This is a genomic window from Rhizobium sp. BIGb0125 (assembly GCF_024810055.1).
GTDB lineage: Bacteria > Pseudomonadota > Alphaproteobacteria > Rhizobiales > Rhizobiaceae > Agrobacterium.
Genome location: NZ_JANUDV010000007.1, coordinates 173,015 through 230,685 on the forward strand (window position 1 = coordinate 173,015; position 57,671 = coordinate 230,685).

A 57,671-nucleotide genomic window follows, 5' to 3' on the forward strand; every position below is an offset into this window, starting at 1 on the left:
ATCATTACCGGTATCATCGGCGTTGTCTCGGCTTATACAGTTGTAAAGACCAGAATGCGCGGACGTGTCCTGATCGATATCATGACCGTCATTCCCAATGCCCTTCCGGGTATTGTGGTTGCCGTTGGTTTGATCATGGCCTGGAACATGCCCGGCCTGCCATTCACGCCCTATAATACCGCCTTGATCCTTCTTCTGGCCTATTGCTGTATTTTGCTGCCACAGACGGCGCGTTACGCAACCGCTGCATTTGTGCAGCTCGGTGACAATCTTGAGGCAGCGGCGCGCGTGTTTGGCGCTAGTGGACCTGTCGCTTTCCGCCGTATTCTGCTGCCGCTGGTGTTCCCCAGTGTTGCCTCGGCAATGCTGCTGGTCTTTGCTCTTGCTTCTCGCGAACTGGTTGCCTCAGTTGTGGTGGCCCCAGTTGGCATGCAGACGATTGCCACCTTTATCTGGCGTCAGTTCGAGCAAGGTTCAGTCGGGATCGGTATGGCCATGGCCTTTGTTACGATCATTCTGACGACACTGTTGCCGTTGCTGTTCTTGCAACTCCTGAAGAAAACAGGATTTGTGGTCGATTGAAACTTAGCTTGCGCGTCAAATCGCCTGCCGTTCATCGCGAACGGCAGGCGATTTACCGGTATGGGCTGGGCCATTGTTTTCGCTACCTCTTGACGCCAATTGCTGAATTCTGATTATGCAACGGTGGTCGGGCTGACCGGCAAATTACCAAATGCGTAGCAACTGCTTATTTTAAAAGGCAAAACTGGCTTTGAGCACAGTATGATACCCGATTATCTCGACACCAGGCAGCTGGAAGCGTTTGTCGCAGTGGTATCTATTGGCAGCATGACCGGTGCTGCAAAAGCGCTCGGAAAATCCCAATCGGTCATGACACGGCTGATCCAGGACCTTGAAAAAGAACTGGGGTTTCCGGTTCTTCACCGCAACGGCCCGCGTATCATACCAACCGAACAGGGACTGGCTTTTTTTGCTCAGGCGGAACTGTTTCTCAGTGGTTTGCGTACCATCAGCGAAGGTGCGCGCAAGATTGCCGTTGATGCCGCTCGGCCCATTGAGGTCGCTTCCGTCCCGGCTCTCGCCGCCAGCATTCTGCCTTCGGCTTTGGCGTTGCTGGAGAGTGCATCATTGCCCTCGCATATCCATGTCAAAAGCACGGCGTCTGAAAATGTCGTGCAAGCTGTGTTGGCGCGTACGTCAGATATTGGTATCGCCAGCCTGCCGCTCGATAATTCGGGGCTTGATGTGCACTGGATTGGCGAGTCCCCCTGCGTGGCGGTCGTCAGTAATGATGATGAATTGGCAAAACACAGCGTCGTAACACCTGAAGACCTGCAGGGACGGCGGTTGATCGTATCAGCCAACCCGTACCGGTTACGCATGCGTATCAACCAGACCCTTGAAAAGCATGGCGTGCAACCGGGCGGCATCATTGACAGCAACGCGACCTATGTTTCGCTTGCCATGGCACGCTCCGGCCTCGGGATTGCCGTGGTGGAATCGGCAACGATTTTCGGGCTTCCCGTCACTGACGTTACAGCCATTCCCTTGTCCTTCAGCATCCCGTTCCACTGGGGTGTCATTACCGCCTCTGGCCGACCGATGGGGCAGACGATCACCGCGTTGATTGAAGCGATAGAGGTGAGTTCCAAGGCGCTTCCGGGGTTTGTCAAACACTCGGACAAATTACTTCTGCAATAAAGCGTGTGAGCGATCAGCTGTGGCTGATTCCAACGTGCACCCCTTATCCGAAACTATTTTCTGGAATTCGGCGTCTCATTGGAACGCTCTTGAGCACGCGAAGTTTTGCGAGTATCATCTTGCTAATTTCGCATAATTGATAGCTTATATTTCTATATTCAGAATTTAATTGAAACAAATCGACCTTACGTCGGACGCATAGAATATCTACCATTTAGATAGATTAACCGACTTTCTAAAGCGCAGGGCTTGCATATGCGCTGGCGTAGTTGGGGCACATCGGTCGGATCACGCAGACATCGCGTGCAGCGGTATATTTTAGGGTTATACGAAGGGAATTATGATGCTTTATTCTGTTGCGCGTCGCCGGATTTTAAAGAGCATGTGCGCAGTTGGTGCGCTGGTCGCTGCGACAACATTCGCAGTACCTTCATGGGCTGAAGGCAAGCCGGGTGGCACGCTGATTTATCTCGAAAAACAGGCGCATACGAGCCTTTATCCGCCAGCTGCTGGCTTTTATCCGAACGGGGGCCTCCTCAACCAGATCACCGACAAGCTGACCTATCAGAACCCGCAGACGCTTGAGATCGAGCCGTGGATTGCCGAGAGCTGGGACGTCAATGCTGATGCAACAGAGTACACATTCCACCTGCGTGACGGCGTAACCTTCTCTGATGGCACACCGCTTGATGCCGCTGCTGTTGCTGCCAACTATGACGCATTTGGACTTGGCAACAAGGCGCTGAAGCAGACGGTTTCGGAAGCAATCAGCAACTATGAGCGCTCGGAAGTGGTTGATGCCAAAACCGTAAAGTTCCACTTCAAGGCGCCAGCACCTGGTTTCCTTCAGGCAACAGCCACCCCGACATCCGGCCTCGTTGCCCTGTCGACGCTGAAATTGTCGTCGGATGAACTCGGTCAGGCGCCCAACATCATCGGTTCCGGCCCGTTTGTTGTCGCCAGTGAAAAGCTTGGTACTGAAATTCAGCTGACGGCGCGTACCGACTACGCCTGGGGTCCCGCGAAACTGAAGCATCAGGGTCGTGCCAATCTTGATGGCATCACCATTTTGACGGTGCCGGAAGATGGCGTGCGCATCGGTGCACTGATCTCCGGTCAGGGCGATTTCATCCGCCAGGTTCACGCCTATGATGAGGCGCAGGTGAAAGCAGCTGGATATACCGTTTATGGTGCACAAACCCGTGGCACGACCCACGCTGTTGCCTTCCGTCCAAGCAATCCGTTGGTTGCAGATCTGAAGGTCCGTCAGGCCCTTCTGCATGCCACGAACAGCCAGGAAATCATCGATACGCTGTTCTCCGACAACTATCCCAAGGCTCGCTCACCGTTGTCGTCGGTTTCTGCCGGTTTTGTTGATCTCAGCAGTGACCTGACCTTTGATGCTGCACGCGCCAACGCGTTACTGGATGAAGCGGGCTGGAAGCCGGGTGCTGACGGGATTCGTGAAAAGGATGGTCAGCGGTTGTCGTTGGGTGTTTATGAATCGCTCAATTATGCCCGTAGCAAGGAAACGTTACAGCTGCTCGCCCAGCAATGGAAAGCCGTTGGCGTCGAACTGAAACTGCTGGCTGGTGAAGCCGGTACCCGCACCAAGGATGATCTCGATCCGTTGAAGACACCGCTGGTGCCGACAAAAGTCGAACGTGCTGATCCGGAAGTTCTCAAGAGCCAATATTATCCGACAACGCGCGACCAGTTGCGCCAGAAGGGTGGCAAGGGCGAGGGCACGACGTTTGTCGACGTCGACTTGAACGACATTCTCGACAAGATCGCGTCGGAGCCGGATACCAGCACGCGTCTTGAATATACCGGTGAAGCGCAGAAGCGTTTGATCGAACAGGCTTACGTCATTCCGCTGTTTGAAGAACCCCAGTCCTTTGCGGGCGCGCCCTATGTCAAGGACGTCGCTTTTGAGGCTGTCGGTCGGCCTGTCTTTTATAGCGTGTGGCTTGATCGATAGATCAGGCCATTAACATCGAAACAAGTGTGGTCTGAAGCATTGTCTCTTTCCCGATACCTCGTCTCGCGCATTGGCCAAGCTGTGATCGTGTTGTGGGCCGCCTTCACCCTGTCATTCCTGCTGTTGCAGATGATGCCGGGTGATGCGGTCTTCATCAAGTTCATGGGGGCAGACTTCGTGCTGACGCCGGAGCAGCTTGCGCATATTCGTGAAAGCTATGGCGCCGACAACCCACCGCTCGAACGTTATTTCAGTTCGTTGGTCAATACGCTGTCCGGCGATTTCGGGTATTCGATTGATGCCGGTGTTCCCGTCAGCGCTTTGCTTGCCGATAATGTGTTGCCAACCTTCAGACTGGCTGGCCTCGGTTTTGTTGGTGCGGTTCTGCTGAGTTTCGTCTTGGCCTTCCTCTCTTATTTCTCGCCTTTCTGGTGGTTGCGACGTTTCATCACCGCGCTGCCGTCACTGTTTGTCGCCATTCCTGCCTTCTGGCTGGGCATGATGCTGATCCAGATCTTTTCGTTCAGGCTTGGGCTTGTTCCTGTCATCAATCCCGGCCCTTGGGTTGGACTTATCTTGCCAGTGGCAACGCTTGCGGTACCGATCAGTGCGCCGATTGCGCAGATTTTGATCCGCAATATTGATGACGTGATGACACGGCCGTTCGTTGCCGTTGCCCGTGCCAAGGGCGCTTCGCTGCGCTTTGCGTTCTGGCGTCATGTGCTGGGCAATGCGCTGCTGCCGGTATTGACCATATGCGGCATGTTGTTCGGTGAACTGCTCGCCGGCGCGGTTGTCACAGAAACGGTCTTTGGACTGAACGGTATCGGTCGACTGACCGAAGCCGGTGTCGCCACTCTCGATGTGGCTGTTCTGCAGGTCGTCGTCCTGCTGTCAGCAGCATGTTTCGTTACGATCAATCTTGTCGTGGACCTGTTCTATCCAGTGTTCGATCCACGGCTGCGCAAGAGCATGAGGGCTGCCTGAGATGTCTCCTGTAGAAGAACCGGTCACGGGTCTGCACAGTCGGGAAAGATTTGCCGGACTGCGAGAAAAGCTCGGCTCGATCCGTATTGCAACGGCTCTCGCCTATCTGGTTCTGCTCCTGGCTGTGCTTTGGGCAGTCGTCCCCGGCCTGTTCAGCAGCTATGATCCTATTGCCAGCGTTCCCGGCCAGCAGCTTCGTGCACCAAACTTGACGCATTTCTTCGGTACCGATGCCTTGGGCCGTGATGTGTTTTCACGTGTTGTGCATGGTTCCGTGCATTCGTTAAGCGGTGCGTTCATCGCAACCGCTGTCGGGTTTGTTGTCGGTACCGCTCTCGGTCTACTGTCCGGTTCGGCGGGTGGTATTGTCGACGAAATCATCATGCGCATTGTCGATGTTCTGCTGTCCATCCCGGCGCTGCTTCTGGCGCTGACCATTATCATCCTGCTCGGTTTTGGCACGCTGAATGCATCGATCGCAGTTGGTGTTTCGGCGATCGCAGCCTTCGCGCGCTTGATGCGTTCCGAGGTGATCCGCGTTCGTGCCAGCGATTATGTCGAGGCAGCCATCGGCAGTGGCGGCACCTTGGCGAAGGTTTTGTGGCGGCATGTCCTGCCCAACGCATTGACTTCTGTTGTCGCCTTTTCCGCGCTGCAGTTTGGCTCGGCCATCCTGCAATTGTCGACGCTGAGCTTCCTGGGATATGGCGCACCACCACCCACGCCGGAGTGGGGATTGCTGGTCGCGGAAGGCCGCAACTATGTCGCAACGGCTTGGTGGCTGACCGCCGCGCCCGGCCTTGTTGTGGTTATCGTGGTGCTTGCCGCCAATCAGATCAGTAAATCGATGAGGAGCCAACGATGACGGTTCTAACAACGTCTCCTAATGGCGTGGATGCCTCGCTGCCCATCCTCGAGGTGCGCGATCTGTCTGTCTCTTACGGGGCGGGGCGCACCGCAAACACGGCTGTGCACGGCATATCGTTCAAGATCAATCGTGGTGAAACCCTGGCAATCGTCGGCGAGTCCGGTTCTGGCAAAACCACCACCGCGCAATCGATTATTGGTCTGTTGTCCGGAGGACGTATTGACGGCGGTCAGGTTCTGCTAAATGGCACCGATATTGCCGGATGGTCTGACCGGCGATTGGACGGTCTGCGCGGTTCGCGCATTGGTCTCATTCCGCAAGATCCCGGTAGCTCTCTGAACCCGATCCGCACCATTGGCTCACAATTGGCTGAGATGTTCCAGATCCATGGACATCGGCTAAGCAAGGCTTCCCGCAAGGCCAAGGTCTTGGAGTTGTTGGCCAAGGTCGGTTTATCGTCTCCTGAACTGCGTTATGACCAATACCCCCATCAGCTGTCGGGCGGTATGCGGCAGCGCGTGCTGATTGCCATGGCGATCATGCTTGAACCCGACTTGATCATAGCCGATGAGCCGACAAGCGCCCTGGATGTCACCGTCCAGAAACGTATCCTTGATCTGATCGAGACTCTCAAACGGGAAACCAACGCCTCGATCCTGCTGATTACTCATGATCTGGGCGTTGCGTCTCGTGCCGATGCGATCGTGGTCATGCATCAAGGGCGTATTGTTGAAAGTGGACCCACTGCCGAGATCATTGCATCTCCCAAAGAGGCCTACACGCAAAGGCTGCTTTCCGATGCGCCGGCCTTTGCGGGCAATAACCGCATCCGCAATCTGGATAGTACCAGCATCCAGACGGATGATGTTGTGGTGGTTGAAAGTCTGAGCAAGCGCTTTTCTTTGCCGGGCAAGTCGGACGGATTGCTTGCCGTGGCCGATCTGTCATTTCGTGTTGCCCGTGGTACCACGCATGCGATTGTTGGTGAATCCGGCAGTGGAAAAACCACGACGATCCGCATGGTCACCGGCTTTGAGAAGCCGACGAATGGCCGCATCGTGATTGGTGGTGAAAACCTTGCTGAGCTCTCTGGCGAGAAACTTCGCCAGTTTCGACGCAAGATCCAGCTGGTCTATCAAAACCCGTTCAGTTCGCTGGATCCGCGCCAGACGATCTTCCAGATCGTGGATGAACCGCTTCGAAATTTCGAACGGCTTTCTCCCGACGAGCGTGCCAAACGGGTGCAGAATATGATCTCGCGCGTTGGCTTGCCGGCGGATGTACTTGATCGTCATCCCGCAACCTTGTCCGGTGGCCAGCGGCAACGTGTGGCCATTGCCCGCGCGCTGATCCTGCAGCCCGAGGTCGTGGTGCTGGATGAAGCCGTTTCGGCATTGGATGTGACCGTACAGGCCAGAATTCTTGCACTGTTATCTGAACTTCAGCGAGAGTTTGGCCTGACGTATATTTTCGTCTCGCATGATCTCGCGGTTGTCCGTCAGATTGCCGACACGGTGTCGGTGATGCGCAACGGGCAGGACGTCGAACACGGGCCAGTCGAGACCGTATTCGGCAATCCCCAGCACGCTTACACGCAGGAACTGGTGGCAAGTATCCCAACGCTTCGCCAGTCGGCCTGAGCAATGTTGATACAAGCGCATTTTCGCAGCAGTCCTCGCCTTTCCAAGAGATGTTCATGACTCGCCTTAGCCCCCAAACCTTGGAAGAACTTGAAGAGAGGCTTGCCGAAGACCTTCTCTGGCTGAACCGTCCCGCGTCTTCCTGGGTCAAGCCGCGCGAGCATCAGGGTCAAAAAGTTCTCGATGTAGCGGTGATTGGCGCCGGTCTGTGTGGCCTCATCGCAATGGCGGCACTGAAAGGCCATAGCATCGAGAATGTGCGCGCCTTCGACCGCGCACCGGCCGGACAGGAAGGTCCCTGGATCACCTATGCCCGCATGGAAACTTTGCGCACGTCAAAGGTCCTTCCGGGTCTGGCGCTGGGGCTGCCTGCGTTGACTTTCCGGGCTTGGTACGAGGCGCAATTTGGCCGCGAAGCATTCGAGGCAATGTCATTGATCCCGACGGCGCAGTGGATGGATTATCTCATCTGGTATCGCCGGGTTCTTGAACTGGATGTCGTCAATGAAGCGAGTGTGCAGGGAATCACGCCGCGTGCGGACGGACTGTTCGAAATTGCCTACGCCGACCCACAAGGCGACCATGTGGAATATGCCCGCCGGGTGATCATCGCAACCGGGTTGGATGGTTTGGGAGAACCTTTCCTGCCCGCCGTTGCGCACCGTGTTCCGGAAAAATATCGGGCTCATGGTGCCGCGATAATCAATATGTCGATGCTGAAAGGCAAGACTGTTGCCGTCATCGGGTCCGGTTCCTCCGCAATGGACAACGCAGCTGCCGCTCTCGAAGCAGGGGCAGCGCGGGTTGATGTGTTTGTCCGCCAGAGCAGTCTCGCCAAGGTCGATCGTCTCGCCGGAATTTCCGGCATGGGTACGCGCTACGGCTATTTCGACCTGCCTGATGCGGACAAGTGGCTGATCATGCACGAGGCCAGCAAGGTGGGAACGCCGCCGCCCAAACACAGCGTTTTGCGCGTGTCAAAATGGCCAAATGCGCATTTCCATCTTTCTAGCCCGATAGACGACATTGTCGAAACGGCTGCCGGGGTTAAGATCACCACGCCGAAAGGCCTTTATGGTGTGGATTTCATCATCTTTGCCACCGGCTTTGGTATCGATTACGCCAAGCGGCCAGAATTTGAGGCCATTACCAGCAATGCCCTTTTGTGGGGAGAGGCTTACACGCCACCGAAAGCACTTGGAAATGCTGGCCTTGCTGCGTCACCTTATCTCGGCGCTGCTTTTCAGTTCATGCCGAAATCCGATGCTGAGCAGGACCGCTGGATCAGCCACGCCTATTGTTTCTCGTTCCCGTCTCTGTTGTCGCACGGCAAGATCAACAGCGGCATACCGTCGATCAACGAGGGTGCAACCACGTTGTCCAACGGTATTGCGCGGTCGCTGTTCGTGGAGGATCGCGAGCAGCTTCTGGCGCAATTCCACAGCTACGACAAAAGCGAACTGACTGGCGATGAATGGACAGATGCGGACGAGACCGCGAACGAACACCGTCGCGCCATCAAATAATCAACAGATCCATCAGGAGTTATCATGACCAAGAAGACCATTTATTATTTTCATTCGCTAAGTTCCCCATGGGCCTATCTTGGTTGGCCGCAGTTCAAGGCATTGATCGAAAAACACGATCTGAACGTTGTTGTTCGCACCACGACTGTTGTGCCGGAAAATGGTGGCGTTCCACTTCGTACGCGCCCTGTCGCCCGTCAGGATTATCACGCCATTGAGCTGGACCGCTGGCGCAAACGTCTCAACATGCCGCTGGTGCTGAAACCCAAACATTACCCGACCATTCCGCATTTTTCCGCACGTATGGTTCTGGCCGCTGACAGCCTTGGCCTGCCGGCGCTTGACCTTAGCCACGCGCTTTTAAGCGCAGTCTGGGCGGAAGAGCTCGACGTCAAGGATCCAGAAGTGCGTATCGCCAAGGCCAATAGTCTCGGCCTTGATGGCAAGCTGCTACAGTCAATGGAAGAAAGCCCGGAGATCATTGCCGCGTGGGAAGAAAGTGAAAACGAAGCCAAGGAGCGTGGTGTATTCGGCACGCCGACCTGGTTCTACAAGGATGTGCCTTACTGGGGGCAGGACCGCCTGAGCTTCCTCGACGAGGCACTCTCGGCAGACTGAGACAGTCCGCCTGACAACAGCGAAACAGCATTTGGGAATTGCGACTATGGATCTTGGTTTGAACGGCCGGAAGGCTTTGGTGTGTGGGGCAAGTGAAGGTATCGGCTATGCCGCTGCAAAACTCCTCGAGTCGGAAGGCGTTAATTTGGTTCTCGTAGCGCGCAATGAAGAAAAGCTGGAAGGGGCAGCGGCGGCATTGAAAGACCTTCATGCCGTCAATGTTGATTATGTGGCGGCAGATCTCGGTCATAAGGAAGAGCGCGCCAAAGTGCTCTCCTATTGCAGCGATCCTGATATTCTCATCCACAATGGCGGCTGGCCGCGCACCGAGCGCGATTTCCGCAAGTGGAGCAATGACGACTGGCTGCGCGCACTCGACCTGATGATGCTGTCGCCGATTGAACTTATCACCGGCGTGATTGATGGCATGGCAGAGCGCAAGTTTGGGCGGATTGTTGCTGTGACCTCACGCTTCGTGAAAGAACCCAGTGCGGAGTTGGCTCTATCGACCAGCCCGCGTCTTGGCTTGTCGGGGTTTATCACCGGGGTGGCGCGGAAATATGCAGCTCATAACGTGACCCTCAACACCGCCCTGCCGGGCATCATAGCCACGGAAACGCAGTTTCAGCACGGCCGTGATCTGGCGGAAGCGGCGGGCAAGAGTTTTGATCAGATATGGGCGGAGCGTTCTTCGACCAATTCAGCCAATCGTTTTGCAACGCCTGAGGAATTTGCGTCCCTTTGCGTGTTCCTGTGTTCTGCTCATTCGGGCTTCCTGACCGGCCAACACATCTTGAGCGATGGTGCCGGTTATCCGGGCGTTTTCTGACGGCTGAAGCAGCGGCTTTCGGCGTTACCGCCGAAAGCTTTACAAAGCCTGAGAGGGCTCTCTCTCAGGATGCGATTTGCTTGGAAATTTCGCAACGCCCCTCGGCGCAGCCAACAGTGTCATCTGCTTTGGAGGCTGGCGACAGGTCAGGCACTTTCTCCGCGAGCGCCATGGCAATTCGGGCGCCTACAGCCATGTCGTCCTCAACCCCGAAGATATGATGCTTGATCGCGCCATCTCTTCCGATCAGGATTGAGGAGGGCGTGCCACGCAGGCCAAAGCGCTGCATGGTGATGGGCGTATCGGTTCGTTCGTCGGGCAAGTCTACCCCCACCGGGTGTTTGATGCGGTATTCGTGAAGAAATGCCTTGAGGGTAACCGGGGACATTGCGGCATGGTGTTCGAACACGGTGTGGATACCAATGACCTGGAGATCGGTATCGGCAAAGATACGTTCAATCTTCTGAACCTGCGGTATCGATTGGCTGACGCAGCCAGGGAAAAGAAGCTGAAAGCTGTGCAACAGCACCGGGCGCCCACGCAATTCGGCCAATGTCAGAGGATGGGAAACGTTGAACCATTCGCTGATTGCCAGTTCCGGGGCGTAAATCAGATTGGAAGTAGCCATAAGTTTGATCCTTTCAGGGAAGGCGGGCCGTGAGGGAACGACCCGCCCGCCGGATGGGTATTACGCGGCGGCTCGCGTAAGCTTCACACCCGGGAAATCGACCGGAACATCCAGCGCCACATTGAGGTAGTTGGTGAAGAGGTTGAGTGCGATATGTGCAAGGATTTCGACAATTTCTTCATCATCGAAACCAGCATTGCGAAGGCTTGCAACATCGTCCCCGGTGATGTCCGCCCGGTTCTCAACAACCTTGATCGAGAAATCGAGCGCGGCCTGCGTTCTGGGATCCGGCGATCTACCTGCCTGTGCTTCAGACATCTCAATCTTGGTCGCACCAGCTTTACGGCCGAGACCTGTATGTGCGGCAAGGCAATAGTTGCAGTTGTTGCGATCGGCTATGGCAACCGCAATCTGTTCACCGAGCTTGGCACCCAGTCGCCCTCCGCCGAGTGCGGCAAACGAGCCCCACATGCTGGAAAGCGCTGACGGCGAATTTGCCACCGCTTTGAACATATTCGGCACTATGCCGAAGGCCGCCTTTATCTCGGAGAGCTTTTCAGCCCTCGTGCCTGTTGCGCTTGATGGTTCAATGAGAGTAATTCTTGTCATGTTCTTTCCTTTCAATGCCTGGAGGGGAGGGATTGCCGGTTTGGTGATGGCAGTCACTGAACCGGCGCTTGTTTTACTCGCCAGGCATGACCTTGCCGGGCAGACTGAGATCGCCAGATGCAACCTTGAAGACGTTGCTGACGCATAAGAGTGGGGCGTGCAGATTGCCGTTCACCTTCAGGCCGGCTGTCACACCATCAAAAGACGCTCCGACAATGCCATTGATCAGGGATAGCGGGATTTCGACGTCGACCCGATCGCCCTTGAAATTTGTAGGATACTCTGGACTGTCAATCAGCAATGGCACGCCGGGCCAGGTTGCAGGAACCTTTGGTTTCGTACCTTCGGGAATGTCAATCACTTTCAAGCCACCGCCACAGGCTTTGTCCTGCGCCAGAACCACCCAGTGCGGATGCCAGATATGACGGTTCTTGCCGCCATTGGCTGCGTCGTCGAAGTCGGGATGGAAGGTTACCGCGAGTGCGACAAGTCCCTGCTTGCTCTCAAAGCCGATTTCGCCACTATCGAGACTAGTTGGCCAGACATAGGCATAGACGCTCGACCCTTCGAACTTGCCTGTCGCATCGGGTTTGTCCTTGCCTGCTTCACCACGCACGCGGGTTGAAAAGAGTGCAGTGTCGCCCTTGGCTGTGATCGTTGTTTCAATGATGTCGAAAGATGCCTGCACCGCCTCGGTTGGCTTTGCCGTGACCGAATGGGCGGATGCTGTTGCCAGCCATAGTGATGCCGTTCCGGCGATGAGTGCGCCGGCTGCGATTTTACCAAACATCGATAGTCTCCTTTTTTGTGTTGCCTGGAGGGTTTTCACCTATCCTTTGTTAAAAGCGGTCCAGGTGGCAGCCTGGACCGCCGGATCGGCGATCTCATGTTCGCGGCAATCGACACGGATTTCCCGTCGGCCGAATGCTGCGTCTACGAAATGACAGTGATGCGGGCGAGCCGCATCAGAATGTGCGAATGGTGCGAAATATCGACAACTGACGCACATGCGCTGAATGGGGATCGCATCATTCTGTTGTAAATGACTGATCATCTTGACTAGCGTGATCAGCAGGTCTTCCTGCTCATGAGATGCCAGGGCATCAACCGCATCCCTAGCCGCCCCTGATACAGGTTCTGCTACGTCAAGAACCGCACGCCCCTTGGTTGTGATCTCTACTGTTACCGAGCGCTTGTCGATGCCGTCACTGTTTTTCGCTACCAGGTCTTTACGCTCAAGCGCGGTGATGGAATCTGTTGCCGTCGGTTGAGATACACCAAGATTGGCGGCAATTTCCTTCACAGATAGCCCAGCCGCGCGCCCTTCCAGCAATTCAAGAATTGAGAGTTGGGTCGGGTTCAGGCCTGATGTTTTCGCTCGGCTCCAGTCTTCGTTGCGCATGACTGTTGCGATACGGGCAAGGCCTTCCCGAATGCGATGATTGACCGAGCCTGGGTTCTGTGTTGTTTCCATGTAGTGAATATATATAGGAGTCCTATTTTGTTCAAGGCCAATAATTATTTACTTTGTTGGTGGCGCGCCAATACCGGTATCGGAGATCGGGCCATGTGGCTGTTCGGGATTATGTGAGTGGGTGGCCTTCTCAACCATTGCCGGTCCTGTAAAGCCGCTCGCACCGTAAAATGCGAAATGCAGCCCCCAATAGCCCGTGGCAAACACCACAAGTGCCGCAGCAATGCCGCCGGGTATGGCAGGCAGATGGATTTTCAACGATGGCAGAAAGTGGGTCACCCGGCATTGATCACAGGCCACGGCGACCAGAATGGCCATTATCAGACCGTGTCCGATCAGGTCGACGCGTCCGAAAGGCCAGACGGCAGCGGTGAAGATGATGATGAGCGCAATGGCCGAAAGACGCCGGATCAGAGGGGTCCACAAAAGACCAAACCCCATGGTGAATTCCGCAACGCCGGCCATCGGAATAAAGACATCGCGCGGCAGTCCGAACGTCAGGAACGGCTTTTCCAGGATGAGGGGGTAAAACCAGTCGGGATAGGCGAATTTCTCAAGGCTGGACCACATCAGGGCGATTGCGAGCCCCCATCGCAATGCCTCGAACCGATGTGAGCGGAGCTTTTCGTTTTTTGATGGCTCCAAGATGAGATAGGCGGCAACGCCAGCGCCAAGCGCCAGATAATCGAAGAGATGGAAGAGGTCATAGTCGCGGATCGCCAAAAGCCATAAGGCCAGAATTCCGATACCCGCCAACGGCATTGTTATTCGAAAAAAAATACAGGCGGCGATGGCCAGTTGCAGCCATGAAACCCACTCTGCCGGCGTCCGCAGGTCAGGTGTTAAATATACGCCGCCCACCGAAAATATAGCTACAAAAAATGCCCCGACCGTAACGCGCACATAGTCGTCGAGCCTTTTCCACAAAACATCAGTACTGCGGTCCAGCGCGTCATGAACCCTGTTGCCGAGCGGACTGATTTCAACAAGGCGCGTCAGCACAAAAAAGACGACGACAAGTGCAATGCCGATCCAGAACCATGTATCCTTGAGAACAATGGACAATGATTGTGGTGGGGCACCCACGATATAGGGTGCGAACCATTTGACATGCGCCTGTGCAGATGTGCTGGCAAACAGCAGCGCGCCCGTAAAAATGGCGCCTCTTCCCAATGTCCATACCATGGTCATGCCCCCTTCAAACCTGATCTCAGGTTTTCTGCCCGACCCCGTAACGTGTGGCTGAATGTTTCAGGGATAAAAATGGTGCCAGGCCAAGTCGAGCCTCTTCCATTTTTTGCCAGAGGCTGGCCTCCTCCAGGGAGGGGATCGTGACCGTCTCACCACGGTCAAACCCTGCAAGTGCTGCCGTTACCATTTCGTCGGCATCCATCATCATGTCTGCTGGGATGACGTTGATATCGATGCCTGCACGATCAAAGATTTCCGTGCGGGTGAAGCCGGGAAGTACAGCCTGGATCTGAACCCCGCGAGGTTCAAGTTCAACGGCGAGGGCTTGCGTCAGTGCAAGAACAAATGCCTTGCTGGCAACGTAGGTCGGGTTGAAGCGTTCCGGCATCAAAGCCACTACGGAAGCGATGTTGATGATACCACCCTTGCCACGATCTGCGAATGTCTTGGCAGCGGTCACCGTCAGCGTGTGCAAAATGTCAACATTGAGATAGACCATGCCGGAGAGATCCTCGGCATCAGATGAGAGGACCGAGCCTTTCGGCCCTATCCCTGCACAATTGACGATCAACTCCAATGACTTGTCCTCATATATGGCTGACAACACGCGTTTGATGTCATTGGATTTGGAAAGGTCTGCGGGAATTGGCGTAATCGAGACACCATGTTTTTCTGAGAGTGTGTCGGCCAATTGATTAAGCCGGTCGATATCTCTGGCGACAACGACGAGATCAAAATCTCGATCAGCGAGCTTTTCGGCATATACGGCGCCAATGCCCGATGACGCACCGGTAACAAGAGCAGTTTTCCTTGTCATGTTCTGTCCTTCCCTGAGACGATGAGACGTAAATGATCTGTTCGTTTTGGTGCCGGAAGCAACGCACATACATTGCTCCCGACCACGCAGATCAGCCCTTGATGAAGGCAAGCAGATCCGGATTGACGATTTCAGGATGGGTGGTGCACAGGCCGTGAGGCAGACCAGCATAGGTCTTCAGAGTACCGTTCTTGAGCAGCTTGACGGAAAGTGGCGCAGAATCCGCATAAGGCACGATCTGGTCATCATCGCCATGCATCACCAGTGTTGGGACGGTAATGGCTTTCAGATCTTCCGTGAAATCGGTTTCGGAAAAAGCCTTGATGCAATCGTAGTGCGCTTTTGCACCGCCAGCCATGCCTTGCCGCCACCAATTTTCGATGACGCCTTGGCTGACCTTGGCGCCCGGCCGGTTATAACCGTAAAAGGGGCCGGCAGGGACATCGAGAAAGAACTGGGCGCGGTTGGCAACCAATGCTGCCCGGAAACTGTCAAACACCTCAATCGGTAGTCCGGCCGGGTTCTTGTCCGATTTGACCATGATTGGTGGCACGGCACCGATCAGTACCACCTTTGCCACTCTGCCAGATTTTGCGCGGGCAACGTAATGGGCGACTTCACCGCCGCCGGTTGAATGGCCTATGTGGATGGCGTTCTTGAGATCAAGGGCATCCGTCAGCGCTACAACGTCGGCGGCGTAGGTGTCCATCTCGTTTCCGGTCCAGGTCTGTGTTGAGCGACCATGGCCACGCCTGTCATGCGCAATGACGCGGTAGCCCTTGTCGAGGAAATACATCATCTGGGCATCCCAATCATCCGCGCTGAGTGGCCAGCCATGATGGAAGACAATTGGTTGCGCGTCTTTTGGACCCCAATCCTTGTAATAGATCTCGGTTCCGTCGCTTACTTTTACAAATGACATGACATGGTTCTCCGATGGATGTGTGGAAAAGTGTGTTGTGGCGTGGGATTGGTTGGGCAGAGCCATGGCGGCGGCGACGATACCGCTCGCCATAATGACCTCACGGCGGGTTAGCCGCGACGCAACGCTTACGGCTGTGAATTCACTCATAACGCCCTCCCTGATGATTGATCGTTCACGGAAAACAGATTGAGCCGAAGACGGGGCTATGGCGAGTAAAGCGTCGTAAAATGATGCAAACGCCCGACACGGTCATTTTATGTCGTTGTTCTATCTGTGTTAATATCAAGAGAGCGCCGGCCTGCGACCTCGAGGAGTGCAAGTGCCGTCGTCAAGGGTGACCCGTCGGAACCCTCAGTAATGAGCCTGTTATGCCTGTCGTCTTGAAGGCGAAGTGTTACAAGATGGGCTGGGAATATGGCGACTGGTTTTCCACTGTCGAGGAACGACGCAAGGAAAGACCGTGGTTTGCTGTTTTCAAAATCCCAAAGGTGTCGCGACATTCCGAGACAGAATATCGCATCGAAATCCTCAAGGTCGATCTGCTCGAGACTAAGTGTGTCCGCAAGTTCTTCGCGTGCCACTCTGTCATCCATAAATCGCCGCACTGCTTGGTGTTGCGATGCCTTCTCCCTGACATCTGACAATTCTGGGTATTCACCTGTCAGCGTGGTGAGAACAATGTCAGCGCCAAAATCCTTGAAAAGATAATAGACCGGTGCAAAATCGCTTAATGTGATCTTCGAATTTGCTGCTTGGTCACTGTCGTTCGCTGCAAGGATAACCAGAAAACGGGTCGGCTGAATGCCTTCCATTGCGATCTCCTCAACCTGGAAGAAGATGATGGCTCGACTGACCGGCGTTGACGAGTTGAGAGTTGTAAATTGGTGTAAAGGAAGGACGGGATACTGCTTGTCGGTAACGAGGCCAGTTAGGAGGCGTTTTGTCTAGTCGATAGCTGCTTTTCATAGAGACCACAGGCAAACACGCTATCTTCCACCGATTTTAGCAGAGGAATGGCACCAGCCGACTGAGCAAACTCATAAGCAAGTGCCAGGGTCGAGCGCGCTTCGCCCAGGTCTGATGTTTTGAGCTGGATTTCTGCCTTGGTCCGCAACATTTCAGGCTGCCACCATGCCACGCCAGAGGCGGCGCATTTTTCCATTGCGGTATTGATTACATTCATGGCCTCGACGTTGCGACCAAGCCCGGACAATGCTCTTGCTTCTGTTGTGATGAACATTGTTTCAAAAAGGTTGAAACCGGCATTGCGAAGCGATTGCAGACCGGATTGTATTTGTGACAGGGCAGTTCTGTCGTCTCCCTGCCGCCGCAAAAGTTCAGCTTCGAAACACACCGCATATGTTCGCCAGACATCAAGCATCGTGGCTTTGGTGTGCTCTTTGAGTAGAGCAATGTACTCAGCGGCCAGACGGTCTTGTCCAGACATCAGAGCAAGTGGGCATGCCGCTTCTGCAAGGGCATTGGTCAGCGATGCGTAGTGGCCAACGGATTGGGCGTATTCCAGGGTTGATACAACATCTGCCATGGCCTCCTGTTGTCGTCCTAAAAACCATTTGCAGCGCGACAATATGATCTGAGCAGTTACCCGCTGGTCGAACTGAAAACGGATAACGTGCCCCGTCGATGGCAGACCCTGATAATCACGCAACATGGTCTCGAGGTATGTTTCACTTTCGGCATGGCGCCCGAGCCAGTGTAATGTCGCACCTCTGATCCGATTGCCGATGACTATATCGGCAGGATCGGGCGATGAAATTGCAAGTTTGGCAAACCGCGTTGCCAGATGAAGGCCAGTCTTAGGTTCCGCCCGATTGATGGCATCGACCCACAATCCCCATATTGCGCGCAGTTGATGGTCCACGTCGCCGAGTCTTTCTGCGATATCGGCAGATTCATTCCACGCTTCCACACCCCGACCGGGTGAAGCCGCCGTGATGATCTGCGGCCACCCCATCGCAGTATAAAGTTTCATCCTGCTCGCCTCATCAATACCGGGATTTGCGTTCAGGTAATCGATCGACGCTGTAACGGCCGAGATGCATTCGTCGTAAAGCGAAAGCTTGAAAAATAGCGGCAATGCCGCAACGGTCAGTCTTGCACCCAACAGCTTGTTGCCACCCGTCGACAGTGCCCAGTCGAGACATGCGCGCAGACCCAGAACAATATGGCCAAATTCCTCGACGGCCTCTTCGGTGGTTTGGCTGTAAATTCTGGCTGAAGATGTATCGAACAATTGCAGGAGATATGTGCCGAACTTTTCCATGGCAGGGCTAACGCCGTGGGTTTGAGCCAGTTTTTCCGCAGCATAGATGCGCGTGGTGTCAAGCAAACGGTACAGCTGGGTGAAAGCCGAGGTTTCCGCCACCACGAGTGACTTTGCGACAAGGGCGGCCACGAGATCGTAAGTGTCATCACTCAGTACCGCAGCTGCGGCAGATATGGAAAAACGTCCTCTGAAGATGGAAAGTTCGTTCAGACCCCGTTGTTCGTCCACGGCTAACAGCTGGTAACTCCAATCGAGTGTTGCGCGCAGTGTTTGGTGCCGTGGCAAAGCAGTGCGTCGACCACGGCTCAAGACCCTGAAACAATCATGGAGCGATGCTGCAAGCGACAAAATACTCATCGATTCCAGCCTGCCGGCCGCCAACTCAATCGCCAAAGCTATTCCGTCAAGCCGTGCACAGATGTCGATGACAATAGGCACGTCCATTTCTGTCAGTTGATATCCACCGAGACAGGCATCTGCGCGTTGTACAAAAAGCTGGACCGCAGGAGAGGCGAGTGCTTCTTCGAGTTTGACTGTTGATACTGGGACATCAAGCGGCAGAAGACGATGAACCCTCTCACCGCTGGCACGAAGAGGCTCACGGCTCGTTGCCAAAAAACGTGTGTTTGACGTTCGTTGTAGCACAGCCTCTACGAAGTCCGTTACATCGTCGATCAGATGCTCACATCCGTCCAGAAAGATTGTGACAGGCCTTGTTTCCAGCGTGGCACAGATGGTCGCCAACACATTGTCAGAACGGTATTTGAGGCCAAGGCTGGAGGCGACGGCTGCAGGCACCAAATCGCCGGATGCGATATCCGAAAGTTCGACTTTGATGATTTCAAGTTCGCCCGCCAACTGGCTGACGACGGCTTTGGCCACGGTTGATTTTCCAATTCCACCAGGCCCCGTAATTGTGAAAAGGCGACTCTTGGGAAGCTGTTCAAGAATTCCCTCGATGATCTGGTTACGACCAAAGACCTTTTGACCACCATCGTCAGGCGTGGGTGGTCGGATGGGTTCGCGCTGGGTGTTCTTCCTATCCCGGATCACCTCGCCAACAAATGTGTAACCTCTGCCGGGAATGTTGGCGATGAACTGTGGTTCTGATTTGGTGTCACCAAGGGCTTTCCGAAGTGCAGACAAATGCACCCGCAAATTGGCTTCATCAACATATGTGTCCGGCCATACGTGTTTTACGATTTCGTCGTTGGTCTTGAGTGTGCCGGGGGTTGAGATAAGGAAAAGCAAAATGTCTATCGCGCGGCTTCCCAACGCAACATTCGCTCCATCCCGCTTCAGGCTGCGCCTGGCAGGTACGATCGAAAAGTATGCAAAACGCAGTTCTTCTTCCACTGCGAAACCTCAGCAATTGGTCCTAATGCGAACGGATTAAGCTGCACTGTTGGTGTTCAATATAAAAAATAGAAATGCGCGATAGATTTTGCGGCTGTGTCAACTGTCTGCGTGAACGCTGCCCGCGCAGACTATGGGAAAGGCTGCGGTTGGAGTTACGTCCCGTCATTTTCCGTATAAAATGTCTCTCCGACAAAATCATGAATGGAATTTTGTATTTTGTCTATCCGGTGGCTTGGTTGTTGAGCGGCGCTTGCGCTTAAACCGTGAGGGGGATGACAGCTGTGGTTACGGAACCTAAAAGGCGTAGAATGGCTTACAGATAAAGATAAGCCTGATGTCAGACGGAGTTAGAAATTGAGTGTTGCCTTTGTCAAGGAAGAAAGTGCCGAAGCAGCTTCGGAAACCCTGCTTCCTGATCGCCCTATTTCACCTCATCCCAATCTCGTGACAGAGGCGGGATTGAAGGCGCTTGAATTGCAGTTGCAACAGGCGCGTGAAGCCTATGCTGTCGCCAATGCCATCGAGGATGTCAACGAACGCCGACGTCAGGCGGGCAATCCCTTGCGGGATTTGCGTTACTACTCGGCCAGAGTTCATACGGCTCAGTTGATGCCGGTGCCGTCATCAACCGACAAGGTTGCCTTCGGCAACACCGTTACCTTCAGTCGGGATGACGGACGTGTGCAAATCTATCGGATTGTCGGCGAAGATGAGGCTGATCCGACAAAAGGCTCTATCTCCTTTGTCTCTCCTGTGGCCCGGCTTCTTATCGGCAAGACTGTCGGTGATGTGGTGCAATCGGGAAATCAGGAAATCGAGATCATCGAAATCGCATAAACGTTCACGCGACGGCATGACAGATGATTGGCGGGTTGAGATCAAACTCAACACAGGCTATCTGGTGCACACCCAAAGCTGATCTTCCACAATACAAGGTACGTCTCCCGTATGATCCCGGACTTTCTCGTCACCCATTCCGGTGGCTTCCATGCCGATGAACTTCTGTCCAGCGTGATCCTGACCCGGCTGTTTCCGAAGGCACGTATTGTCCGCAGCAGGGCGCCTGAGTGGATCGCGTCGGGCGAAGATCGCATCATCTACGATGTCGGCGGTGCGTATGATGCCGACAAGAACATTTTCGATCATCACCAACGCGGCGCGCCATTGCGCGAGGATGGCCAGCCTTACAGCTCTTTTGGTCTGGTGTGGAAGCATTACGGTCGCGACTACTTGGTTGCTTCCGGTCTGCCGGTAGAACATGTTGAAAAGGTTCACGCATCATTTGACGAAAACTTCGTGCTGCCGATTGATCTGGTCGATAATGGCGCACTCAGCCCCTCAGGCGTTTTGGGCGGGCTAACACTCCCTGTATTGCTTGAGACACTCAAGCCTGTGTTTGACGACACTGATCCTGATGCAAGCGACCGCGCTTTCCACGCAGCTCTTGGCGTGGCGCGCAGCTTTGTCGAAGCCAGAATTGCCCAAAGCGCCTCCAAAATGCGTGCCGAGGCGGTTGTTCTTCAGGCAATCAACAATGCAGGGGAACGGCGCGTTCTGGAATTGCCAATGGGCATGCCATTCCGCCCAACGATCATCAAGGCCGGCGCCGATCATTTGCTGTTCGTGGTGCATCCACGTGAAAAGGACTGGTGCCTGACGACCATTCGTCGCGCCGATGAAGGCTTTGAAGTGCGCGCTGATTTTCCCGCCGCATGGGCGGGCCTGACCAATGGCGATCTGGAAGCCGCAAGTGGTGTGGAAGGTGCAAGCTTCTGCCACAATGGCCGTTTTGTCGCCGCCGCCCGTACCCGTGAGGCCGCGTTGGCCATGGCCGAGATCGCGGTCCGGCAAGCCCTCGCGACGGAGCAGGCTTCACCGGCGACAGTCGAATAAACCGGCCTCATGCCGTCACTTTCTGCGAGTGACGTGTCACTGCGAAAAGGAGATTGTTATGATTGAGAGAATTGGACTGACTGATCGCTGGAGTGATGCAGTCGTTGTCGGAAACCTGATTTTCCTGTCCGGTCATATCGCTGAAAAGACCCGTGGCCAGTCGGTCAAAATCCAGACTGAAGAGGTGCTTCTCGATATGGAAGACACGCTTTCAAAGGCTGGCGTGACCAAGGACAATCTGGTGAGCGTCAATATCTATCTGGCTGACATGTCCGGATTCGATGAAATGAATGAAGCCTGGGACGCCTGGGTGTCGAAGGGCCATGCACCAACCCGCGCAACGGTAGAGGCTCGTCTTGCCCGCCCGGACCTGCTTGTGGAAATGACTGCGATTGCAGCCAAGTAGGGTGTAGCGAGGTTATCCGGCGATAGTGGCTTTGTTTCTCATATTATGGAAACCAAGCTTCTCGGATATCTCGTCTGCTGCCTTGATCAAGCTTTCGAGATAGGCGGTGCGATTACGCAAGCCGTCTTCTCGTGGCGCAACGAGGCAAAGGGTGGCGATGCAAGCGCCATCCGCCTGATAGATCGGCACGGCAAAACAATGGGTGAAGTTCTCGACTTCACTGTTGAAGGTAAAGAAGCCGTCGCGGCTGGCCTGACGCACCTGTGCGATGAATTCAGCCGGTTCCATACGCCTGCCGTTTGGCAGAATGAAATCTTCCGCCGGGATAAGATCAAGGATCTGCTGGTCGCTTAAATGCGAAACAAGCAGACGGCCAGACGCCGTCCAGGCGATGGAAACCAGTTCACCAATATTGGATGAAATGCGAAACGGGCGAATGCCTTCGCGCATCATGGCAACGGTATATTTGCGGCCTTCAAGCAAGCACATCTGTGCGGTTTCTCGGGTCTCTTCCGCAAGCCGGATGAGCATGCGGTCGCATTCGCGCATCAGATCGAATTGTTCGGCATAGGCTGTGCCGAGGAAGTAGAGGCGGCGGCCGAGATAAACGCGACCGTCTCCTCCTTCGTAGTCGAGCATGCCGTGGCGCAACAAAAGATTGATCAGTTCATAGACTGACGATCGGGGCGCCCCGATTTCCGAGGCGATCTCGTTTGGCCGCATGGGTTGTCGCTTCACGCGCAGAAACTCGAGGATCTCGAATGCGCGATCCAGTCCCCTTGTGCGTCGCGATACCGTATCGGCTGGCGCCTCGGTCATGCTGTTCTCCAAATCTTGTCAGCCGCGGTCGGCGCGGTAAGCAATGCAGTCGACTTCTACCTTGCAATCGACCATCATACTCGACTGAACACAAGCGCGGGCTGGTGGGTTGGCGCCGAAGTATTCTGCGTAAACGCCGTTGAAGCTCCAGAAGTCGCGCGGATCGTCCAACCAGACGCCAACACGGACCACGTCTTCCACGCCGTAACCGGCCTCATGCAGGATGGCAATCAGATTTTCGATTGCCTTGCGGGTCTCGGCGACAATTCCGCCGCGAACGATTTCGCCATTTTCCATAGGCACCTGACCGGAAACATGCAGCCATCCATTGGCTTCAACTGCTCTGGCGAAGGGAAGGGGCTGTCCGCCTGCACCGGTTTCACCCGCACCGTAACGCTTGATAGTCATTGCATTCTCTCTTTTCTTTTAGTTGAAACTGGATGTCTTGAGGAATTCGGCAAGCCGCTCGGTTTTCGGCTTGATGAACATTTCCTTGGGATCACCTTCTTCACAGATGACGCCTTGGTTCATGAAGATCACACGGCTGGACACCTCATATGCGAAGCGCATTTCGTGGGTGACGAGCAACATGCTCATGCCGTCTGCGGCCAGGCCCTTGATAACCTGCAGCACTTCACCAACCAGTTCGGGGTCAAGGGCCGAGGTGACTTCGTCGAACAGCATCAGTTGGGGTGACATGGCAATGGCACGGGCAATGGCAACACGTTGCTGCTGGCCGCCCGAGAGTTGGCCGGGGAAATGGCCGCCACGCGAACCGAGGCCGACGCGCTCAAGCCACTTTTCGCCAATGGCGCGGGCTTCGTCACGGCTCTTTTTCTTGACCTTGACGAGACCGAGCATGACGTTTTGCAACGCCGTCATGTGCGGGAAAAGGTTGAATTGCTGGAAGGCCATGCCGGTCATGGCGCGCTGTCGGGCAATTTCCTTTTCGCTTTTACGTTTGCGGGTGTTGCCGGAGTATTCGTAACCGATCTCTTCTCCCGCTAGGCGGATATGTCCGCCCTGGAATTCTTCCAGCATGTTGATGCAACGAAGCATTGTAGTCTTGCCGGAGCCGGAAGAGCCGATGATCGAGATGACCTCGCCCTCGTGCATGGTGGTATCGACGCTTTTTAAGACTTCGAGCGGGCCATATTGCTTGCGCAGCCCCTGAATTTCGAGAAGTACCTTGCTCATGACATGCGGCCTCAGGACGGGACAGCCGTCTTGCGTTCGACGTATTTGCCAAAACGCTCGATGCTGTAGTTGATGACGAAGTAGAGAAGCCCGGCGAAGAAATAGAACTGCAGGCTCATGAAATTGCGGGAGATGATCTCTTGCGTGCGCAGCAAAAGCTCGGCAACGCCAATCACTGAAAGCAGGGTCGATGCCTTGACCATCTCCGCTGCCGTATTGACCCAGGCCGGCAGGAACTGCCGCAACGCCTGTGGCCACAGCACATAGGCAAAGGTCTGGCTGAAGGACAGGCCGATTGCCTTGGCGGCCTCGGTCTGTCCGTTGGGAATGGCCTGCAGGCCACCACGGACGATTTCGCCGACATGCGAGGAACAAAAGATGGCGAGGGCAAACACGCCCGCCTGAAACGGTCCAAGTTCGATGCCGACAGCTGACAGCACGTAATAGCTTGCAAGAACCAGTACGAGAACCGGTGTGCCACGGATGAAGTCAGTGTAGGCGCGGACAAAGAAGCGCAGCACACGATTGCCGTAAACGAGGGACAGGCCAACGAACACACCGAGTACTGAGCCTGCGAGGATCGACAGAAGCGAGATCGATACCGTGACGCCGAGGCCTTTGAGGATGACGTAACGCGCCAGCCAGACCTGATCAAAAAAAGCGGGGAAATCCATCATGACATCACCTCGGAACGGCCAGACGGCGCTCGACAAAACGCATCAGCGCGGCGAGCACAAAACAGGTGGTGACGTAGAGACCTGATGCGACGATCCAGGTTTCGACGATACGAAACGTCTCGACATTGATCTTGCGTGCTTCGAAGGTCAGTTCCGGCACGGCGATAGCCGCAGCAAGTGATGTGTCCTTGAACAGTGAAATGATCGTAGAGGACAGCGATGGCAGCACATTGCGGAACATCAGCGGTGCGATGATCGACATGCGGATCTGCATCGGCGTCAGGCCGATGGCGAGACCTGCTTCGGTCAAACCGCGCGGGATCGACAACAAGCCGGCCCGAAACACTTCGGCCAGATAGGCACCGGAATAGATCGCTAGAACGGCGACAAAACTTTCGATCTTGCCAAGCCGCACGCCAAGTTGCGGTAATGCGAAATAGGCAAACAGCACCAGCACGAGGATCGGCAGGTTGCGAATGATAGTGACATAGGTCGCAGCCGGAGCCTTGATCCAGACATTCTTAGAGATCAGCGCGAAAGCGACAAGCAGACCGATTAGCGCACCGATCAGAATGGCAACAAAAGCAAGGCCAAGACTGAGTAACAGACCTTCGAGAAGCTGGTCGAAACTGCGCCAGACGGCGGCAAAATTGAGCGTGTAGCCCATGGCGTCATCCTGCCATAGTAGAGTGAGCGGGACGAAGGGCTGTGCCCTCCGTCCATATGAGACAAGCCGGTGAGCTTATTTGTATTCGACCGGGAAGCCGATCTGTGGCGGTGCAAGTTCCTTACCGAACCAAGTCTTGTACGAGTTCGCATAGAAATCGAACTCGACGCCGGTCATGGCTTCATGCAGGGCGGTGTTGACGAAGTTCAGCCAGTCCTGGTCGCCACGCTTGACGCCGCAAGCATAGGTCTGTGGGTTCCAGCCGTAACCAGCATCCTTGTAGCGGCCCTGGTTCTGGGTCATGTACCAGGCAAGTGACGACTGGTCGGTTGCGGCAGCGTCGGAGCGGCCGGATTCCAGAGCCTGATAGATCAGGTCAACGGATTCGTACTGGTCAACCTTCGCATCCGGCAGAGCGGCATGAACCATGGCTTCAGCGTACACATTCTGCAGAACCGAGATGGTCACGGACGAACCAGCGGCCTTCAGAGCTTCATAATCAGCATATTTGCCGTCTGCCTTGAGCATCAGGCCTACGCCTTCACGGTAATAAGGAATGGTGAAGGCGATCTGCTGCGCGCGTTCGCCTGTTACCGTCATGAACTGGCAGGTCAGGTCAACCTTGTTGGTGGTGATGTTTGGAATACGGGCGTCAGACGACTGGTTGACGTATTCAATCTTGTCTGGATCGCCAAACAGCGCCTTGGCAACGATGCGGCCCATATCAACGTCAAAACCCTGCAGCTTGTCGTCGGCGCTCTTGAAGTGCCATGGCGCATTGGTGCTGCCTGTGCCGAGCACAAGATGGCCGCGTGCAAGAACTTCATCGAGTTTGCTGCCGTCGGCAAGAACCGGAGTGGTGGAAAGGAATGTGGCGGCAACCAGAGACATGATGCCGGTGCGGAAAGAAATGGTCATGGCGTTCCCCTATGAACTGAACGTTTCCTTTTATTCCAATATAATGGACACGTGTCTGTTTTATTGGATTGACATATCAAGTATCATGGGGGATGTATTGTCAATAGGTGTAGGTGATAATTGGTGCGGCGCCGCAAAGTGATGTATTTTGCGGCAGCTCCGTACTTGCGAAGACAGAGGAATTTATGCCCTTCTCGACCAGCGACATTGACGTAACCAACACGCCCGCAATCCTCGTTGACCTTGATATCGCAAAGGCGAATGTCGAGCGTTTTCAGAGCTATGCTGATCAAAATGGATTGCGGGTAAGACCGCATATCAAGACACACAAATTGCCTGCATTGGCAGAGATGCAACTTGCTGCCGGAGCAATTGGTATCACCTGCCAGAAAGTGTCGGAAGCAGAGGCGATGGTTGCAGGCAGCGACGCAATCACCGATGTGCTGATCACCTACAACATCATCGGCAGCGAAAAGCTGGAGCACTTGAAGGCGCTTGCCAGAAAGGTAAAGCTATCGGTTGTTGCTGATAGCGCAGAGATTGTGGATGGGCTGTCTGCGACGTTCGCTGGTGAGGCGCAGCCGCTTGCCGTTCTGGTGGAATGCGACACCGGTGCCAACCGTTGTGGTGTTCCGGCGCCTGATGCGGCTCTGAAACTTGCAGCCTATATTGATGCGGCGCCGGGGCTCGTGTTTGGCGGTCTGATGACCTATCCGCCCGCTGGTGGGGAGGTATCGGTGGAGCGCTTTATGGGAGAAGCGAAGTCGCTTATCGAGGCGCAGGGCATCGCTGTTCCGGTGATCACATCGGGCGGCACGCCGTCGATGATGCATGCTGCCGAGGCGCCTGTCACGACAGAGTATCGTCCGGGAACCTATATCTATAATGACCGCTCGCTCGTATCACGCGGCGTGACGACGTGGGATAATTGCGCCCTGACGGTGCTTGCGACGGTTGTTTCTGTGCCAGCACCAAACCGTGCGATCATCGATGCTGGTTCCAAGACGCTAACATCTGACCTTCTTGGGCTGACAGGCTATGGTCATGTGCTCGGTCGTGATGACATCACAATTGATCAGTTGTCCGAGGAACATGGTCGTCTTGTCAGTACCGGTTCCATCGGTCTGAATGTCGGCGATCGCCTGCAAATCGTGCCGAACCACGTTTGCGTGGTAACGAACATGGTGGATGCTGTTTTCGTAACCGGCGCTGGTGTGTCCGGCGTTGAGAAATGGCCTGTTGCCGCCCGTGGCAAGATTGTCTGATGCTGGTTGAGTTGAAAGCCTCTTGCCGCTTATGCGTGGCAGGAGGCTTTTGATACGGTGGCCATCGGCTAATAGCTGACCGTCACAACAACCGTGTCATTATATTGCCCCGGCGTCGGCGTGTTTTGTGCCGGAACGCGACCGTAGACGGTTACGCTCTGTGATGTCCCGGTTCCTGTGCCGGTGACCACCTGTCCAGCGGCACTGCCCCAGACACTGGATCGAGCGGCGTCCCTGTAGAGCCCGTAAATAACCGATGAGCTTCCCAAGACCATCTGCCGCGCAGCAGGCGGGCTATTGCTCAATCCGCCATTGAGGGCAATGCTGTAGGCAAGGTTCGCAGTACAGGTCAGTGTGATCGCCCCGTTTGCATCGACTGCACTATTGAGAACGCCATGGTTGCCGAAGTTGATCGACTGCGCCGACACAAGGCACGCCGGTTCCACAGCCGCCGTTACGTTAAACGGGACCAGTGTTGGATTCTGAGTAACGTCAGAGCAATTCGGTGCCAGCAACGTATAGGTCGTATAGGTGAAGCTGGTTTGCGCGCCAGCGAAACTCGAGAGATAGATACCGCGCGCAGCAGATGCCTGACTGGCTAAAATTCTGCCGTAGACGGTGCGGCTGGTGCTGCCAAGCAGTGGCGGCAGAATGGGTAGCAACAGGTCGATAGGCGGTGGCGAACCCAGTGCCGTTTGTGTGGTGGAACCCCAAGGTGTTGTTCTTCCGGCATTTTGATACAGTTGATAATTGAGTATGTTGCTGCCCTGAAGCATGCGGCGGATGCCGCCGGATTGGCCGCCACTGCCTGCGTTGATATTGGGGCAGATGCGCACCGACAGGCCTAGTGCCAACGGGTTGGTGCAGGTCACATTTAATGTGGCCGTTGTATCCACGGCCGCGCCGCTTGCCAGATTGACGAAACCGAAATTCATATCCGTCATACTGAAGCTGCATGTTTGCGCCAGCACCGGTGCGGCGCAAAGAAAAGCTGCGATGGCAAGGCCTGCACGGGTCAGCATCATCATTGAACGCTCCTGCATGTCGCTTCAAGGGTTGCACGGGTCTCCGTGGTCGATCCAATAACGATCTGCGCCTCGCAGTCGCCTTTGGTCGGCTGATGAATAAGAAGTCGGTGCTTGTTCGAGACGTTTTCGAGATAGGCCTGTCCGTCGTAGCCGACCACAAAACTACTTTCGTCATTGCCATCGATGGTGCCGGAAGACCCTGTTTCGATGACATCTCCGCTTTCTGATTTCAATGTCACCAGCGCGACGTGACCGCCGGTCTCCACTTTGAAATCAACGACGGAACCGCCGCCTTCCGTCGGAATCACCGTCTGTTTGGTTCGGTCAATTCGCGCATCGATTGGCAGGTTGGCCGGGTCGAGCGTGATCATGTTAGCATCATAAGACCGCAAGTTCGGAAGCAAGATCTTGCCGCGGCGGTTGGTTTGGCCGATGGGGCGGTTTTCCAGCGAAATCTCGACACCCGGCGCGCCGGCATCAACGACGGCGAAGGCATCATCGATACGGTTGCCAAAGAAGACGTCACCACCAGCCAAGGCAACCGATCCATCCAGTTGTACGTGGCCTTGGGTGCTGCCGTTGAATTGATCGACACCGGCTGCAACCCGTGCAGCGCTGCCGCGATAACTGGCCGAGGCCGAAATGATATCATTGTTGCCGCGTGAGCCGCGCAATCGCCATCCATAACTGCCCTCGGTCTGCTGCTCGGATTTGACCGCATCCGCCGTGACGGAATAACCATCGGCGCTGGACGAGAAGCCTGCAGCGGTAGAAATGCCACCGCCGAATGTCCAGGAAAGACCGGCAAAAATTCCATAGGACTTTTTATCCGCCAAATCCTTGTAGGCGGTGACAAAGACGTTGCCGGTTTCGCCGATAGGCCGTGTGACAGAAAGGCCGAGCAGCCGGGACTTTCTTTCATCGAAAGTTTCCAGCTGCGTGTAGGAAAAGTTGAGACTTGCTTCATCGAAGCTGAGTTGGGTGGAGAGGGAAATCTGATCAAGCGAACGCGCCGGGCGGGCGTTCACCAAGTTCAAAGCCGTTGCATTTTTCGATCTGGTTGCCGCGACGGATGCCATGTCATGAAAATCGCCGAACGCCCGCTGCGAGCGCGCAAAAACCTGCATTCCCAACAATTCTGCTTCGACGCTTGCCGATAGCTGATAGCCACTGTCTTCCCGGAAGTGGCTGGTGGCACCCGAAACTGTGCCCAATCCGAATGCGCCGAGTGTGAAAACACCACCAAGCCCGACATTATAAAATTCCTCGCCGCCTTCGGCATGGCCTTCTACGGTCAACTTGTTGGTCAAGCCGTACCGTACGGTCGCGGAGCCGAGAAAATTTTCGTCATAGTCAAATGAGGAGATGCCGTAATTGTTGCGGGCAAAACCAAGTTCGGCGGAAAAGTCGATGAGGCCGGGTGCCAGCAAATCTGCCGATGCAAAAAACGGCGTTTCCGACACGGTCTCTCGTCCCAGCGCATCGCGCACCACCAGCCGTGCATTGCCGGCACCGCTGACCACGGGAAGGTTTGTAATGGAAAATGGGCCTTCGGGCACCTCCTGCGAGATACGTCTGATATTGTCGACATAGACATCAACGGTAGAAGGCACCGCAGCAGAGCCGGAAAAATCAGGCATTGGCATCGTGACAATATCCGGACGCAGATCGAAGTTGCGACGTATCTGTATTCCACCCATCCGCATCGGGCGTGTCCATGTCAGCCCGCCTGTGATCAGGTCGCCTGCTCTATAAGTCGTCAAATTATCTTCATCGGAATAGCTCCAAGTGGTGTCGAGGCGTTTGCTGTCAAACTGCTCGATCTTTGAGGTGCTCAGGACCTGGGAGGATGACAAGACACCGAGTGGGCCAAAAACACGGCTTTCCAGCAAGGCCGAGACGCCGTTATATTCGACAATGTCCGACCAGCTTTTACCGCCGGATGATCCGTAGATCGTGTAATTCACCAAACCTCCCAGATCGCTCGTGGCCCGTTCTTTTTTTTCTTCGTCCTCTTGCGTATCGGTTTGGCCGGAGGCGTCGATGACCTTGCTGGCGCGGGCTTCCGTCGAAAGCGAAAAATAGATGGACTGGTTGCTTTCGTCGTAACGCCAGCTGACATCCGGCAGCTTGGCGATATCAACCCAACCATCGGCACCGACAGCAGTTTCAACCGGGATAATTCCGACATTTCTCAATTGAACCGGCTCAATCAGGAGTGAGCCGGTGCTGTTTTGACGAAAGGTGGCGATCAGTTCTGTTGAAACATCGTTGATATAGGCTTCAAGTTGTAACTCTCTCACCTCCTCGGCGGCAACAGAGGGGGGTGAGGCGTCAGGAGGTAAATCCTGATCCTGGGAAAAACTGCGCGATGAAATGATCGTCAAACCTGCAATCGTCAAAACGGCAAGGCTAACCGCCCTTAACGCGCGCCGTCGCATTGACAGGGCCGCTTTCGCTATCTGCGGAAATTTTCAGTGTGCCGCCGCCTCGCTTGCCGCCCGCTGCCGGCACCAGCCAGGTTGCACCGGATTTTCCGAGTACATAACCGACAAGTCCCTGTTGCTGGGCCACCGCTTGACCACTTCCATTGAGCAGCCTGATATTGGCGATGCGCAGGCGCTTGGAGCCTTTATTGGAGACGGTAACCTGGTAGCCATTGCCCTTGGGTGTTACAGACCATGTTGGCTGGGCCTCGCTGGCATCGTCTTTCGAGAAAAAGACCGGGATAGAATGGCGGACAACGAGATTGATGGTGCCGGATCGAAGTTTACCCTGTGTTGGCAATTCATCGACCATGACGCGGTAGCTCTCTTCAGCCTTCACAGGCGCCTTGGAGAGCCGCACGATGCGGACGAGATTTTCCGCCCCGGGTTTGAGTTGTGTGATCGGTGGGCTTGCAACAACATCGTCTACCGCCGTTAAGACATCCGAGCCGTTTTGCTGGGTCCAGCGGAAAATCCGGACCTGAACATTGATCGCTGTTTTGGCATCATTGCGGATGCGCAGATTGGACGTCGCCGCTGGTGCTCTGAGATCCAAAATAACGGGTGAGACCCGTAACGAGGTTGCGTGAGAAGGTGAAACATACAAACCGGCAAGTAACGCAGCCGCTAAAGTAAAAAGACGCATATGCGATCCTCCCTTTGGCGATCAATAAGTGAGTGTGGCCGTCACGGTATCCGTGTAAGTGCCAGGAGCAGGGGTGTTTTGGGGCCCAACACGCCCATAGACAGTAAAAGGCTGTGCTGCGCCGGTTCCTGTCCCGGTTAACCTGTCCGTGCCTACCGTGTTGCCCCAAACAAGTGAGTGTGCGGCATCTCTGTAGAGGCTGTAAGCGATTGTGGCCGACGCGGGGCCGGTCATTAAACGGGTCGTAACTGTTGCGCCAGTCCCAGCGCCCGCACTTAGACCTAGACTAAATGGCGTGCCCGTCGTGCATTGCACGATAATCTGGCTGGTTGCATCTACATTGGCCGCGAGGACACCGTTGGTGCCAAAATTGAGATTGGCGGCAGAGTTAATCTGGCAGGCTGCCTGAATGGTGATCTGCACCGTGAAGTTCGTCGATGTAGACGTCTGCGCAAAGGCGACGGCTGGCAGAAACATCAGTGAAACAAACGGAACAAAATAGCGTATTGGTGCGAACTTCATGCTCTCTCCCTGTGCCATTGCACCGCAATTTGGCCGGCGCCTGGCAATGAACGAATACTCCAATAACGAGTAATAAGAACTTGCTAATGTTCACTTAGATTGGGTTAACAAATTCTTAATTTTCGAACCCGAATAACTACCGGGCGAAATTGAATATGTAGTACAATTACTTATCGAGAATTTGGTGGATTTTGCGGGGTAAAATTGTTTATTATCAATGTATTAATTAGCTTCTTCGGAAATTGTCTGCCCGGCAACTGGCAGCCACATCTGCCAACTGTTTTTGCGGCCTTTGCGATTATGTCTTTACCAGGCGTCAAATTTGCCAACTGAAGAGGCGCTGTATCAGGTTTAGATTTCCTTGATGACAGTTCTCGGACCCCGCCTCGATAAGCGCCCGTTTCCGTTATATCGCTGGCATCAATCGGCACGAATTTAAGCATTTAGAGGTTTGCGGCTTAACCACCCTGCGCAGCGCGGTTTTTCAAAGCTTTTCGCTGAAACTGAAGTAATATTTTTTTACTGAAATGCAGTATCTTGCAAGTCGGCCTTTGTTGACGTACTCGAAACCTGCACGACCCTTGGGCCGATTAACAATACCGTTTGGTGGCGCTGCGTTTCAGCGCCATACACATTATGACGTTGGGATTACGATGAACCTTTATTTGGATTACCTGGCTGAGATCAAAAGCAGAGAAACTCAAGGGCTCGCTCCCAAACCGATTGATGACGGAGCTCTCGTCGGTGAGATCATTGCGCTGATCAAGGATGCAGGAAGCGAACACCGCGCCGATGCCCTCAAATTCTTCATCTACAACACGCTGCCAGGCACCACCAGTGCTGCAGGTGTCAAAGCCGCGTTCCTGAAGGAAATCATCCTTGGCGAAGCGGTCGTACCCGAGATTACGCCAACGTTTGCTCTCGAACTCCTATCGCACATGAAGGGTGGTCCTTCGGTCAAGGTTCTGCTCGATATCGCGCTCGGTGACGATGCTGCAATCGCAACCAAGGCCGGTGATGTGTTGAAGACCCAGGTCTTCCTTTACGATGCCGACATGTTCCGTCTGCGTGATGCCTACAAGGCTGGCAATGCCGTCGCGAAGAGCGTTCTCGAAAGCTATGCCAAGGCTGAATTCTTCACCAAGCTTCCTGACGTCGAAGACGAAATCAAGGTTGTGACCTTCATCGCAGCTGAAGGCGACATTTCGACTGACCTTCTGTCGCCGGGTAACCAGGCGCATTCGCGTTCCGACCGCCAGTTGCATGGTCAGTGTATGATCACGCCTGAAGCACAGGCGGAGATCGTTGCGCTGCAGAAGCAGCATCCTGACAAGCGGGTTATGATGATCGCCGAAAAGGGTACGATGGGCGTGGGTTCGTCGCGTATGTCCGGCGTAAACAACGTTGCGCTGTGGACCGGCAAGCAGGCCAGCCCTTATGTGCCTTTCGTCAACTTCGCGCCAATCGTTGCGGGCACCAACGGTATCTCGCCGATCTTCGCGACCACTGTCGACGTGACCGGCGGCATCGGTATCAACCTGAAGAACTGGACCAAAAAGACCGGTGACGATGGCAAGCCGATCCTCAACAATGATGGCAACCCGATCCTGGAACAGCAGTTTTCGGTAGAAACCGGCACTGTTTTGAAAATCGACGCGAAGGGTAAAAAACTTCGTGATGAAAATGGCAACGAATTGGTTGATGTTGCTGCGGCCTTCACACCGCAGAAGATGGAATTCATGAAGGCTGGTAGCTCCTACGCTATCGTTTTCGGCAAGAAGCTCCAGACATTTGCCGCCCAGACCCTCGGCGTTGAGCCGACTGCGGTCTTTGCGCCAAACAAGGAAATTTCAATCGAAGGCCAGGGCCTGACAGCTGTTGAAAAGATCTTCAACCGCAACGCTGTTGGCGTGACGCCAGGCAAGGTATTGCATGCTGGCTCCGACGTCCGTGTAATTGTAAATATTGTTGGTTCGCAGGACACCACCGGTCTGATGACTGCGCAGGAACTTGAGGCGATGGCGGCAACCGTCATTTCGCCGCTGGTTGACGGTGCTTATCAGTCCGGTTGCCATACGGCTTCCGTTTGGGACAAAAAGGCACAGGCCAATATTCCAAAGCTGATGTCCTTCATGAACAACTTCGGCGTTATCACTGCGCGTGACCCGAAGGGCGCTTACCACTCGATGACCGACGTCATCCACAAGGTGTTGAACGACATCACCGTGGATGACTGGGCAATCATCATCGGCGGCGACAGCCACACCCGCATGTCCAAGGGCGTTGCGTTTGGTGCAGACTCTGGCACCGTGGCGCTGGCACTGGCCACCGGTGAGGCAACAATGCCAATCCCGCAGTCGGTCAAGGTGACCTTCAAGGGCACGATGCAACCGTACATGGACTTCCGCGACGTTGTTCATGCCACACAGGCGCAGATGCTCAAGCAGCATGGCGACAACGTCTTCCAGGGCCGCATCATTGAAGTTCACCTCGGTACGCTTCTCGCTGACCAGGCCTTCACATTCACCGACTGGACGGCTGAAATGAAGGCCAAGGCGTCGATCTGTATCTCGCAGGACGAGACCCTGATCGAGTCGCTGGAAATTGCCAAGTCGCGTATCCAGATCATGATCGACAAGGGCATGGACAATGCTGTTGGTACGCTGAAGGGCCTGATTGCCAAGGCGGATCAGCGCATTGCCGAAATCCGTTCGGGTGAAAAGCCTGCTCTGAGCCCGGATGCCAACGCAAAGTACTTCGCAGAAGTCGTCGTGGATCTCGACATCATCAACGAGCCAATGATCGCTGACCCTGACGTCAACAATACAGACGTTTCCCGTCGCTATACGCACGACACGATCCGCCCGGTTTCTTACTACGGCGGCACCAAGAAGGTTGACCTTGGATTCGTTGGTTCATGCATGGTGCATAAGGGCGACATCAAGATTGTTGCCCAGATGTTGAAGAACATCGAAAAAACTGCAGGCAAGGTTGAGTTCAAGGCACCTCTGGTGGTTGCAGCACCGACCTACAACATCATTGACGAGTTGAAGGCTGAAGGGGATTGGGAAATCCTGCAGAAGTATTCCGGCTTCGAATTTGATGACCTGAAGCCAAAGACTGCCAACCGTACCGAGTACGAGAACATTCTCTATCTTGAGCGTCCAGGCTGCAACCTTTGCATGGGCAACCAGGAAAAGGCTGAAAAGGGTGACACGGTTCTCGCAACCTCGACCCGCCTGTTCCAAGGCCGCGTTGTAGAAGACACCTCGGAGAAGAAGGGTGAATCGCTTCTGGCGTCGACCCCGGTCGTGGTGCTGTCGGCAATTCTTGGTCGCACGCCAAGCATTGAAGAGTACCGCAGTGCGGTTGACGGCATCGACCTGACCAAGTTCGCGCCGCCAAAGACCACACCGATCGATAGCCTGTCGGTTCACTACTAAGATTTTGACCTGAAACGCAGTGCCCCGAAGTTGAAGAACTTCGGGGCACTGTTCTTTTGTGCGGATGTTTGCCGGACAACTATTGTCGACGCTAGAAATTGACCTGCAGGTTGGCATGGGCCGCATTGGACTGGAAACCACTGGCAAACTCGCCAGCATAACTCAGTGTCAAACGTGCGGATTTGGAAAGTCTGGCGGTAATGCCAGCTTTTACCAACAGTGAATCCCGCGGCATGGTCACGCCTTCCAGAATGAAAGGTGAGCCACCCTCAAATGCGAAAAATGAGGTGGGCGAAAGATCACCGATTGCGTGGCGCCAGCCCAGCATGCCGGATACTATCACCGGCATATCAGTTGGCAGGTTGGCAGCCCAGCGCATGCCTATGGTGGAGACGGTCAGGTTGTTGGAGCCGCCGGCAACAGACAAGGCTGCGACACCGCCATCTTCACGGAAATTATCCGTATTGAGATTGATATAGGCAAGATTGGCGAAGGGCTGCAACTTGACATCATCCAGTTGCAGCGTCCAGGAAATGTCGCCAAAGGCCTGAAGAGTATCGCTGCCATAATCGGCCGTCAGCCGGTCGGTAAAGGAGCCGAATGCGATATCACGTTTGGTCGAGATATCGTTGCGCGAGTAGATGGCGCCGCCGAGTATATCAAGAGGGCCGAAGTCACCGGCAGCATATAGGCCTGCATGATAACTGTCCGCAGTGGCCTCAGAACCTGCGGAAAGAGAGCTGTATCCGAGAATGCCGCCGAGACGCCATCGTTCTGAAATGGAAAAATCAGCGCCGATGAGCGAGCCCGCGACACGGGTATCAAGACCGCTGGCTACACCATTTTCAGAAAAATTACCTTGGGCAAATATGCCGGTTGTCCAAAACGACAGCTCTTCCTGATCTGCCCAGGGTCTGGCGATCAGCGGGTTCATCTGATCCATGATCGCGTCACGGGGAAATTGGCTTTCCCAGAGGAATGCGCTTTTGAGAGATGCGTGAACCTCGCCGTTAAGCTGTGAAAAGGCGGTCTCGGCGGTTTCTATATTGAGAGGCAACACCGCCATGAACAGTGCATTTGTCGATCCCAGACTCTCAACGGCTGCTGCGGTTACGCGTTCATTTTGTGTCAGGGCAACATCAGCAAAACGCACAGTATTGCGATCAAGTCTGAGATCCACTGTGGTGGGATTGTAGGTCAGTGTCGGGGAAAGAAACGCAAAGTCGCTGGCGATGGTGTCGAAATTACCGGTAATGCTGCCGGCCGACAGGATCGTGTAGGCCGTGGACAGGCCATAGGTGTTGCTTGCTGCACGAATATCGAGCGTACCACCTTCGATATCGATTGTGCCGATGGCGTTGACCTGATCCGACAAACCGGTTGAGGTAATATCCACCTGGTAGGTCGATCCGATGCGGAAGGTCAGGTCACCATTTACGGAAACGGTTTGCAGGCCAGGACCGGGGGACAGAATGCCACCGGCATTGATCACCAATCCGCCGGAGACACCGCTGCCGGACAGCAAGCCGCCGTCAAAAACATCAATCGTTCCGGTGACTGTTCCTTCATTGATGAATTCACCGCCGCTGACGCTCGCCGCACCACTGATAATGCCGGTGTTTGAGAAGGAACCACCACTGTTGGTCAATGACGCAACTGTACCGTCATTCGACGCAGTGCCGGAATTGGTGACCGCGCCTGTCGTTGCACCGCTGTTATTGGTAAATGTGCCCTGATTGCTGATCTCGACGGAAGCAAGCGTTGCATTGTTGACGACCGTGCCGCCATTGATTGTCGTTGCGCCCGTAACCTCGCCACCACTATTGTTGGTGAAAGAGCCAGCGTCATTTTGAAGGGATGCGATGGTTCCGGCATTGGTCACCGTGCCGGAATTTCTGATATGACCCGCGATGCCGTCCGAGTTGTTGATGAAGGCTGCAGCGGCTGCAACGTCGGCGTCGGTTATCTCGAAATTGTTGGTGACTGTCCCGCCAGTAATGGTGGTCTGTCCAGTGATTGTGCCACCGGCATTGTTGACGAAGTCTCCGGCCGTGTTGGTCAGCGAGGCGATTTCGCCGGCATTTGAACTGTTGCCGGCATTAGTAACGGCACCGGCCGTGCCATCCGTTGTGTTGGTAAAGATGCCACCAGCCCCAACACTCACGGCATTCATCTCTGCATTGTTGGTGACAGTGCCTCCGGCCACGGTTGTTGTGCCAGAGACAGCACCGCCGAAGTTGTTGGCGAAACTTCCCGCATCGTTTTGCAGGGATGCGATGGTACCGGCATTGGAGACTGTGCCGGAGTTTCTGATGTTGCCAGCCGTTGCGCCGTTGTTGTTGACGAAATCTGCTGCCGCGGCGACATCTGCATCTGTCATCTGGAAATTGTTGGTCACCGTTCCGCCGGAGATTATCGTCTTTCCGGTGATGACGCCGAGGTTGTTGTTGGTGAAGTTGCCTGCCGTATTTGTCAATGAGCCAAGCGTGCCGGCATTCGACGCCGTACCGGCATTGGTGAGTGCACCTGCAGTGCCAGTTGTGTTATTGGTAAAGGTCCCGCCGGAGGACACAGAAACATCGCCCACAGTTCCGCTGTTGGAAAGTGCAGTGGTCGCTTCCACCACAGCACTACCTAGGCTGCCATTTACCGCAACGTTGCCTGCATTCAATTGCAGTTTGCCGTTGAGCGTTCCATCAATAAACAGGTTGCCGCCATTCAGGTCGATATCGGAATTCACGACGCCACCAGCATTGATGCCGAGGCTGCCGGAGTTGATCGTGCTGCCACTGGTCACCGTAAGTGTCCCGGTATTGGTGATGGTAACATCGCCGCCATTTACACCAAGCTGATTGACGGTGACGTTATTGGTGACCTGCGGGGAACCAGTGTTGACAGCCGCTGCATCATTTGCGCCCGGCAGAGCAGGTGTCCAGTTCGTTCCGTTGCTGAATTCATTGTCCTTATTACCGGTCCACACCGACTGCGCAAACGACGGCACGACAAAGGCCAGTGAGGCTAATGCTGTGAAAAGCCCGAGACGTCGAGCCAATACCGGAAGCAGTTGATGTGTCATTTAGCGACCGATGCTAACGAGCGCCGACAACCATCGGCGGGCAGATAACGACTCGTAACCAAGCATGGTTAATGAAGTCTTAACTGTCAACGTGCGGCGGCTTTGCTCGATCCCCTGATTCACAAGGGTTTCACGCCAGATAAAGCACTCAAAAACGTGCCTGGTTTATCGCAGGAAGTTGCGGAACCGGCGCAATGCCAAAGTGAAGAGAATGACGGCAATAACCAGCAGGGCAAGCAACTGCGGCCACACAACATCAAGGCCGGCACCCCTGAACAGCACCGCCTGTGCGAGGATGACGAAATGGGTGTTGGGTGCAAGCAGCATGATGTGCTGGATGATGTCAGGCATGCTTTCACGCGGTGTCATCGCACCTGAAAGCACCTGAAGCGGCAACAGTACCAGAATAAGCAGCAGACCGAATTGCGGCATCGAGCCCGCGACGGTCGCAAGGAATATCCCCATGGATGTCGTTGCAAACAGAAACAGTGCCGTTCCCAGCAGGAAGATGAACGGAGAGCCCTCAATCGGTACGCCAAGCAACCCTTTGACCACCCCAAACAAGGCAAAACCTGCAGCAACCAGCACCACCAGGCCCATCGACCAGATTTTGCTGAGCATGATTTCCGTGGGTGTCACCGGCATGACCAGTAGATGTTCGACGGTCCCGTGCTCACGCTCACGGATCAATGCAGCGCCCGTCAGGACAATCGACAACATGGTGATGGAAGTAATGATGTTATTGATTGAGCCGAACCACGACTTGTCGAGTGACGGGTTGAAACGTGCCCGAAGCGTCAGGTCTACGGGAACATTGGTTTGGCCGCGATACCGCTCCAGAAACTCATTGACCTCACTCGTCACGATCGACTGGATGTAGCTGCTGCCACTGAACGCCTGGCTCATACGTGTTGCGTCAACATTCAGCTGGATTGCCGGATGCTGGTTTGCCAACACATGGCGCTGGAAATCCGGGGGAATGTTGAGGGCGAATGTATCAAGCCCCGCATCCATTCTGCGATCCATCTCACTGATGTCGATCAGCTTCGGCGGCACGAAATAGGGCGGCGTGAATGCCGTGCTGATGCGGCCGGAAAGAGGCGATTGGTCCTCATCGACAATTGCAATTGCGGCATTGTTGAGCGTTTCGGGCAGGGCGCTTGATCCGGTATAGATTTGCAGACTGAATGCGTAGAGGATCAGCAGCACCAGCATCGGATCGCGTGCCAGTCCACGCAATTCCTTTAAACCGAGCTGAAAGATGTTGGATGAAAACATGGCTCAGCTCTCCTGCTTTTTAAGAAGCACGGCACCGAGTGTCGCAAGGATTGGGATGGCGATCAGCAGGGGGATAAAGGAACCGGCAAGGCCTGCAAAATCAAGCGCCTTGGAAAAGGCGCCGCGTGAGATGGTCATAAAATAGGTGGTGGGGTAAATTTCGCCGATGAAGGCACCCGCACCCTGAAGGGATGAGACCGGGTCGGTCATACCGGAATATTGCGTGGCTGGAATAAGTGTCAGCAGTGCAGTTCCGAAGATTGCTGCGATCTGACTAGACATGAATGTCGACATGAAAATGCCGATCGAGGTCGCAATGATCACATAAAGAAGGGCCGCTGCCGCGTAGGCAACAAAGCTGCCTGTGAAGGGAACGCGGAAGACTAGCGTCGCAAAGGCAACCAGCAGCAGGAAATTCATCACGCCTAGAACAACGTAGGGGATCTGTTTGCCGAACAGGAATTCCAGCCGTGTGACGGGGGTCACATAGAGGTTGATGATGGATCCGAGTTCCTTTTCTCGCACCACGCTGAGGGCTGCCAACATGGCCGGGATGAGCATCAACAGAAGCGGAATGACTGCTGGCACCATAGCAACCAGACTTTTGACATCAGGGTTGTAGCGAAAGCGTGTCTCGATGGAAAATGTGCCGCGGGTTGCCTCCGTGCCGTAAAGTTGTCTTGCCTTTCGGGTGAGCCAATCAGCATGCATGCCTTGGACGTAGCCGCTCACAGTTTCCGCCCGTTGCGGCATGGCGCCGTCGATCCAGGCGCCGATTTCGACGTCATCGCCACGCTGCACCTTGCGCCCGAAACCCGGCGGAATTTCAATGGCCAGACTTATCTCGCCATCACGCATCCGCTTGTCCATGTCGGCATAATCGCGAATGGGCTCTTTTTCGATGAAGTAGCGGGATCCGGCAATGTCGAGGACATAATCCCTGCTTATGGTGGTATCGTCCCGGTCTAGTACAGCGAATGTCAGGTCTTCGACATCCATATTTATGCCGTAACCGATCACAAACATCAGGATGACGCTGCCCAGCACCGCAAGCGTGGCACGAATGGGATCGCGCTGAAGTTCAAGTGCTTCGCGCCGCGTGTAGCTGAACATGCGCCTGATATCGAAGAAGCGTTTCTTGCTCATCGCCTGCGGATGGCTGGCAGCGGCAAGTTTGGTTATATCAGCCGTCTGAGAGGTTTTTGCCTTATCGGTCTTGTCCGAAGCCGTGATGCCCGAGGCTTCCTCCAGATAGGCGATGAATGCATCTTCCAGCGTGGGAGAATTGCGGCTTTTGGCAATGGCGGCTGGCGTGTCGCTTATCAACACCTTGCCTGCATGCATTAATGAAATGCGGTCGCAACGCTCCGCTTCATTCATGAAATGCGTGGAGATGAAGATCGTTACATTGTCTTTGCGGGAGAGATCGGCAAGGATTTGCCAGAATGCATCACGCGCGATTGGATCAACACCCGAGGTGGGTTCGTCAAGGATCAGCACATCTGGTGAATGGATCATGGCAACGGCCAGCGACAGGCGCTGGCGTATGCCAAGCGGCAGCCCGTCCGGCAACGTATCCATCACGTCTTGCAAGGTGAACCGTTGCGCCATTTCATCAATGCGTGTCGGAATGGTTTCGTCAGGCAGTTTGAACAGGCGAGCGTGCAAATCAAGGTTTTGGCGAACGGTCAATTCGCTGTAGAGCGAAAAAGCCTGGCTCATGTAACCGACACGGCGGCGCACCGCCATGTCACTCGCATCGACCTTGTTGCCGAAAAGCTTTGCCTCGCCTTCGCTGGCGGCCAGAAGGCCGGTCAACATTTTCATGGTTGTTGATTTGCCGCAGCCATTGGAGCCGAGAAAGCCGAAGATTTCGCCGCGTGGAATCTGGAAACTGACATTGTCCACGGCGGTAAAACTGCCAAAGCGCATGCTCAGATGGCTGGCCTCGATGGCATATTCCTGCGTGCCGCCGGTTTCTCGAGGCGGAATAACGACATCGACATGATTACGGCGTTCCGTCTCTGGCAGCATGGCAATGAAGGCGGCATCAAGATTGGCGGCCCCTGTGCGTTCAAGCAGTTCTGAAGGTGTGCCAGTGTCGAGAACCTTGCCGGCGTTCATGGCAACAAGCCAATCGAAGCCTGCGGCTTCTTCCATATAGGCTGTCGCGACGATAACGCTCATGCCCGGCCGTCCGACACGGATCGCGTCAATCAGTTCCCAGAACTGCCGCCGTGACAGCGGATCGACACCAGTCGTGGGTTCATCGAGGATCAGCAAATCCGGATCGTGGATCAGCGCGCAACAAAGGCCGAGTTTCTGTTTCATACCACCGGAAAGCTTGGCTGCCGGCCGGTCAGCAAAAGGGCCAAGACCGGTACTATCAAGCAGTTCGCGAATACGGGTTTCACGCTCCTGTTTGTCCTGGCCGAACAGGCGGCCAAAAAAATCGACATTCTCGAAAACAGAAAGTGTTGGGTATAGGTTTTTGCCCAGTCCCTGCGGCATGTAGGCAATGCGGGGGCAGGTGGCATTGCGATGTTTCGCATCGGAAATGTCGCCATCGAGAACTTCGACCTTGCCCTTCTGAACAGCCCGTGCGCCGGAAACGAGTGACAGAAGGCTGGATTTTCCAACGCCGTCAGGGCCGATCAGTCCCACCATGCAGCCTGACGGGATATCCAGCGAAACCTCGCTCAGGGCAATCGTTTTTTTGTAGGTGAGAGTGACGTTTTGGAGCCGTACCACAGCGTTCTGACCGCTTTTGGCGGAACTCGAGGCAGTGCTGTTGTTTGTGTCAGCCTCGTTCATCGCGGCGCCGTTATTTTACAAGGTTCTGTTCGAGATTTTGCGGCCATGTTGCTTGCGCATCCAGCCGGACATACGCCATGCCCGGTAAGCCGGTTTTGACGTACTGGATGTATTTTTGCAGCAATTCCTGCGGTATTTGGGCGCGAACCCGGAACGTCAGTTTCTGACGTTCTTCTTCAGTCTCAACCGTTTTGGGCGTAAACTGCGCCACATCGGCAACGAAGGACACCTGGGCAGGGATGGTCAACTGGGGAGCCGCGTCCAGCACGAGACGTACGTCTGAACCAATTGAGGTCCGGCCAGCTTCTGCCGTTGGCAGGAAGAAGGTCATGTAGACGTCGCCAAGGTCCACGAGGTTCAAGACACGGCCACCGGCAGACAGAACCTCGCCGGGCTGTGCGATTCGGTATTGAATTCGCCCGTCGCGGGGTGCCGTCAAAGTGCTGTCGGCAATATCGGTTTCGATACTGTCAATTTGTGCCTTTGCCGCATCAACAGCTGCTTCGGCATCCACCACTTGCGCCTTAGCAGCATTGATGCCTGCATCAGAGGCAGCAAGCGACGCTTCTGCCGCAGCAAGTGTTGCCCTTGCAGCCTGCTCGGCCGCTTCGCTGTCATCGGCGACCTGCTGTGACACGGTATTGTTGGTCAATAGTTGCCGCGAGCGGGCATTGGTCTTCACTGCGGAATCGAGCTGGGCTTTGCGCTGTTCGATGACGGCTAGTGCAGATTTTCGTTCTGCCTCACGCTGGGCAACGAGGCTATGGGCCGTATCGACCGATATCTCCGCGCGGCGCCGCTGTGCTTCGGCCTGTCGTTTGCTGGCTTCCAGCTGGGCGGTGTCCATTTGTGCAAGTGGCTGGCCAGCCTTGACGAATTCACCTTCGCGAACCATCAACTCCTTGAGCCTGCCAGCTGTTTTGGTGGAGATGTCAATCTCCACGGCCTCTATACGACCATTGCTGGAGACAAAGCCTGCGGGCAAATTATCACCCCGCAGAACGGTCCAAGCGTAATATCCGACGCCGATGGCAATAACGGCGATGACGCCCCAAACCCAACCTCTTGCAGCTTTGAACATTACACTTAATCCGATTTATGGTTTTCGTGACTATGCATTAAGGGTTGAGGAAATGAACACCCTCTTGAGAGCCATGTCAAACGGCTTGGTGCCGCCACGCAATATAAATTTTCACATCTCAAAAAGGGCCAAGCCTTTGGCGCATTTTCGAAAATTGCAAAAAGTCAAAAGGCATTGACCGCTTAACTTCGTGGTATCGACATGGCGGTGTTTGGACATGTCGGTGGTGCTGTGGCTTTGCCGGCATTTGGAGATACGCAACTGGTCAATCAAGATTGATCTGAAAATCTCTTTAAAAAATTCAAGGTTTATGCGCCGTTGATGCGGGTTTTCCGTGTGAAGGTGTTTGGGGAAATCTGGAGCAAACCGGGCTATATCAAAAGTTCTTCTGACCCCATCAAACAACCTATCGTGCTAGGTCTGGTTCAGTCGACGATGGTCCGGCCTTTGCGGGATCGTAGTGCGGCTTCGAACAATGCCGAGTGTGCTCATGGACCTGCCGAAGATAAAAGCGCTGATTGATTTTGTCGGGCGAACCAACGTTACCGAACTGAAGGTCACGGAAAAGGACGTCACCGTTCGAATTTTCCGAACTGGCCACGAAATCTCTGCTGCAACGGTCACGACACCGACTGACGGCGTTCACGCTACTCTGCCGGATACGCAAACGGCACCCTCTCACAACAACAGTTCTGGCACATCCGTCCGTGCACCGATCTTCGGTGTTTTGCACCGTGCATCTGCACCGGGCCAGCCGCCATTCGTCAATATTGGCGATGTGGTGGAAGAGGGGCAGACACTTTTTATTATCGAGGCCATGAAAGTATTCAACAAGATCGCCGCGCCCTGTGCTGGCCGTATCACCTTCGTTACGGATGTTGATGGCGGAGAGGTCGAAACCAACAATTTGCTGGCGGAGATTGCGTGATGGCAGAGAATTTCGCCAGCTCTGATCCACTCTTTGATACGGTGCTGATTGCCAATCGTGGTGAGATTGCTGTGCGCATACAGCGCGCCTGCCGCGAGCTTGGCCTGAAGACAGTTTCGATTTGCTCTGAGGCTGACAGGCAAGCCTCCTATGGCGAAACGGCAGATCATTTTGTCTGTATTGGTCCTGCCAATGCGCGCAGAAGCTATCTCAATCAGGATGCCATTCTTCTGGCCGCCCGGTTAACCGGTGCAGGTGCCATTCATCCCGGTTACGGTTTTCTGTCCGAGAACACGTCATTTTCGGCAGCCGTAGAGGATGCCGGACTGACCTTTATCGGTCCAGATGCACGGTCCATTGCCACCATGGGTGACAAGATTACCGCTAAGAAGGCGATGATTGCCGCGGGTGTGCCATGTGTGCCAGGGCCGGATACGGCGCTTCCAGATGACCATGCCACGGTTGAGCAGATTGCCCGTGACATTGGTTATCCTGTCATCATTAAGGCCGCAGGCGGCGGCGGTGGGCGTGGCATGCGGGTGGTTCAGGAACCATCTGCGCTGATCGAAGCAATGACCCTGACGCGTGAAGAGGCGAGACAGGCCTTCGGCAACCCAGCGCTCTACATGGAGAAGTTTCTCCAGCATCCCCGTCATATTGAGATACAGGTGCTTTGCGACACCCATGGAAATGCGGTTTGGCTTGGGCATCGCGATTGTTCAATGCAACGGCGCCATCAAAAAGTGGTCGAAGAAGCCCCGGCCCCGGGTATTGCAGCCGATATCATTGAGCCTGTGGGTTTGGCGTGCGTGGAAGCCTGCCAGCAGATTGGTTATCGCGGCGTTGGCACGTTTGAATTTCTGTATGAAGATGGAAAATTCTACTTCATCGAAATGAATACCCGTTTGCAGGTCGAGCATCCCGTTACCGAAATGACCAGTGGTATCGACATCGTGCAGGCCCAGATCAAGGCGGCGCAAGGTGTACGACTCGATCTTCAGCAGGATGATGTTGTCTGTGATGGACACTCTTTCGAGTGCCGGATCAACGCCGAAGATCCCGATACATTCCTGCCATCGGCAGGGGCTGTCACAGACATTGCCTGGCCGCAAGGCGAAGGAGTCCGGCTCGATACCCATATCTATCCCGGTTACCGGGTGTCGCCCTATTACGACTCCCTGATCGCCAAGTTGATCGTGCATGCGCCGACGCGGGCTGAGGCCATCACCAAGATGCGAACCGCGCTCGCCGGGACACGCGTTGAAGGCATTTCAACCAACCTGCCTTTCCTGCGTGCCCTGTTTGAAGACGCGGCTTTTGCCCAAGGCGAAACGGACATTCATTATCTAGAAAAGTGGCTGAAAGCATGGAGAGCGGCATGAGCAGGCTCGATTTCACCGATCCCGCCTCTCTTGAAGCTCTGACGGAGATGTTGTCGGCTGCCGGTGTCGAAGGCTTGGAAATCTCCACGCCAAATGCGCAGTTGCGGCTGGTTATTTCCGTGCCAGAGACCGTGAGAACGTCTCCGTCTGCCGTGGCTTTGAAACCGACGAATGCGACATCCAGCACGACGGTGAAGGCACCGATTGCCGGGCATTTCCATGTGTCACATCCGTCTCTTGCCTCTGGGGCGGGTCAATTCCCCCGCTCGGTTGTTGCGTCCGATGTGATTGGATTTATCCGTATCGGCCAAATTCTCGTGCCCGTCCTTGCCGGCCGCACTGGCTTGTTAACCCGTCAGCTCGCCGAGCAGGATGCTCTGGTTGGCTTCGGTGATGTTTTGTTCGAACTCGGGCCTCAATCATGATTGCCAGATCAAGTATCCTTGCGACGCACCATGAAATTCAGCCTGTCGTTAAAGGTCGGGCAAATATTTCCTTCATCGGCTCACGCTCCTTCCTGCTAGAAGCGCCGGGTGAATTCGATTTGCCGGCACAGCGCTTTATCTGGGCGCTTTCGCAAACTGTAAGTGCATGGGCTGATGTCGCGGAAGTCATTCCCGGCATGACCAACCTTCTTACCCTTTTCAAGGAAACGCCTGCAGACCCCGATGCTGTCGTCGGCCGTCTGCTGGAAGCATGGGACAATGCCGCAAGTATCGATCTCTCGGGAAAAACGGTTGAGATACCGGTTCACTACGGCGGTGAATACGCAACGGATCTTGCCGCATTATGCGACTTTTCCGGCTTAAGTGACCGTGAGATTGTACGCATTCATCATGAAGCGACATACAGGGTATTTGCGCTCGGTAGCGCGCCCGGCTTTGGGTATCTGCACGGACTTGATGGCCGTATTTACATGCCACGCAAAACGGTGCCGTCCATCAAGATGGAAAAGGGTTGCGTGACAATTGGTGGCATGCAGACCGGTGTTGCCATGCTGACCGGTCCCAATGGCTGGAACTCAATCGGCTATGCGGATTTGAAAATGTTCGATCCAACGTCAGCGACACCGGCGCTTCTGGCACCTGGCGACACTGTCCGTTTTGTGCCAGCGAGGGTAGAGCTATGATCGAAATCCTCGAAACCGGCCCTTTTAATACTGTTCAGGATCTCGGACGTCCGGGCTTTCGTAATATTGGTGTCACGGCTGGCGGCGCCATGGATTCGCTTGCTGTAAAAACCGGCAATATTCTTGTCGGGAATGAGCCGGATGCGGCTGTCATTGAAGTGCAGACCTTTCCGTTCAAATTGCGTGTTTCTATGCCGATGATTTTTGCGGTAACCGGTGCAGATGGCCTGGTTCTTCTGAATGGCAAAGACGTGTTGCCATGGTGCGCTCATCTGGCCAAGGGCGGTGATGTGCTGGAATTGCGACAACCGGTTAAACGCGCCCGCGCTTATGTTGCTGTTGCCGGCGGATTGGATGTCCCGGTGCTGATGGGATCACGCAGCACGGCACTGCGCGGCAATTTCGGCGGCAATGACGGAAGGCCGCTTGCGAAGGGTGATCATCTGAAAACTGGCACGCAGGAGAATATTTTGCCACTGCCTGCAAGTGGCTTGGCGGTGGTGGAGCCATCACAAGCTTTGGCCAATGTCTTTCCTGACATCGTTGAGGGCGTGTTGCAGGTTCGCGCTATTCCGGCTGGCGAACATCATTTGTTTGCCGATGATGGTGAAGCCTTCTGGGGGCAGGTCTGGCGTATCTCGTCGCGCAGTGACCGCACAGGTTACAGGCTTTCCGGCGAGCCCATCAAACCGACCGAGACCAGAGAAATGCGCTCGCACGGCGTCGTTCCAGGCGTTGTACAGGTTCCGCCTGGTGGGGAGCCGATTATTCAGATGAGCGATGCCAATACCGCTGGTGGTTATCCGAAGATAGCCGGTGTGATCGAGGCTGATCTGTGGCGGCTTGGACAGGCAAATCCCGGCGGAAAGATCAGGTTCGTCCGGACCAGCCACGAAGAGGCACGCCAGGTTGAGCAAGCGGTAAAAACCTATCTAGAGGACATCAAACGGACTGCAGACATGGTCAAGCGCGCTTTGAAGGCGATGGCCTGAGCAGCAACCGGATCAAGAGGGAGGAACTGATGAAAATCGATCTCAATTCCGACATGGGTGAAGGTTTCGGCCCCTACCGCTTGTGTGACGATGACGCGATGATGAAGCTGGTGTCATCCGCCAACATTGCCTGCGGTTTTCACGGCGGTGATCCCGATACAATGGCGCGCATGGTGCGTTTGGCCAAGCAGAATGACGTTGGTATTGGTGCGCATCCGGGTCTGCCAGATCGAGCCGGTTTTGGCCGGCGTGAATTGCCGTTTCAACCCGATGAACTGCGCCACCAGATGCTCTACCAACTGGGCGCACTGATCGCGATTGCCAAGAGCGAAGGCGTTGAGGTTGGCCACTTCAGTTTCCATGCGGCGATGGGCAACATGGTCAATCGTGATCCGGTGCTTGCCGACATGATGATGAACGCCATTTCGGCTGTTGATCCCAAGCTGGTGGTCTTTGTAACCCCGCAAAGTGAAATTGAAAAAGCCGCCAAACGGGCCGGTTTGAAAACCCTTGCCCTGTTCCTGGCCGACCGTGCCTATGACGCTAAGGGTAACCTTGTTGCCCGTGGTCTTCCAGGTGCGTTGGTCAAAGATGAACCATCCGTGCGTGCCCGGGTTCGCCGTTTTCTGACCGATGGGACAGTTGAGGCTATCGATGGCGCCATTCTTGCCATGCCGGCTCGGTCAATTCTTGTGCATAGCGATACGCCGGGTTCGCTGGAATTGGCCGGTATCGTGCACAGCGAAATCATTGCTTCAGGTGCGACCCTCGCGCCAGCCGCAGAACTTGCGTCTTAACAGGCCGCTCATCGGCCTTCTCCTTCATCTCACAGAAAGATCATTCCGATGCCTTCTACCGCTGACAGATTGAAAAACGTCTCCATATCCGCTTCTGCTGCCATGACACAGCGTGCCAGAGAACTGGCTGCGCAAGGTATCAAGGTTGTCAGCCTGTCGTCTGGGGAACCGGATTTTCCGACACCTGCCCATGCCATTGAGGCCGCCCATGAAGCTGCTCTTGGGGGCCAGACAAAATATCCGCCTATGGATGGCACACCGGGGCTGAAGGCTGCTATCGCCAGAAAGTTCAAGCGCGACAACAACCTCACCTATGATGCAAGCCAAATCATCGTATCCGGCGGCGGCAAGCAGGTTATTTTTAATGCCATGCTTGCGACCTGTAATCCGGGTGATGAGGTGGTTATTCCAACGCCGTCATGGGTGAGCTATGCCGACATCGTCAAGTTTGCCGGCGGTGTGCCGGTTCCTGTTCCCTGTGTTGAAGAGACCGGCTTCAAGCTGCGTGCAGAAGATCTTGAAGCGGCAATCACGCCGCGTACCAAATGGCTGCTGTTGAACTTCCCGAACAATCCAACCGGTGCTGCCTGCTCACGGTCGGAAATGGCCGCAATTGCAGAGGTGATGTTGCGTCATCCGGATGTCTGGATCTTGACCGACGATATTTATGAACATCTCGTTTATGATGGGTTTGAATTCGGCACGATTGCTGATGTCGAACCACGTCTCTATGACCGTGTTCTGACGATGAATGGCGTTTCCAAAGCTTATGCGATGACCGGCTGGCGTCTCGGGTATTGCGCCAGCGGTTCAAAGGAACTGATTGCGGCGATCAGCAACGTGAACGGTCAAAATAGCGGTGGTATCGCCACGGTTACGCAGGCCGCAGCCATTGCAGCGTTGGATGGACCGCAGGATCTGTTGAAGGAACGCGCTGCAATCTATCGCGAGCGTCGCGATCTTGTGCTGGGCAAGCTGGCGGAAATTGAGGGTCTGCGTTGCCACAAGCCGGAAGGTGCATTTTACCTGTACCCGAACATGTCCGGGCTGATCGGCAAGACCACCAAGGGTGGCCGCAAGATTGAAGGTGACGTCGATTTTGTCATGGGGCTGGTGGAAGAACACCACGTTGCAACCGTTCAGGGCGCGGCCTATGGCATGAGCCCGTATTTCCGCATTTCCTATGCCACTAGCGTCGAAATGTTGAACGAAGGTTGCGCCCGTATCGCGCAGTACTGCAAGGATATGCGCTGATCAATTTGATCTGCCGGCCTGAATGTTGGGCCGGCAGGTAACTACCTTACAGTTTCAACTTTTCGGTCAGCTCGACCAGAATGTCCTTCACGGCAAATGCCGGTTCCGACAAAGAGTTCTGGTCGGATGTGCATAAGGACAGGGTTTCCTCGATACGAGGAGACAAGATACGACAGATCAGCGGTTCGCTTGTTTCTGAGACGATACGGTCGGCGATCGCTTTCGGCATGATGGTTGCGCCAAGACCATTGGCAACGGCACGTGCGAGAGTTCTGACAATCTCTACCTCTGCGACAACCTTGAGGTTGATGCGGCTTCGGGTAAAGGCCGTATCGACAGCACGGCGTACAAAATTGTACGCAGGCGGCATTAGCATCGGCATACCGTCCAGCGCGGCAATCGGCACCGGTTTTGAGTCCGCCTCGATGGCAAAATCCCGGTGCGCCACCAGATAAAACTCTTCACTCAGCAGTGGTTCGAAACGCACGCCCTTGATCGGGCCGACGCCATGAATCAGGGCCAGCTCAAGGCGGCCGTTCATGATCATCTGGCTATAGGTCTGTCCGACGCTTTCGGTCAGGTGAATGAGAATGCCTGGATGACGTTTGCGTGTTTCGGCCAGGAGATCGACCGACAATGTTGCTGCACTGCTGAAGGGTACGAGACCGACGGAAACCCGTCCGGCAATCGAGTTTCCAGCCGCCGATGCATCCACCTGTGCCTGTTCCATCTGGCGCAGAATGATCTGCGCGTGACGGTAAACAGCGTGGCCGGCATCGGTCATCGTCACACCCTGCTGGCTACGGATGAGCAACTTCTGGCCAAAATGTTCTTCAAGCGCTGCGAGCTGCTGGCTGAGGGCCGGCTGTGCGAGATGCAGAATATCTGCCGCACGCGTGATGCTGCCGCTATCAACAATGACGATGAACGATTTTAAACGTCTTATATCCATGTTTTTTCAAATGGTTTTGGGTGGCGCGCAGATTACAGGCTCGGCCAGGTTTTGCAATGCAGGCCCTTGTATGAATTTCGTAATTCGCTGTGGTGGATTTTCGCCAATCCCGTACGGAAAAGCTGTTTTCTGCCCTCCATAAAAGTTCCTTATTACTCCAAAAGTAATCGGTCTTAGGCAAGAGCCCAAAGCTTAGCTAATGTTCATGGCAACAAATAAAGGGGATCAGAATGCCATTCTCCGATTACAAGACCGCTTTGGTCACCGGCGCTTCATCCGGTATCGGCGCAGCAGTTGTAGAGCGGCTCCGTCGCGAAAATATTGAAGTTCATGCTGTTGCCCGCAGTGCGGATGCGTTGAATGAACTTGCAAATCGTACTGGCTGCATAGCGCATGCTATAGATGTTACCGATCGAGCAGCGCTTGCCACTCTCTCCGAGAAGGTTCAGTTCGATATTCTGGTTAATAATGCCGGTGTCGACAGGCCGAAAAAATTTCTGCAGGCTGATGCCGACGACATTGATCTTCTTGTCGATGTGAACCTGCGTGCGGTTCTGCATATCTGCCGCCTGATCGTTCCGGGCATGGTGGAGCGCGACCGCGGTCACGTCATCAACATTTCGTCGATTGCCGGCAATTACAACTTTGGAGGAAACTCCACCTATCACGCCGTCAAGGCTGGTGTTGCCATGCTGTCGAACCAGTTGCGGCTGGATGCATTTGGCAAGCGTGTCCGTGTGACGGAAATCTGCCCGGGCCGGGTTGCGACGGATATCTTCAATCACGTTCACGGCAATGACCCGAGCGTACGTGAACGTTTTATCGACGGTTTTGAATTGCCGAAGGCCGAAGACATCGCCGATGCAATAGCCTTTGCCATCGCAGCACCGGTAGCTGTCAATATTGGTCACATGGAAATTACGCCGACCTTGCAGGTGATGGGCGGTCTTCAAACTGCCAAGCCACAAACTGCCGCGCAGTCTGATGCCACCAAGGAGCCAAAGCCGTGAGCGGCTTTGATCTGATGTCCGTCCTGAGCAATCAGGAGTACATCGGGATGCTGCTCCACGGCATCAAGATCACATTTGCTATCTTCCTTGGCTCGTGGTCGCTGGCCATGTCACTAGCGCTGGTGCTGTTGTGCATCCGCTTTTCGCCGTTCAAATTCGGTGATCGTCTTGTTGCGGCATATGTTTCCTACCATCGTAATGTGCCGACACTGGTACAGTTGATGTTGTGGTACTTCGGTATCTTTACGTTGCTGCCGTCGGGACTGACAAACTGGCTGACGGATCATAACGCCGAAGCAGTGTTTGCCGTGGTAGGGCTTGGACTTTGTCAGGCCGCCTATTTCAGTGAGGATTTGCGGTCAGGTTTGCGCTCGGTCAGTCCGGGGCAGATGGAGGCGGCAAAAGCACTGGGGCACGGTTATCTGTCGGCCATGCGCTTCATCATCATGCCGCAAGGTGTGCGTAATGCATTGCCGCCGCTCATCAACCACAGCGTTTCCCTGTTCAAGAACAGCAGTCTTGCTCTGGTTATCGGTGCGTCCGAATTGACCCATGCGGTCAAGGAAATTGAAAATCTCAGCTTCCAGACCTTTGAAATCTATCTGGTTGGAACTGTTCTTTATCTCTTCTTCTCGCTGTTGATCATGGCTGCCGGAGCTTATCTGTCGATGCGTCTGGATCCTGTATGGAGGGCACGGGCATGATCGGAGATATGATCACCATCATCCAAGACTACTGGCTGCTTTTGTTGATCGGTCAGTACCCGAATGGTCCGCTTGGTGGCCTTGCCAACACGCTTATTCTGTCAGCGCTCGCTATTGCCTTTGCGTTCCCGGTCAGCATTCTCATGGCCATGGCACGCCTGTCCAAATGGCGCATGGTCCGGTGGCCGATCACAGCGCTTGTTTATGTCACACGCGGCGTACCGTTGCTGATGCTGATCCTGTGGACCTACTTCCTCATCCCGTTGTGGACGGGCGCTGATGTACCAAGCTTCGCCATTATGCTGGTGACGCTCGTTGTCTATCAGGGCGCATTCCTTAGCGAGGTTGTCCGGGCTGGTATTGTTGCCCTAGGGGCAGGCCAGATGGATGCAGCAAGAGCGCTGGGTCACAGCTATCTCAGCGCCATGCGTTTTATCATCCTGCCGCAGGCGCTCTATAACATGATCCCGAGCATGATCTCGACCTTCGTTGCGACGATTAAGGATACGACGCTTGGTTATGTCATTAACGTGCCGGACCTTACCTTCGCGGCAAGTCAGGTTAACAACCAGCTTCTGACGCAGCCCTTCCAGGTCTTCCTCATTCTGGCAATCGTTTATTACGCCATCTGCTGGAGCCTGACCTATCTCGCCAATGCTGTTGAGCGCCGTATTGCCAAGCGTCGCGCGGGTGTGGTTGCCCGCCCGCAACCGGAAACGCTGGCGCAGGCCAAAATCATAACGGAGCAGCCATGACCACGACATCATCATCGAAAGAGCAGACGATCCGTATCTCGAATGTCTGCAAAAGCTATGGCGACTATCAGGTTCTGAAAAATGTTGACGCTGAGGTGGCGCGTGGCGAAGTGGTGGTCATCTGTGGTCCCTCGGGTTCCGGAAAGTCGACGCTGATCCGCACCGTTAATCGTCTTGAGGAAATCAACAGCGGTTCGATCACGCTGGATGGCCAGGACATTCATGCGGCGACAAAAACGAAGGAACTCAACCTGCTGCGTAGCCGGGTTGGTTTCGTGTTCCAGAGCTTCAATTTGTTTCCGCATCTGTCGGTGCTGGAAAATGTGACGATCTCGCCCATCCGCGTCAAAGGTGTTGCACCTGATGTAGCCCGCGACAAGGCATTGAAACTTCTGGATCGAGTTGGTCTGGCCGACAAGGCTGGCGCTTACCCGGCTCAATTGTCCGGCGGTCAACAGCAGCGTGTGGCGATTGCCCGCGCTTTGGCGATGGAGCCTCCGGTCATGCTGTTCGATGAGCCGACAAGCGCGCTCGATCCTGAAATGGTTGGCGAAGTGCTGGCCGTGATGAAGGGATTGGCCGCAGAAGGCATGACCATGATGTGTGTCACGCATGAAATGGGCTTCGCCCGCGAAGTTGCCGACCGCATCTGGTTCATCGATGCCGGTGAAATTATCGAAAAGGCAACGCCTGAAGAGTTTTTCACCACACCACGCCATCCGCGCGCGCAGCGGTTCCTTTCCGATCTGCGTCACTGATACCAAGCAAAATCATAAGAGGAGAACTGCAATGAACTGGAAATGCTTTACACTCACCGCCATTCTCGCTGGTACAGCCCTTGCGACGCCTGCCGCTGCGGATCAGCTGGATACGATCATGTCCAACAAGGTTTTGCGTTGCGCGACCTTCGCAGACGTTGTTCCTTTTGCTGCTCCCGATCCAAAGACCCGCGAAATGGCTGGTTTCGACGTTGATCTTTGCAATGCCATTGCCAAGGAACTCGGCGTAAAGGCTGAGGTCAAGCCTGTGTCGGTTGAAGCCCGCGTACCAGAGGTCAAGCTCGGCCGCGTTGATATCACGGTTGCCAACCTTGCCTATACACAGAGCCGCGCAGAGCAGATCCAGTTCAGCGATCCCTATTACCTTGCCAAGGAAATGTTGATCGTGCCGGTTGATGATGCCGGTCAGAAGAAGGCCGACTATGAAGGTCAGCGCGTTGCCTCCACCAAGGGCTCGACCTCTGAAATGTCGATCAAGCTCAACAAGTCCGATCCTTTGACCTTCCAGGACACTGCGTCTGCCTATCTCGCCGTTCAGCAGGGTAAAGCCCGTGGCATGGTTGCCAACACCATGACAACGACGAAGTTTGTCAACGAATCCAAGACCAAGGGCAAGCCAATGCGCATGATTGAGGAGCCAATGCTCTATCAACCGATCGGTATTGGCATGGCCAAGGACAATCCAGCTCTGACAGCCAAGATCAACGAAGTGCTGAAGAAGCTCGATGCAGACGGCGAGATCAACAAGATTTGGGACAAGTGGCTTGGCCCGAATACCGAATACAAGATGACCCGTACCGACAAGGTGGTTCCACTTTCCGAACTGAAGTTCGACCCGATTCCTTGATCCTGCCGGGCTAAGGCCCCTCAGCATCCATTGAAACACACACATCAACATCAATGCGAGCGGCGGGACGTTCCCGCCGCATGCCTTACCGTGGGAGGTTTTTATGATCCACATTAAAGATATCGCAGAACGGCCAAGCAAAGAAGACATCGAAGCGCTTTCGAAGTTCTCGCCTGCAACCATCCATGAGGCACAGGGTCGTAAAGGTGCACTTTCCTCCCGTTTGAAGCCTGTCGACTACAAGATGAAGCTGTGCGGCCCTGCCTTCACGGTGAAATGCGCCCCGCGCGACAACATCATGCTGCAGCTGGCCATCAACTATGCCAAGCCCGGCGACATCATTGTTGTTTCGGCTGGTGAATATGAAGAAGCCGGTTCTTTCGGTGACGTGCTGGCCAATGCCTGCCTGGCAAAGGGTATCGGCGGTCTGGTAACGGACACCGGTGTGCGCGACACACTGCAACTGCGCGACCTTGGTTTCCCGGTATTCTCTCTCAGTGTCTGCATCAAGGGCACTGTGAAGGAAACGATTGCAGCGGTGAATGACAGCATCATCGTTGGCGGCGAAATCATCAATCCCGGCGATATTATCGTTGGTGATGCCGATGGTCTGGTTGTCGTGCGCCGTGAAGACGCCCAGGAATCGGCGCGTCTGTCGCAAATCCGCGAAGATGCCGAAGCTGGTTACATTGAAGCCTACAAGCAGGGCAAATCGGTTGTCGAAGTCAGCAATCTCGAGGCCGTGTTGAAGGCCAAGGGTCTGGTTGTCGATATCTGATCATGTGGTGTTGCGAGGCAGATCTGCTGTTTCGCGCCATCGCCAGTGATCCCATGAGAAAAGAGGAACGGTGTGCTGGGTGTCCGATACCGTTCGTCCCTTGAATGAAATGACACCTCCTTTTAAGGAACAAGGTCTGATGACGTCTCGACTATTTGATTTGTCCGGTTTGCGTGCCTTGGTGACGGGTTCGTCGCAGGGGATTGGACTGGCTTTGGCGCAGGGTCTTATCGAGCATGGTGCATCTGTTGTGCTGAATGGCCGTGACAAGGTGCGGCTTGGCGAAGCGGCGGCAGCGCTGAAGGCTGAAACGGGCGTTGCTGTCGATACGGCAGATTTCGACGTGACGGATGCTGACGCGGTCAAACGTGGTGTCGAGGCGATCGAGCGGGATATCGGACCGATCGATATCCTGATCAACAATGCCGGCATGCAGTTCCGCTCACCGCTGGAGGATTTTCCAGCTGACCGGTGGGAACAGTTGCTGAAGACCAATATCTCCAGCGTGTTTTATGTCGGTCAGGCGGTGGCGCGTCACATGATCAGCCGTAGTCGCGGCAAGATCATCAACATCGCCTCGGTGCAGAGTGAACTGGCCCGTCCGGGGATCGCGCCCTACACGGCCACCAAGGGTGCTGTGAAGAACCTGACACGCGGCATGTGCACCGACTGGGCCAAACATGGCCTGCAGATCAATGCGATTGCGCCGGGATACTTCAAGACACCGCTCAATCAGGCACTGGTCGATAGTGAGGAGTTCTCGTCCTGGCTTGAGAAGCGCACACCGGCTGGCCGCTGGGGCAATGTCGATGAGCTGGTGGGCGCGGCTGTGTTCCTGTCGGGCAAGGCATCGTCGTTTGTGAATGGCCATACGCTTTATGTCGATGGCGGGATTACCACCAGCCTTTGAGTTTTGGCCCGTGAGCCAAAGAGCCCTTTTTGACATCCCATGATGGCGGTGATGGCGGATGCATGCCCATCGGCCATGACCACTGACCATGCCCACCGACCATAACCGCGTGAGCGGTGTTTATCTTTTGGAGGAAACCATGAGCAAACCGGACATTCTGATGACGGGTCCATACCCGGAATGGGATCAGGTGGAGTTGGATGCACATTATACGGTGCACAAGCTGTTTGAAGCCGCCGACCGCGATGCATTCCTGAACCAGCATGGCGACAAGATCCGTGCGATTGCCACCCGTGGTGAACTGGGTGCGTCTGCCGAACTGATCGGCAAGCTGCCGAAGCTCGAAGTGATCTGCGTCTACGGTGTCGGTTTTGATGCGGTTGATCTGGCAGCCTGCCGGGCTCGCGGCATTCGCGTTACCAACACACCTGATGTGCTGACCAATGATGTGGCCGACCTTGGTGTGGCAATGATGCTGGTGCAGTCACGCGGCATCATCGGCGCAGAGACCTGGGTCAAGGACGGAAGCTGGGCGGAAAAGGGCCTTTATCCGCTGAAGCGCCGCGTCTGGGGCCGCAAGGCCGGTGTGCTGGGACTTGGCCGTATTGGCTTTGAAGTCGCAAAGCGCCTCAAGGGCTTCGACATGGACATCGCCTATAGCGATGTCGAGGCAAAACCCTATGCGGATGGCCTGACCTATATTGCCGATCCGGTGGAACTGGCCCGGCATGCCGACTTCCTGTTCATCACACTGGCAGCCTCTGCTGTCACCCGCCA

Annotated in this window: 53 protein-coding genes (2 of these 53 running past the window's edge); 29 read left to right on the forward strand and 24 right to left on the reverse strand. The window is 54.9% G+C overall.

The window, feature by feature from the left end:
- The 9 genes from M2418_RS20015 to M2418_RS20055 form a co-directional block, all read left to right on the forward strand.
- Window positions 1-582: the final stretch of an iron ABC transporter permease gene (locus tag M2418_RS20015; RefSeq protein WP_259148765.1), read on the forward strand. 1,098 nt of this gene lie to the left of the window's left edge; only the last 582 of its 1,680 coding nucleotides appear in the window; the start codon falls outside the window, past its left edge; it ends in the stop codon at window positions 580-582.
- Window positions 583-783: 201 nt separating this feature from the next.
- A complete protein-coding gene (locus M2418_RS20020) occupies window positions 784-1,722 on the forward strand; it encodes a LysR family transcriptional regulator (protein ID WP_192489760.1) in 939 nt (312 codons plus the stop codon).
- A 343-nt stretch (window positions 1,723-2,065) separates the two neighbouring features.
- Window positions 2,066-3,703 carry a TIGR04028 family ABC transporter substrate-binding protein gene (locus tag M2418_RS20025; RefSeq protein WP_259148902.1) on the forward strand — a complete coding sequence of 546 codons (1,638 nt, stop codon included), beginning with the start codon at window positions 2,066-2,068 and terminating at the stop codon, window positions 3,701-3,703.
- 39 nt (window positions 3,704-3,742) lie between these two features.
- The gene (locus tag M2418_RS20030) at window positions 3,743-4,690 is read left to right on the forward strand and encodes an ABC transporter permease (RefSeq protein ID WP_259148766.1); all 948 of its coding nucleotides are present in this window, start codon (window positions 3,743-3,745) and stop codon (window positions 4,688-4,690) included.
- A gap of 1 nt (window position 4,691) precedes the next feature.
- Complete coding sequence (locus tag M2418_RS20035; protein WP_259148767.1) at window positions 4,692-5,555, forward strand: ABC transporter permease; 864 nt, start codon at window positions 4,692-4,694, stop codon at window positions 5,553-5,555.
- Window positions 5,552-7,198 carry an ABC transporter ATP-binding protein gene (locus tag M2418_RS20040; protein WP_259148768.1) on the forward strand — a complete coding sequence of 549 codons (1,647 nt, stop codon included), beginning with the start codon at window positions 5,552-5,554 and terminating at the stop codon, window positions 7,196-7,198. The genes M2418_RS20035 and M2418_RS20040 overlap by 4 nt, the downstream gene beginning before the upstream one ends.
- 56 nt (window positions 7,199-7,254) lie before the next feature.
- Window positions 7,255-8,724, forward strand: a complete 1,470-nt coding sequence (locus M2418_RS20045; protein ID WP_259148769.1) for an NAD(P)-binding domain-containing protein — start codon at window positions 7,255-7,257, stop codon at window positions 8,722-8,724.
- A 24-nt stretch (window positions 8,725-8,748) separates the two neighbouring features.
- Window positions 8,749-9,342 (forward strand): 2-hydroxychromene-2-carboxylate isomerase, encoded by a 594-nt coding sequence (locus M2418_RS20050; protein WP_259148770.1) that lies wholly within the window; start codon window positions 8,749-8,751, stop codon window positions 9,340-9,342.
- 46 nt (window positions 9,343-9,388) lie between these two features.
- A complete protein-coding gene (locus M2418_RS20055) occupies window positions 9,389-10,171 on the forward strand; it encodes an SDR family NAD(P)-dependent oxidoreductase (protein WP_259148771.1) in 783 nt (260 codons plus the stop codon).
- 64 nt (window positions 10,172-10,235) lie between these two features.
- Here the strand turns inward: M2418_RS20055 and M2418_RS20060 are convergent, their stop codons facing one another.
- The 9 genes from M2418_RS20060 to M2418_RS20100 all read right to left on the reverse strand — a co-directional run bounded on the left by M2418_RS20060 (window position 10,236) and on the right by M2418_RS20100 (window position 19,458).
- On the reverse strand, window positions 10,236-10,799 hold the full coding sequence (locus M2418_RS20060; RefSeq protein ID WP_259148772.1) for a redoxin family protein: 564 nt from the start codon (window positions 10,797-10,799) through the stop codon (window positions 10,236-10,238).
- Window positions 10,800-10,859: 60 nt separating this feature from the next.
- A complete protein-coding gene (locus M2418_RS20065; RefSeq protein ID WP_259148773.1) occupies window positions 10,860-11,408 on the reverse strand; it encodes a carboxymuconolactone decarboxylase family protein in 549 nt (182 codons plus the stop codon).
- Window positions 11,409-11,481: 73 nt separating this feature from the next.
- The gene (locus tag M2418_RS20070) at window positions 11,482-12,198 is read right to left on the reverse strand and encodes a hypothetical protein (RefSeq protein ID WP_259148774.1); all 717 of its coding nucleotides are present in this window, start codon (window positions 12,196-12,198) and stop codon (window positions 11,482-11,484) included.
- 39 nt (window positions 12,199-12,237) lie between these two features.
- The gene (locus tag M2418_RS20075; protein ID WP_259148775.1) at window positions 12,238-12,810 is read right to left on the reverse strand and encodes a MarR family winged helix-turn-helix transcriptional regulator; all 573 of its coding nucleotides are present in this window, start codon (window positions 12,808-12,810) and stop codon (window positions 12,238-12,240) included.
- 120 nt (window positions 12,811-12,930) lie between these two features.
- The gene (locus tag M2418_RS20080; RefSeq protein WP_259148776.1) at window positions 12,931-14,073 is read right to left on the reverse strand and encodes a hypothetical protein; all 1,143 of its coding nucleotides are present in this window, start codon (window positions 14,071-14,073) and stop codon (window positions 12,931-12,933) included.
- Window positions 14,074-14,092: 19 nt separating this feature from the next.
- Window positions 14,093-14,890, reverse strand: a complete 798-nt coding sequence (locus M2418_RS20085) for an SDR family oxidoreductase (protein ID WP_259148777.1) — start codon at window positions 14,888-14,890, stop codon at window positions 14,093-14,095.
- A gap of 91 nt (window positions 14,891-14,981) precedes the next feature.
- The gene (locus M2418_RS20090) at window positions 14,982-15,812 is read right to left on the reverse strand and encodes an alpha/beta fold hydrolase (protein WP_259148903.1); all 831 of its coding nucleotides are present in this window, start codon (window positions 15,810-15,812) and stop codon (window positions 14,982-14,984) included.
- A 257-nt stretch (window positions 15,813-16,069) separates the two neighbouring features.
- On the reverse strand, window positions 16,070-16,627 hold the full coding sequence (locus M2418_RS20095; protein ID WP_259148778.1) for a transporter: 558 nt from the start codon (window positions 16,625-16,627) through the stop codon (window positions 16,070-16,072).
- 116 nt (window positions 16,628-16,743) lie between these two features.
- Window positions 16,744-19,458, reverse strand: a complete 2,715-nt coding sequence (locus tag M2418_RS20100; protein ID WP_259148779.1) for a helix-turn-helix transcriptional regulator — start codon at window positions 19,456-19,458, stop codon at window positions 16,744-16,746.
- A gap of 357 nt (window positions 19,459-19,815) precedes the next feature.
- Between M2418_RS20100 and greA the strand changes: the two genes are divergently transcribed.
- The 3 genes from greA (at window position 19,816) to M2418_RS20115 (ending at window position 21,760) form a co-directional block, all read left to right on the forward strand.
- Window positions 19,816-20,298 (forward strand): transcription elongation factor GreA, encoded by a 483-nt coding sequence (gene greA / locus M2418_RS20105; RefSeq protein ID WP_259148780.1) that lies wholly within the window; start codon window positions 19,816-19,818, stop codon window positions 20,296-20,298.
- Between the two features lie 111 nt (window positions 20,299-20,409).
- Window positions 20,410-21,354: an MYG1 family protein gene (locus M2418_RS20110; RefSeq protein WP_259148781.1), complete on the forward strand. Its 945-nt coding sequence runs from the start codon at window positions 20,410-20,412 to the stop codon at window positions 21,352-21,354.
- A gap of 58 nt (window positions 21,355-21,412) precedes the next feature.
- Window positions 21,413-21,760: a RidA family protein gene (locus tag M2418_RS20115; RefSeq protein WP_192489745.1), complete on the forward strand. Its 348-nt coding sequence runs from the start codon at window positions 21,413-21,415 to the stop codon at window positions 21,758-21,760.
- A gap of 12 nt (window positions 21,761-21,772) precedes the next feature.
- Here the strand turns inward: M2418_RS20115 and M2418_RS20120 are convergent, their stop codons facing one another.
- The 6 genes from M2418_RS20120 to M2418_RS20145 all read right to left on the reverse strand — a co-directional run bounded on the left by M2418_RS20120 (window position 21,773) and on the right by M2418_RS20145 (window position 26,038).
- A complete protein-coding gene (locus M2418_RS20120) occupies window positions 21,773-22,579 on the reverse strand; it encodes an IclR family transcriptional regulator (protein ID WP_259148782.1) in 807 nt (268 codons plus the stop codon).
- Window positions 22,580-22,597: 18 nt separating this feature from the next.
- Window positions 22,598-22,987 carry a RidA family protein gene (locus M2418_RS20125; protein WP_192489743.1) on the reverse strand — a complete coding sequence of 130 codons (390 nt, stop codon included), beginning with the start codon at window positions 22,985-22,987 and terminating at the stop codon, window positions 22,598-22,600.
- Window positions 22,988-23,005: 18 nt separating this feature from the next.
- The gene (locus tag M2418_RS20130) at window positions 23,006-23,776 is read right to left on the reverse strand and encodes an amino acid ABC transporter ATP-binding protein (protein ID WP_259148783.1); all 771 of its coding nucleotides are present in this window, start codon (window positions 23,774-23,776) and stop codon (window positions 23,006-23,008) included.
- A gap of 11 nt (window positions 23,777-23,787) precedes the next feature.
- Entirely contained in the window at window positions 23,788-24,453 is a 666-nt protein-coding gene (locus M2418_RS20135) for an amino acid ABC transporter permease (RefSeq protein ID WP_259148784.1), read from the reverse strand.
- 4 nt (window positions 24,454-24,457) lie between these two features.
- Window positions 24,458-25,120: an amino acid ABC transporter permease gene (locus M2418_RS20140; RefSeq protein ID WP_259148785.1), complete on the reverse strand. Its 663-nt coding sequence runs from the start codon at window positions 25,118-25,120 to the stop codon at window positions 24,458-24,460.
- A 75-nt stretch (window positions 25,121-25,195) separates the two neighbouring features.
- Window positions 25,196-26,038: a transporter substrate-binding domain-containing protein gene (locus M2418_RS20145; RefSeq protein WP_192489739.1), complete on the reverse strand. Its 843-nt coding sequence runs from the start codon at window positions 26,036-26,038 to the stop codon at window positions 25,196-25,198.
- Between the two features lie 185 nt (window positions 26,039-26,223).
- Here M2418_RS20145 and M2418_RS20150 point away from each other — a divergent pair, with 185 nt between their 5' ends.
- Window positions 26,224-27,303 (forward strand): D-TA family PLP-dependent enzyme, encoded by a 1,080-nt coding sequence (locus M2418_RS20150; protein ID WP_259148786.1) that lies wholly within the window; start codon window positions 26,224-26,226, stop codon window positions 27,301-27,303.
- Between the two features lie 68 nt (window positions 27,304-27,371).
- Here M2418_RS20150 and M2418_RS20155 read toward each other — a convergent pair whose 3' ends face one another.
- From M2418_RS20155 to M2418_RS20170, 4 genes are read right to left on the reverse strand one after another with little or no spacing between them, the layout of a single operon-like run.
- Window positions 27,372-28,331, reverse strand: coding sequence for a spore coat U domain-containing protein (locus M2418_RS20155; protein ID WP_250984503.1), 960 nt, complete (start codon window positions 28,329-28,331; stop codon window positions 27,372-27,374).
- On the reverse strand, window positions 28,328-30,772 hold the full coding sequence (locus M2418_RS20160; protein ID WP_259148787.1) for a fimbria/pilus outer membrane usher protein: 2,445 nt from the start codon (window positions 30,770-30,772) through the stop codon (window positions 28,328-28,330). The genes M2418_RS20155 and M2418_RS20160 overlap by 4 nt, the downstream gene beginning before the upstream one ends.
- A complete protein-coding gene (locus tag M2418_RS20165; RefSeq protein ID WP_259148788.1) occupies window positions 30,744-31,463 on the reverse strand; it encodes a molecular chaperone in 720 nt (239 codons plus the stop codon). The genes M2418_RS20160 and M2418_RS20165 overlap by 29 nt, the downstream gene beginning before the upstream one ends.
- Before the next feature lie 21 nt (window positions 31,464-31,484).
- Complete coding sequence (locus M2418_RS20170; RefSeq protein ID WP_192489734.1) at window positions 31,485-31,985, reverse strand: spore coat U domain-containing protein; 501 nt, start codon at window positions 31,983-31,985, stop codon at window positions 31,485-31,487.
- A gap of 653 nt (window positions 31,986-32,638) precedes the next feature.
- On the opposite strand from M2418_RS20170, the gene M2418_RS20175 reads away from it, so the two are divergent.
- The gene (locus M2418_RS20175) at window positions 32,639-35,428 is read left to right on the forward strand and encodes a bifunctional aconitate hydratase 2/2-methylisocitrate dehydratase (protein WP_259148789.1); all 2,790 of its coding nucleotides are present in this window, start codon (window positions 32,639-32,641) and stop codon (window positions 35,426-35,428) included.
- 91 nt (window positions 35,429-35,519) lie between these two features.
- On the opposite strand, the gene M2418_RS20180 is transcribed toward M2418_RS20175, so the two are convergent.
- From M2418_RS20180 to M2418_RS20195, 4 genes are all read right to left on the reverse strand, one after another.
- Complete coding sequence (locus M2418_RS20180; protein ID WP_259148790.1) at window positions 35,520-38,504, reverse strand: autotransporter domain-containing protein; 2,985 nt, start codon at window positions 38,502-38,504, stop codon at window positions 35,520-35,522.
- 165 nt (window positions 38,505-38,669) lie between these two features.
- Entirely contained in the window at window positions 38,670-39,782 is a 1,113-nt protein-coding gene (locus M2418_RS20185) for an ABC transporter permease (protein ID WP_259148791.1), read from the reverse strand.
- A 3-nt stretch (window positions 39,783-39,785) separates the two neighbouring features.
- Window positions 39,786-42,596, reverse strand: coding sequence for a ribosome-associated ATPase/putative transporter RbbA (gene rbbA / locus M2418_RS20190; RefSeq protein ID WP_259148792.1), 2,811 nt, complete (start codon window positions 42,594-42,596; stop codon window positions 39,786-39,788).
- Window positions 42,597-42,606: 10 nt separating this feature from the next.
- Window positions 42,607-43,677, reverse strand: coding sequence for an HlyD family secretion protein (locus M2418_RS20195; RefSeq protein ID WP_259148793.1), 1,071 nt, complete (start codon window positions 43,675-43,677; stop codon window positions 42,607-42,609).
- 490 nt (window positions 43,678-44,167) lie between these two features.
- Here M2418_RS20195 and M2418_RS20200 point away from each other — a divergent pair, with 490 nt between their 5' ends.
- The 7 genes from M2418_RS20200 to M2418_RS20230 are packed head-to-tail and all read left to right on the forward strand — an operon-like array spanning window position 44,168 to window position 50,159.
- Window positions 44,168-44,605: an acetyl-CoA carboxylase biotin carboxyl carrier protein subunit gene (locus tag M2418_RS20200; protein ID WP_259148904.1), complete on the forward strand. Its 438-nt coding sequence runs from the start codon at window positions 44,168-44,170 to the stop codon at window positions 44,603-44,605.
- Window positions 44,605-45,987, forward strand: coding sequence for an acetyl-CoA carboxylase biotin carboxylase subunit (gene accC, locus M2418_RS20205; protein WP_250984512.1), 1,383 nt, complete (start codon window positions 44,605-44,607; stop codon window positions 45,985-45,987). The genes M2418_RS20200 and accC overlap by 1 nt, the downstream gene beginning before the upstream one ends.
- Window positions 45,984-46,412, forward strand: coding sequence for an acetyl-CoA carboxylase (locus tag M2418_RS20210; RefSeq protein WP_250984513.1), 429 nt, complete (start codon window positions 45,984-45,986; stop codon window positions 46,410-46,412). Before accC ends, M2418_RS20210 begins: the two co-directional genes overlap by 4 nt.
- Window positions 46,409-47,116: a 5-oxoprolinase subunit PxpB gene (pxpB, locus tag M2418_RS20215; RefSeq protein WP_250984514.1), complete on the forward strand. Its 708-nt coding sequence runs from the start codon at window positions 46,409-46,411 to the stop codon at window positions 47,114-47,116. Before M2418_RS20210 ends, pxpB begins: the two co-directional genes overlap by 4 nt.
- Entirely contained in the window at window positions 47,113-48,108 is a 996-nt protein-coding gene (locus M2418_RS20220) for a biotin-dependent carboxyltransferase family protein (RefSeq protein WP_250984515.1), read from the forward strand. Before pxpB ends, M2418_RS20220 begins: the two co-directional genes overlap by 4 nt.
- 29 nt (window positions 48,109-48,137) lie before the next feature.
- The gene (locus M2418_RS20225) at window positions 48,138-48,905 is read left to right on the forward strand and encodes a 5-oxoprolinase subunit PxpA (protein WP_259148794.1); all 768 of its coding nucleotides are present in this window, start codon (window positions 48,138-48,140) and stop codon (window positions 48,903-48,905) included.
- 48 nt (window positions 48,906-48,953) lie between these two features.
- Window positions 48,954-50,159 carry a pyridoxal phosphate-dependent aminotransferase gene (locus M2418_RS20230; RefSeq protein ID WP_250984517.1) on the forward strand — a complete coding sequence of 402 codons (1,206 nt, stop codon included), beginning with the start codon at window positions 48,954-48,956 and terminating at the stop codon, window positions 50,157-50,159.
- Between the two features lie 46 nt (window positions 50,160-50,205).
- Here the strand turns inward: M2418_RS20230 and nac are convergent, their stop codons facing one another.
- Window positions 50,206-51,111, reverse strand: a complete 906-nt coding sequence (gene nac, locus M2418_RS20235; protein ID WP_192489722.1) for a nitrogen assimilation transcriptional regulator NAC — start codon at window positions 51,109-51,111, stop codon at window positions 50,206-50,208.
- A 230-nt stretch (window positions 51,112-51,341) separates the two neighbouring features.
- Here nac and M2418_RS20240 point away from each other — a divergent pair, with 230 nt between their 5' ends.
- From M2418_RS20240 to M2418_RS20275, 8 genes are all read left to right on the forward strand, one after another.
- On the forward strand, window positions 51,342-52,121 hold the full coding sequence (locus M2418_RS20240; protein ID WP_250984518.1) for an SDR family oxidoreductase: 780 nt from the start codon (window positions 51,342-51,344) through the stop codon (window positions 52,119-52,121).
- Complete coding sequence (locus tag M2418_RS20245; protein ID WP_259148795.1) at window positions 52,118-52,825, forward strand: amino acid ABC transporter permease; 708 nt, start codon at window positions 52,118-52,120, stop codon at window positions 52,823-52,825. The genes M2418_RS20240 and M2418_RS20245 overlap by 4 nt, the downstream gene beginning before the upstream one ends.
- A complete protein-coding gene (locus tag M2418_RS20250) occupies window positions 52,822-53,580 on the forward strand; it encodes an amino acid ABC transporter permease (RefSeq protein WP_192489719.1) in 759 nt (252 codons plus the stop codon). The genes M2418_RS20245 and M2418_RS20250 overlap by 4 nt, the downstream gene beginning before the upstream one ends.
- Window positions 53,577-54,338, forward strand: a complete 762-nt coding sequence (locus M2418_RS20255; protein WP_192489718.1) for an amino acid ABC transporter ATP-binding protein — start codon at window positions 53,577-53,579, stop codon at window positions 54,336-54,338. The genes M2418_RS20250 and M2418_RS20255 overlap by 4 nt, the downstream gene beginning before the upstream one ends.
- Before the next feature lie 31 nt (window positions 54,339-54,369).
- Window positions 54,370-55,206: an ABC transporter substrate-binding protein gene (locus M2418_RS20260; protein ID WP_259148796.1), complete on the forward strand. Its 837-nt coding sequence runs from the start codon at window positions 54,370-54,372 to the stop codon at window positions 55,204-55,206.
- A 103-nt stretch (window positions 55,207-55,309) separates the two neighbouring features.
- A complete protein-coding gene (locus M2418_RS20265) occupies window positions 55,310-55,984 on the forward strand; it encodes a 4-carboxy-4-hydroxy-2-oxoadipate aldolase/oxaloacetate decarboxylase (RefSeq protein ID WP_259148797.1) in 675 nt (224 codons plus the stop codon).
- A 139-nt stretch (window positions 55,985-56,123) separates the two neighbouring features.
- Window positions 56,124-56,894 carry an SDR family oxidoreductase gene (locus M2418_RS20270; RefSeq protein WP_259148798.1) on the forward strand — a complete coding sequence of 257 codons (771 nt, stop codon included), beginning with the start codon at window positions 56,124-56,126 and terminating at the stop codon, window positions 56,892-56,894.
- A 139-nt stretch (window positions 56,895-57,033) separates the two neighbouring features.
- Window positions 57,034-57,671, forward strand: the 5' portion of a protein-coding gene (locus tag M2418_RS20275; RefSeq protein WP_259148799.1) for a 2-hydroxyacid dehydrogenase. 310 nt of this gene lie beyond the right edge of the window; only the first 638 of its 948 coding nucleotides appear in the window; its start codon is at window positions 57,034-57,036; the stop codon falls past the right edge of the window.

Coding starts and splice junctions, on each gene's coding strand:
- pxpB (WP_250984514.1), top strand. CDS start 46,409: ATGATTGCCAGATCAAGTATCCTTGCGACGCACCATGAAATTCAGCCT.
- M2418_RS20180 (WP_259148790.1), bottom strand. CDS start 38,504: ATGACACATCAACTGCTTCCGGTATTGGCTCGACGTCTCGGGCTTTTC.
- M2418_RS20160 (WP_259148787.1), bottom strand. CDS start 30,772: ATGCGACGGCGCGCGTTAAGGGCGGTTAGCCTTGCCGTTTTGACGATT.
- M2418_RS20250 (WP_192489719.1), top strand. CDS start 52,822: ATGATCGGAGATATGATCACCATCATCCAAGACTACTGGCTGCTTTTG.
- M2418_RS20195 (WP_259148793.1), bottom strand. CDS start 43,677: ATGTTCAAAGCTGCAAGAGGTTGGGTTTGGGGCGTCATCGCCGTTATT.
- M2418_RS20165 (WP_259148788.1), bottom strand. CDS start 31,463: ATGCGTCTTTTTACTTTAGCGGCTGCGTTACTTGCCGGTTTGTATGTT.
- M2418_RS20095 (WP_259148778.1), bottom strand. CDS start 16,627: ATGGAAGGCATTCAGCCGACCCGTTTTCTGGTTATCCTTGCAGCGAAC.
- M2418_RS20065 (WP_259148773.1), bottom strand. CDS start 11,408: ATGACAAGAATTACTCTCATTGAACCATCAAGCGCAACAGGCACGAGG.
- M2418_RS20115 (WP_192489745.1), top strand. CDS start 21,413: ATGATTGAGAGAATTGGACTGACTGATCGCTGGAGTGATGCAGTCGTT.
- M2418_RS20270 (WP_259148798.1), top strand. CDS start 56,124: ATGACGTCTCGACTATTTGATTTGTCCGGTTTGCGTGCCTTGGTGACG.
- M2418_RS20140 (WP_259148785.1), bottom strand. CDS start 25,120: ATGGGCTACACGCTCAATTTTGCCGCCGTCTGGCGCAGTTTCGACCAG.
- M2418_RS20255 (WP_192489718.1), top strand. CDS start 53,577: ATGACCACGACATCATCATCGAAAGAGCAGACGATCCGTATCTCGAAT.
- M2418_RS20200 (WP_259148904.1), top strand. CDS start 44,168: ATGGACCTGCCGAAGATAAAAGCGCTGATTGATTTTGTCGGGCGAACC.
- M2418_RS20185 (WP_259148791.1), bottom strand. CDS start 39,782: ATGTTTTCATCCAACATCTTTCAGCTCGGTTTAAAGGAATTGCGTGGA.
- M2418_RS20260 (WP_259148796.1), top strand. CDS start 54,370: ATGAACTGGAAATGCTTTACACTCACCGCCATTCTCGCTGGTACAGCC.
- M2418_RS20110 (WP_259148781.1), top strand. CDS start 20,410: ATGATCCCGGACTTTCTCGTCACCCATTCCGGTGGCTTCCATGCCGAT.
- M2418_RS20080 (WP_259148776.1), bottom strand. CDS start 14,073: ATGACCATGGTATGGACATTGGGAAGAGGCGCCATTTTTACGGGCGCG.
- M2418_RS20175 (WP_259148789.1), top strand. CDS start 32,639: ATGAACCTTTATTTGGATTACCTGGCTGAGATCAAAAGCAGAGAAACT.
- M2418_RS20040 (WP_259148768.1), top strand. CDS start 5,552: ATGACGGTTCTAACAACGTCTCCTAATGGCGTGGATGCCTCGCTGCCC.
- M2418_RS20210 (WP_250984513.1), top strand. CDS start 45,984: ATGAGCAGGCTCGATTTCACCGATCCCGCCTCTCTTGAAGCTCTGACG.
- nac (WP_192489722.1), bottom strand. CDS start 51,111: ATGGATATAAGACGTTTAAAATCGTTCATCGTCATTGTTGATAGCGGC.
- M2418_RS20090 (WP_259148903.1), bottom strand. CDS start 15,812: ATGTCATTTGTAAAAGTAAGCGACGGAACCGAGATCTATTACAAGGAT.
- M2418_RS20020 (WP_192489760.1), top strand. CDS start 784: ATGATACCCGATTATCTCGACACCAGGCAGCTGGAAGCGTTTGTCGCA.
- M2418_RS20120 (WP_259148782.1), bottom strand. CDS start 22,579: ATGACCGAGGCGCCAGCCGATACGGTATCGCGACGCACAAGGGGACTG.
- M2418_RS20070 (WP_259148774.1), bottom strand. CDS start 12,198: ATGTTTGGTAAAATCGCAGCCGGCGCACTCATCGCCGGAACGGCATCA.
- M2418_RS20265 (WP_259148797.1), top strand. CDS start 55,310: ATGATCCACATTAAAGATATCGCAGAACGGCCAAGCAAAGAAGACATC.
- M2418_RS20130 (WP_259148783.1), bottom strand. CDS start 23,776: ATGAGCAAGGTACTTCTCGAAATTCAGGGGCTGCGCAAGCAATATGGC.
- M2418_RS20055 (WP_259148771.1), top strand. CDS start 9,389: ATGGATCTTGGTTTGAACGGCCGGAAGGCTTTGGTGTGTGGGGCAAGT.
- M2418_RS20035 (WP_259148767.1), top strand. CDS start 4,692: ATGTCTCCTGTAGAAGAACCGGTCACGGGTCTGCACAGTCGGGAAAGA.
- M2418_RS20225 (WP_259148794.1), top strand. CDS start 48,138: ATGAAAATCGATCTCAATTCCGACATGGGTGAAGGTTTCGGCCCCTAC.
- M2418_RS20230 (WP_250984517.1), top strand. CDS start 48,954: ATGCCTTCTACCGCTGACAGATTGAAAAACGTCTCCATATCCGCTTCT.
- M2418_RS20045 (WP_259148769.1), top strand. CDS start 7,255: ATGACTCGCCTTAGCCCCCAAACCTTGGAAGAACTTGAAGAGAGGCTT.
- M2418_RS20145 (WP_192489739.1), bottom strand. CDS start 26,038: ATGACCATTTCTTTCCGCACCGGCATCATGTCTCTGGTTGCCGCCACA.
- M2418_RS20170 (WP_192489734.1), bottom strand. CDS start 31,985: ATGAAGTTCGCACCAATACGCTATTTTGTTCCGTTTGTTTCACTGATG.
- M2418_RS20125 (WP_192489743.1), bottom strand. CDS start 22,987: ATGACTATCAAGCGTTACGGTGCGGGTGAAACCGGTGCAGGCGGACAG.
- M2418_RS20150 (WP_259148786.1), top strand. CDS start 26,224: ATGCCCTTCTCGACCAGCGACATTGACGTAACCAACACGCCCGCAATC.
- M2418_RS20075 (WP_259148775.1), bottom strand. CDS start 12,810: ATGCGCAACGAAGACTGGAGCCGAGCGAAAACATCAGGCCTGAACCCG.
- M2418_RS20135 (WP_259148784.1), bottom strand. CDS start 24,453: ATGATGGATTTCCCCGCTTTTTTTGATCAGGTCTGGCTGGCGCGTTAC.
- M2418_RS20155 (WP_250984503.1), bottom strand. CDS start 28,331: ATGATGATGCTGACCCGTGCAGGCCTTGCCATCGCAGCTTTTCTTTGC.
- M2418_RS20240 (WP_250984518.1), top strand. CDS start 51,342: ATGCCATTCTCCGATTACAAGACCGCTTTGGTCACCGGCGCTTCATCC.
- M2418_RS20025 (WP_259148902.1), top strand. CDS start 2,066: ATGCTTTATTCTGTTGCGCGTCGCCGGATTTTAAAGAGCATGTGCGCA.
- M2418_RS20060 (WP_259148772.1), bottom strand. CDS start 10,799: ATGGCTACTTCCAATCTGATTTACGCCCCGGAACTGGCAATCAGCGAA.
- M2418_RS20085 (WP_259148777.1), bottom strand. CDS start 14,890: ATGACAAGGAAAACTGCTCTTGTTACCGGTGCGTCATCGGGCATTGGC.
- accC (WP_250984512.1), top strand. CDS start 44,605: ATGGCAGAGAATTTCGCCAGCTCTGATCCACTCTTTGATACGGTGCTG.
- M2418_RS20050 (WP_259148770.1), top strand. CDS start 8,749: ATGACCAAGAAGACCATTTATTATTTTCATTCGCTAAGTTCCCCATGG.
- rbbA (WP_259148792.1), bottom strand. CDS start 42,596: ATGAACGAGGCTGACACAAACAACAGCACTGCCTCGAGTTCCGCCAAA.
- M2418_RS20220 (WP_250984515.1), top strand. CDS start 47,113: ATGATCGAAATCCTCGAAACCGGCCCTTTTAATACTGTTCAGGATCTC.